At 60.1% G+C, this 56,083-nt stretch carries 56 protein-coding genes (2 of these 56 only partly in view); 20 read left to right on the top strand and 36 right to left on the bottom strand.

The genetic code is table 11. The features are described from left to right. Window positions 1–335, bottom strand: partial view of a site-2 protease family protein gene (locus AC1965_RS19570; RefSeq protein WP_483887266.1) — the start only. Its footprint begins 790 nt before the window's first position; only the first 335 of its 1,125 coding nucleotides appear in the window; its start codon is at window positions 333–335; its stop codon lies beyond the left edge, outside the window. A 323-nt stretch (window positions 336–658) separates the two neighbouring features. Here AC1965_RS19570 and AC1965_RS19565 point away from each other — a divergent pair, with 323 nt between their 5' ends. The 4 genes from AC1965_RS19565 (at window position 659) to AC1965_RS19550 (ending at window position 2,871) form a co-directional block, all read left to right on the top strand. After that, window positions 659–883, top strand: a complete 225-nt coding sequence (locus AC1965_RS19565) for a hypothetical protein (RefSeq protein ID WP_483887265.1) — start codon at window positions 659–661, stop codon at window positions 881–883. A gap of 75 nt (window positions 884–958) precedes the next feature. Continuing rightward, a complete protein-coding gene (locus tag AC1965_RS19560; RefSeq protein ID WP_483887264.1) occupies window positions 959–1,171 on the top strand; it encodes a YgaP family membrane protein in 213 nt (70 codons plus the stop codon). Window positions 1,172–1,273: 102 nt separating this feature from the next. After that, a complete protein-coding gene (locus tag AC1965_RS19555) occupies window positions 1,274–2,143 on the top strand; it encodes a universal stress protein (RefSeq protein ID WP_483887263.1) in 870 nt (289 codons plus the stop codon). 197 nt (window positions 2,144–2,340) lie between these two features. Further along, window positions 2,341–2,871, top strand: a complete 531-nt coding sequence (locus tag AC1965_RS19550; protein WP_483887262.1) for a flavodoxin domain-containing protein — start codon at window positions 2,341–2,343, stop codon at window positions 2,869–2,871. A 41-nt stretch (window positions 2,872–2,912) separates the two neighbouring features. Here the strand turns inward: AC1965_RS19550 and AC1965_RS19545 are convergent, their stop codons facing one another. The 3 genes from AC1965_RS19545 to AC1965_RS19535 form a co-directional block, all read right to left on the bottom strand. After that, the gene (locus AC1965_RS19545) at window positions 2,913–4,172 is read right to left on the bottom strand and encodes an APC family permease (RefSeq protein WP_483887261.1); all 1,260 of its coding nucleotides are present in this window, start codon (window positions 4,170–4,172) and stop codon (window positions 2,913–2,915) included. 16 nt (window positions 4,173–4,188) lie between these two features. Beyond that, a complete protein-coding gene (locus AC1965_RS19540) occupies window positions 4,189–5,034 on the bottom strand; it encodes a universal stress protein (protein ID WP_483887260.1) in 846 nt (281 codons plus the stop codon). Window positions 5,035–5,213: 179 nt separating this feature from the next. Continuing rightward, a complete protein-coding gene (locus AC1965_RS19535) occupies window positions 5,214–5,927 on the bottom strand; it encodes a VIT1/CCC1 transporter family protein (protein WP_483887259.1) in 714 nt (237 codons plus the stop codon). Between the two features lie 81 nt (window positions 5,928–6,008). Here AC1965_RS19535 and AC1965_RS19530 point away from each other — a divergent pair, with 81 nt between their 5' ends. The 5 genes from AC1965_RS19530 to AC1965_RS19510 all read left to right on the top strand — a co-directional run bounded on the left by AC1965_RS19530 (window position 6,009) and on the right by AC1965_RS19510 (window position 10,376). Continuing rightward, window positions 6,009–7,046, top strand: a complete 1,038-nt coding sequence (locus AC1965_RS19530) for a sodium:calcium antiporter (RefSeq protein WP_483887258.1) — start codon at window positions 6,009–6,011, stop codon at window positions 7,044–7,046. A 61-nt stretch (window positions 7,047–7,107) separates the two neighbouring features. After that, window positions 7,108–7,710 (top strand): GntR family transcriptional regulator, encoded by a 603-nt coding sequence (locus AC1965_RS19525; protein WP_483887257.1) that lies wholly within the window; start codon window positions 7,108–7,110, stop codon window positions 7,708–7,710. A gap of 85 nt (window positions 7,711–7,795) precedes the next feature. Next, complete coding sequence (locus tag AC1965_RS19520; RefSeq protein WP_483887256.1) at window positions 7,796–8,386, top strand: biotin transporter BioY; 591 nt, start codon at window positions 7,796–7,798, stop codon at window positions 8,384–8,386. Then, on the top strand, window positions 8,383–8,799 hold the full coding sequence (locus tag AC1965_RS19515; RefSeq protein WP_483887255.1) for a DUF1284 domain-containing protein: 417 nt from the start codon (window positions 8,383–8,385) through the stop codon (window positions 8,797–8,799). Before AC1965_RS19520 ends, AC1965_RS19515 begins: the two co-directional genes overlap by 4 nt. 80 nt (window positions 8,800–8,879) lie before the next feature. Further along, entirely contained in the window at window positions 8,880–10,376 is a 1,497-nt protein-coding gene (locus AC1965_RS19510; protein WP_483887350.1) for an aldehyde dehydrogenase family protein, read from the top strand. A 64-nt stretch (window positions 10,377–10,440) separates the two neighbouring features. Here the strand turns inward: AC1965_RS19510 and AC1965_RS19505 are convergent, their stop codons facing one another. The 4 genes from AC1965_RS19505 to AC1965_RS19490 form a co-directional block, all read right to left on the bottom strand. Next, window positions 10,441–11,577, bottom strand: a complete 1,137-nt coding sequence (locus tag AC1965_RS19505) for an alpha-hydroxy acid oxidase (RefSeq protein ID WP_483887254.1) — start codon at window positions 11,575–11,577, stop codon at window positions 10,441–10,443. After that, window positions 11,578–13,074: a tripartite tricarboxylate transporter permease gene (locus tag AC1965_RS19500; protein ID WP_483887253.1), complete on the bottom strand. Its 1,497-nt coding sequence runs from the start codon at window positions 13,072–13,074 to the stop codon at window positions 11,578–11,580. A gap of 45 nt (window positions 13,075–13,119) precedes the next feature. Beyond that, window positions 13,120–13,584, bottom strand: a complete 465-nt coding sequence (locus AC1965_RS19495; RefSeq protein WP_483887252.1) for a tripartite tricarboxylate transporter TctB family protein — start codon at window positions 13,582–13,584, stop codon at window positions 13,120–13,122. Between the two features lie 68 nt (window positions 13,585–13,652). Further along, entirely contained in the window at window positions 13,653–14,612 is a 960-nt protein-coding gene (locus tag AC1965_RS19490; RefSeq protein ID WP_483887251.1) for a tripartite tricarboxylate transporter substrate binding protein, read from the bottom strand. 153 nt (window positions 14,613–14,765) lie between these two features. On the opposite strand from AC1965_RS19490, the gene AC1965_RS19485 reads away from it, so the two are divergent. The 5 genes from AC1965_RS19485 to AC1965_RS19465 all read left to right on the top strand — a co-directional run bounded on the left by AC1965_RS19485 (window position 14,766) and on the right by AC1965_RS19465 (window position 19,420). Further along, on the top strand, window positions 14,766–15,920 hold the full coding sequence (locus tag AC1965_RS19485) for a mandelate racemase/muconate lactonizing enzyme family protein (RefSeq protein WP_483887250.1): 1,155 nt from the start codon (window positions 14,766–14,768) through the stop codon (window positions 15,918–15,920). Window positions 15,921–16,014: 94 nt separating this feature from the next. Continuing rightward, the gene (locus AC1965_RS19480) at window positions 16,015–16,569 is read left to right on the top strand and encodes a MarR family winged helix-turn-helix transcriptional regulator (RefSeq protein ID WP_483887249.1); all 555 of its coding nucleotides are present in this window, start codon (window positions 16,015–16,017) and stop codon (window positions 16,567–16,569) included. 140 nt (window positions 16,570–16,709) lie between these two features. Next, window positions 16,710–17,291, top strand: coding sequence for a TetR family transcriptional regulator (locus AC1965_RS19475; RefSeq protein WP_483887248.1), 582 nt, complete (start codon window positions 16,710–16,712; stop codon window positions 17,289–17,291). After that, window positions 17,278–18,390, top strand: coding sequence for an HlyD family secretion protein (locus AC1965_RS19470; protein WP_483887247.1), 1,113 nt, complete (start codon window positions 17,278–17,280; stop codon window positions 18,388–18,390). Before AC1965_RS19475 ends, AC1965_RS19470 begins: the two co-directional genes overlap by 14 nt. 10 nt (window positions 18,391–18,400) lie before the next feature. Then, the gene (locus AC1965_RS19465) at window positions 18,401–19,420 is read left to right on the top strand and encodes an FUSC family protein (RefSeq protein WP_483887246.1); all 1,020 of its coding nucleotides are present in this window, start codon (window positions 18,401–18,403) and stop codon (window positions 19,418–19,420) included. Window positions 19,421–19,524: 104 nt separating this feature from the next. Here the strand turns inward: AC1965_RS19465 and AC1965_RS19460 are convergent, their stop codons facing one another. From AC1965_RS19460 to AC1965_RS19445, 4 genes are read right to left on the bottom strand one after another with little or no spacing between them, the layout of a single operon-like run. Further along, window positions 19,525–20,136 carry an ABC-type transport auxiliary lipoprotein family protein gene (locus tag AC1965_RS19460; RefSeq protein WP_483887245.1) on the bottom strand — a complete coding sequence of 204 codons (612 nt, stop codon included), beginning with the start codon at window positions 20,134–20,136 and terminating at the stop codon, window positions 19,525–19,527. Between the two features lie 4 nt (window positions 20,137–20,140). Further along, window positions 20,141–21,856 carry an MlaD family protein gene (locus AC1965_RS19455; protein WP_483887244.1) on the bottom strand — a complete coding sequence of 572 codons (1,716 nt, stop codon included), beginning with the start codon at window positions 21,854–21,856 and terminating at the stop codon, window positions 20,141–20,143. Continuing rightward, complete coding sequence (locus tag AC1965_RS19450) at window positions 21,856–22,647, bottom strand: ABC transporter ATP-binding protein (protein WP_483887243.1); 792 nt, start codon at window positions 22,645–22,647, stop codon at window positions 21,856–21,858. The genes AC1965_RS19455 and AC1965_RS19450 overlap by 1 nt, the downstream gene beginning before the upstream one ends. Then, a complete protein-coding gene (locus AC1965_RS19445; protein ID WP_483887242.1) occupies window positions 22,647–23,780 on the bottom strand; it encodes an MlaE family lipid ABC transporter permease subunit in 1,134 nt (377 codons plus the stop codon). Before AC1965_RS19445 ends, AC1965_RS19450 begins: the two co-directional genes overlap by 1 nt. Window positions 23,781–24,151: 371 nt before the next feature. Between AC1965_RS19445 and AC1965_RS19440 the strand changes: the two genes are divergently transcribed. Beyond that, window positions 24,152–24,490, top strand: a complete 339-nt coding sequence (locus AC1965_RS19440; protein ID WP_483887241.1) for a c-type cytochrome — start codon at window positions 24,152–24,154, stop codon at window positions 24,488–24,490. 59 nt (window positions 24,491–24,549) lie between these two features. Here the strand turns inward: AC1965_RS19440 and AC1965_RS19435 are convergent, their stop codons facing one another. The 12 genes from AC1965_RS19435 to AC1965_RS19380 form a co-directional block, all read right to left on the bottom strand. Next, a complete protein-coding gene (locus AC1965_RS19435; RefSeq protein ID WP_483887240.1) occupies window positions 24,550–25,620 on the bottom strand; it encodes a dipeptidase in 1,071 nt (356 codons plus the stop codon). Then, complete coding sequence (locus AC1965_RS19430; protein WP_483887239.1) at window positions 25,617–26,381, bottom strand: ABC transporter ATP-binding protein; 765 nt, start codon at window positions 26,379–26,381, stop codon at window positions 25,617–25,619. Before AC1965_RS19430 ends, AC1965_RS19435 begins: the two co-directional genes overlap by 4 nt. Further along, the gene (locus tag AC1965_RS19425; protein ID WP_483887238.1) at window positions 26,378–27,211 is read right to left on the bottom strand and encodes an ABC transporter ATP-binding protein; all 834 of its coding nucleotides are present in this window, start codon (window positions 27,209–27,211) and stop codon (window positions 26,378–26,380) included. The genes AC1965_RS19430 and AC1965_RS19425 overlap by 4 nt, the downstream gene beginning before the upstream one ends. After that, window positions 27,208–28,119 (bottom strand): ABC transporter permease, encoded by a 912-nt coding sequence (locus tag AC1965_RS19420; protein ID WP_483887237.1) that lies wholly within the window; start codon window positions 28,117–28,119, stop codon window positions 27,208–27,210. The genes AC1965_RS19425 and AC1965_RS19420 overlap by 4 nt, the downstream gene beginning before the upstream one ends. Further along, window positions 28,116–29,183 carry an ABC transporter permease gene (locus AC1965_RS19415; protein WP_483887236.1) on the bottom strand — a complete coding sequence of 356 codons (1,068 nt, stop codon included), beginning with the start codon at window positions 29,181–29,183 and terminating at the stop codon, window positions 28,116–28,118. The genes AC1965_RS19420 and AC1965_RS19415 overlap by 4 nt, the downstream gene beginning before the upstream one ends. After that, complete coding sequence (locus tag AC1965_RS19410; protein WP_483887235.1) at window positions 29,180–30,781, bottom strand: ABC transporter substrate-binding protein; 1,602 nt, start codon at window positions 30,779–30,781, stop codon at window positions 29,180–29,182. Before AC1965_RS19410 ends, AC1965_RS19415 begins: the two co-directional genes overlap by 4 nt. Window positions 30,782–30,932: 151 nt before the next feature. After that, complete coding sequence (locus AC1965_RS19405) at window positions 30,933–31,724, bottom strand: ATP-binding cassette domain-containing protein (RefSeq protein WP_483887234.1); 792 nt, start codon at window positions 31,722–31,724, stop codon at window positions 30,933–30,935. Next, window positions 31,724–32,593 (bottom strand): ABC transporter ATP-binding protein, encoded by an 870-nt coding sequence (locus AC1965_RS19400; RefSeq protein ID WP_483887233.1) that lies wholly within the window; start codon window positions 32,591–32,593, stop codon window positions 31,724–31,726. Before AC1965_RS19400 ends, AC1965_RS19405 begins: the two co-directional genes overlap by 1 nt. Continuing rightward, a complete protein-coding gene (locus AC1965_RS19395; protein ID WP_483887232.1) occupies window positions 32,590–33,441 on the bottom strand; it encodes an ABC transporter permease in 852 nt (283 codons plus the stop codon). The genes AC1965_RS19400 and AC1965_RS19395 overlap by 4 nt, the downstream gene beginning before the upstream one ends. After that, complete coding sequence (locus tag AC1965_RS19390; protein ID WP_483887231.1) at window positions 33,434–34,444, bottom strand: ABC transporter permease; 1,011 nt, start codon at window positions 34,442–34,444, stop codon at window positions 33,434–33,436. Before AC1965_RS19390 ends, AC1965_RS19395 begins: the two co-directional genes overlap by 8 nt. Before the next feature lie 64 nt (window positions 34,445–34,508). After that, window positions 34,509–36,035 carry an ABC transporter substrate-binding protein gene (locus AC1965_RS19385; protein ID WP_483887230.1) on the bottom strand — a complete coding sequence of 509 codons (1,527 nt, stop codon included), beginning with the start codon at window positions 36,033–36,035 and terminating at the stop codon, window positions 34,509–34,511. Window positions 36,036–36,075: 40 nt separating this feature from the next. Continuing rightward, complete coding sequence (locus AC1965_RS19380) at window positions 36,076–37,641, bottom strand: phytoene desaturase family protein (RefSeq protein ID WP_483887229.1); 1,566 nt, start codon at window positions 37,639–37,641, stop codon at window positions 36,076–36,078. Window positions 37,642–37,749: 108 nt separating this feature from the next. Between AC1965_RS19380 and AC1965_RS19375 the strand changes: the two genes are divergently transcribed. From AC1965_RS19375 to AC1965_RS19355, 5 genes are read left to right on the top strand one after another with little or no spacing between them, the layout of a single operon-like run. Further along, entirely contained in the window at window positions 37,750–38,541 is a 792-nt protein-coding gene (locus AC1965_RS19375; protein WP_483887228.1) for a cyclase family protein, read from the top strand. A 4-nt stretch (window positions 38,542–38,545) separates the two neighbouring features. Beyond that, window positions 38,546–40,105, top strand: coding sequence for a phytoene desaturase family protein (locus AC1965_RS19370; protein WP_483887227.1), 1,560 nt, complete (start codon window positions 38,546–38,548; stop codon window positions 40,103–40,105). After that, window positions 40,102–40,584, top strand: a complete 483-nt coding sequence (locus AC1965_RS19365) for a MarR family winged helix-turn-helix transcriptional regulator (RefSeq protein ID WP_483887226.1) — start codon at window positions 40,102–40,104, stop codon at window positions 40,582–40,584. The genes AC1965_RS19370 and AC1965_RS19365 overlap by 4 nt, the downstream gene beginning before the upstream one ends. A 9-nt stretch (window positions 40,585–40,593) precedes the next feature. Further along, the gene (locus tag AC1965_RS19360; protein ID WP_483887225.1) at window positions 40,594–42,744 is read left to right on the top strand and encodes a thiamine pyrophosphate-dependent enzyme; all 2,151 of its coding nucleotides are present in this window, start codon (window positions 40,594–40,596) and stop codon (window positions 42,742–42,744) included. Next, complete coding sequence (locus AC1965_RS19355) at window positions 42,741–44,279, top strand: indolepyruvate oxidoreductase subunit beta family protein (protein WP_483887224.1); 1,539 nt, start codon at window positions 42,741–42,743, stop codon at window positions 44,277–44,279. The genes AC1965_RS19360 and AC1965_RS19355 overlap by 4 nt, the downstream gene beginning before the upstream one ends. Window positions 44,280–44,342: 63 nt before the next feature. Here AC1965_RS19355 and AC1965_RS19350 read toward each other — a convergent pair whose 3' ends face one another. From AC1965_RS19350 to AC1965_RS19295, 12 genes are all read right to left on the bottom strand, one after another. Continuing rightward, window positions 44,343–45,371 carry a trans-3-hydroxy-L-proline dehydratase gene (locus AC1965_RS19350; protein WP_483887223.1) on the bottom strand — a complete coding sequence of 343 codons (1,029 nt, stop codon included), beginning with the start codon at window positions 45,369–45,371 and terminating at the stop codon, window positions 44,343–44,345. Window positions 45,372–45,375: 4 nt separating this feature from the next. Continuing rightward, entirely contained in the window at window positions 45,376–47,067 is a 1,692-nt protein-coding gene (gene lhpI, locus AC1965_RS19345; RefSeq protein WP_483887222.1) for a cis-3-hydroxy-L-proline dehydratase, read from the bottom strand. A gap of 15 nt (window positions 47,068–47,082) precedes the next feature. After that, window positions 47,083–48,084 carry a 4-hydroxyproline epimerase gene (locus AC1965_RS19340; protein WP_483887221.1) on the bottom strand — a complete coding sequence of 334 codons (1,002 nt, stop codon included), beginning with the start codon at window positions 48,082–48,084 and terminating at the stop codon, window positions 47,083–47,085. Beyond that, window positions 48,081–49,316, bottom strand: a complete 1,236-nt coding sequence (locus AC1965_RS19335) for an NAD(P)/FAD-dependent oxidoreductase (protein WP_483887220.1) — start codon at window positions 49,314–49,316, stop codon at window positions 48,081–48,083. The genes AC1965_RS19340 and AC1965_RS19335 overlap by 4 nt, the downstream gene beginning before the upstream one ends. Then, the gene (locus AC1965_RS19330) at window positions 49,316–50,038 is read right to left on the bottom strand and encodes an amino acid ABC transporter ATP-binding protein (RefSeq protein ID WP_483887344.1); all 723 of its coding nucleotides are present in this window, start codon (window positions 50,036–50,038) and stop codon (window positions 49,316–49,318) included. The genes AC1965_RS19335 and AC1965_RS19330 overlap by 1 nt, the downstream gene beginning before the upstream one ends. Further along, entirely contained in the window at window positions 50,031–50,684 is a 654-nt protein-coding gene (locus AC1965_RS19325) for an amino acid ABC transporter permease (RefSeq protein ID WP_483887343.1), read from the bottom strand. Before AC1965_RS19325 ends, AC1965_RS19330 begins: the two co-directional genes overlap by 8 nt. 13 nt (window positions 50,685–50,697) lie before the next feature. Next, entirely contained in the window at window positions 50,698–51,363 is a 666-nt protein-coding gene (locus AC1965_RS19320) for an amino acid ABC transporter permease (protein WP_483887342.1), read from the bottom strand. A 56-nt stretch (window positions 51,364–51,419) separates the two neighbouring features. Next, complete coding sequence (locus tag AC1965_RS19315) at window positions 51,420–52,226, bottom strand: ABC transporter substrate-binding protein (protein ID WP_483887341.1); 807 nt, start codon at window positions 52,224–52,226, stop codon at window positions 51,420–51,422. 141 nt (window positions 52,227–52,367) lie between these two features. Then, window positions 52,368–53,678, bottom strand: a complete 1,311-nt coding sequence (locus AC1965_RS19310) for a TRAP transporter large permease (RefSeq protein WP_483887340.1) — start codon at window positions 53,676–53,678, stop codon at window positions 52,368–52,370. Window position 53,679: 1 nt separating this feature from the next. Further along, window positions 53,680–54,201: a TRAP transporter small permease subunit gene (locus AC1965_RS19305; protein ID WP_483887339.1), complete on the bottom strand. Its 522-nt coding sequence runs from the start codon at window positions 54,199–54,201 to the stop codon at window positions 53,680–53,682. Window positions 54,202–54,218: 17 nt separating this feature from the next. Next, window positions 54,219–55,280, bottom strand: a complete 1,062-nt coding sequence (gene dctP, locus AC1965_RS19300) for a TRAP transporter substrate-binding protein DctP (protein WP_483887338.1) — start codon at window positions 55,278–55,280, stop codon at window positions 54,219–54,221. A gap of 257 nt (window positions 55,281–55,537) precedes the next feature. Next, window positions 55,538–56,083: the end of an aldehyde dehydrogenase (NADP(+)) gene (locus AC1965_RS19295; RefSeq protein WP_483887337.1), read on the bottom strand. It continues 972 nt past the right edge of the window; the window shows 546 of its 1,518 coding nt (coding positions 973–1,518); its start codon lies beyond the right edge, outside the window; its stop codon occupies window positions 55,538–55,540.

Raw genomic sequence — 56,083 nt, 5'->3', positions numbered from 1 at the left:
ATGGCAATCCAGAATTCGGTTTTGCCGCTCAGGGGTTCGGACTGCAACTCGGCCACGCCGCCAAACAGAAACAGGGTGATGCCGGAAACTTGCAGCCCGAATCGCCGCGCAACAACGGCATGGGCCAATTCGTGCAGGATGAGGGAGGCGAAAAGCCCCAGCATGGCCCCCACCGCCATCACTAAGAGCGTCGGCATCAGGGCGTCGGGCATCTGGGTCGGGAAATAGGCGGTCGCAAGGCTCCAGACGATCAGCGCTGCAATCAACAGCCAACTTGCATCGACTTTTATGTCAAAGCCCTGAAGTCGCGCGATTTTCAGGGAATTCCCCCACATGCTGTTCTCCTCGTCTTGGTGCGTCAGTGCCAGTGCATGATCTGATCACGGCAGACACAGGCAGCCTGCCCTGGCGCGCGCAGCGGTTTGGACGTGCATGCGAGTTATGAAACTGAATTTAAGCGGCGTTGGGTTGAGCGATATCAAACGCCCCCGGCCGGGGGATTGCCCGCGACGGGGCCAAGGCGCCCCCCCCCCCGCGGTGGTTTCGCCACGACAGGACTTGGTCATCACATGCCCCGAAAATGCGTGATTGATCGGGATCAACTCTGCCCCGCTGACCCGGCGTAGACTGCCTTGGATACATAACCGGAGCGAGTGCCGTGGCTAGAACCTGTGATTTTATCGACCCGCCTGATGTGACGGAGGGTTTGCAGCATGACCTTGCACAGTGGTGCAGACAGGTGCGGCAGGGCGATCAGGGACATATGCCCGGGACGTCTGTGGAGACGCTGTTGGCGTCATCGCCGGAGTTTCGCGGGATGATCTTTCAGGCCTATTCCAAACGGATCACTGACCTGCTGTCGCGCACTGGGCGGGATGCATGAACTGATGCGGCGTGACCGCGCGACAGACACTTTACCAGCTAGAGAAATATCGGCACATTTGAAGGGAAAATCACAATGAATATCAACGTAGGCGCAGCAGATAGGGTCATCCGTTTTGTGCTTGGCACGGCTTTGATACTGGCACCGGTTTCCGATGTCTTTGGCATCGCCCTCAGCCTGCCTGCCGCCGTGGTCTGCGTCCTTATTGGCATCGTGCTCGTGGCCACCGCGTTCTTGCGGTTCTGTCCGCTTTACCGCGCGCTTGGTGCGTCCACCTGCCGACGGTAAGCGCCTGAAAACCGGGGCAAGCGGCAGCCCCGCAAAGGTCGGACGCTGCTGCATGTTCATATCAGCGCAATTTCGCAACGGATAAAGGGCGAGGTTCAAAAAATGACCGTTCGTAAAATCCTGGTCCCGGTCAGTGGCCATCACGCGGTGTCGGACCCGCAAAGCCTGGATGCGTCAGCCCTGGCAGCAGGGTTTGCATTATCGCGAAGATTTACGGCCGAAGTGGACGTTCTCTATGTGTCGGAACCGCCAAGCACGGAAGGGACGATCTGGGCCGATTGGTTGCCGGATTACGGAATGGACGCGCTATTTGCTGCCATCGAGCGGCAGGCGGGCGTGCGGTATCAGCACGCAGAGGCAAGTTACAATGTCGCGTTGGAAGCGGTGGAAAAGCCGCAAAGGAAACGCGCGAAATTTGTTGAACGAATTGGGGACGTCAGCGAGACGGTTGGCGCCTATGGCCGCCTTGCAGACCTGATCGTAATCGCCAATTCCGAAGCCCATTGGCGCGAGGCTTCTCGGCCAGTCCTTGATGCGGCGCTGCGCCGCACGGCACGGCCCATCTTTGTTGTGCCACCCGGACAGACAGATGCACCGTGTCGTCACATCGCGATTGCGTGGAACGATACGGCGGCATCCGCCCGTGGTGTCATGGGCGCGTTGCCGTTTTTGAAAGGCGCGGATCAGGTTGAGATTCTGTGCTGCGAAGCTGCGGATGACTATGCGTTGCAGGACAGTTCTGCCGCATTGTCGGCCTACCTTCGACTGCATGGTATTGACGCCGATGTTCACCATTTGGTTGGCAGCGCCTGGCGGGCACATGACGCCATACTTTCCAAAGCGCTTGATTTGAAATGTGATTTGCTGTGCCTTGGCGGCGTTACCCATACGCGCGCGCATAACCTGATATATGGCAGCCTGACCGAAGCGGTTCTGAAAGAACCACGCATCCCGACGTTGATCGTTCCTTAAGTTTTGGGCGTTCCTCATGCCTGGCCTCATGCTTGGGCTGCGCCGCATCCGATCCGTCCGGGGGAGAGCCTTTTAACGCGTCGATGTTGATCCAAAACAAACTTCGACAGGACAAAGCGCCTTAAGCTATCCGCGAAGATTGCCTGTTCTGAACTGGTATCACGCCAATTTGGTCGGGTGTTCAAAGGGAGGCAAAGATGGAGTTCTTGATTGTTTTCGAGACTGTCGAAGGTCAGACGCAGAAGATTTCAGAGTTTGTGGCGGAACGGTTGCGCGCCGCAGGTCATGGTGTGCGATTTTTCAACGCGGCGGATCGACTGGCATCTGTCACCTTTGACGGCATCGACAAGGTTGTGCTGGCGGCCCCGGTCCATGAGCGACGGCACCCCAAAGGGTTTGAGGTATTTGTCACAGCAAGCCGGAATGAACTGAAGGCGTTTCAGACTTTGTTGATCTCGGTCAGCCTGAAAGCCGCGTTTCCCGAAGGCCGCGAGGAGGCGCAGGATTACCTGATAGAAATGAAGATGCGGACGGGGTTTGACCCCGACAGAGAGATGTTGGTCGCGGGCGCGGTGCGGACCAGCAGTTACGGCTATTTCGAAAGCCAGATCATTCGACATGTGGTGTTGGGTGATCGGGATGTCGATCTCGTAGATGGCGTGTGTGAATTTACGGATTGGGATGCACTGGGAGCCGAACTTGATCAATTTGCGCAGTTGCCGTCCTAGCGCGTTGGATATGTGTACGCCGCTGCGGGGGCGACGACACATCAGCCCGCAATGAAAATCGGCCCCAGCAGCATGGCACAGCAGGTCACCAAGCCCACGATGGGGACAATGGCAGGTACCATGAATATCCCATCAGGCGCAGCATCGCCGCGCCATTTTATCCGTAACAGTGACAGGTTGATCAGAATGAACACGACCAGAACAATCTGACTTGTACGCTCGGCCAGAACGGAGATCGGGAAAAACAGGGCAAAGATCAGGGTACAAAGCGTCACAAGCACCGTGGCACGCAGCGGTGTGCGCGTGCGCAGGTTCAGCTTTGCCAGGCCCTTGGGCAGGCGACCCACATTTGCCATGCCATAGATGATCCGCGAGGCCAGAATGGTCTGAATAACGACCCCGTTCAAGGTTGCACCAATCGCGATAACTGTGATCGCGATCGGGGATATCCCCGTTAACCTTTCAAACAGCAGGCTGATTGGCGCAGTTGAATTACCCAATTCCTCAAGCGGGAGGAGCAACACCGCCACCGCCGCGACCGAGAAGTAGAGCAGTGTCGCGATAGTGAGCGTGATGAAAATACCCAGCGGCATGTTGCGCGCGGGGTTTTCGGTTTCTTCGATAATGTTGACCATGCCGTCGAACCCAATAAACGCAAAGAACGCGAGCAGGCTGGTCAAGGCGACCGCCGTCACGGCAGGGATATCTGTGGGCGCAGGCAAAACGGTCGGCAAGGCGCGAATGATATCTGGCTGGTGCCATATCCCCGCGATGACAACGATGATCAATCCGCTGACTTCGACAATGGTCAGGGCCGCTGCAAATTTGACCGATTCAACGATGCCCCAGGCGGCGACCAGGCCGGAAAAACCGACGGTCATCAGAATGATTAACCACAGCGGCACCGGCAAGAGCGTGGCGACGTAGCCCGCGCAGCCAATGGCAATTGCGGATGCCGACACCGTCGCGGCCAGAAGCATCAGCGCGCCTGTGATGACTGTCAGCGACGGCCGGGTGAAGGCAGCTTCGACATAGGCGGCCTCTCCGGCGCTTTGCGGGAAACGGCCAGACAATTCACTGAAACTGCCTGCGCTGAACAGCATGACAATGGCGGCCAGCAAAAACGACGCTGGCGCATATATCCCCGCTTGGGCGGCGGTGGTGCCGACAAGGACATAGATGCCGGCGCCGATGGTAACGCCCAAGCCATAAAACACCAAAAGCGGCAGTGTGATGGCGCGCAGCAGCGTTGGGGGTGATGTGTCTTGCCAGGGGGCGGGAGGCTGGACGTTATCCGTCATGGTGCTTGCCTGCGCCTTAATGGGCAAAAAATACCGGTAACGCCTTTTGTTCGATCATCGACCGTGTCGTGCCGCCGAGCACAGTCTGAAGCATCCGCGCATGGCCATAAGCGCCCATGACGACGAGATCGGCACCAAATTCCTGCGCGCGGTCCTGAATGCATTTTCCGAGTTCAAGCCCGCCGCTGGGAAACTGCGACACGGTCACGCTGCACCCATGATGGCTAAGCCATGCGGCAACATCTGTACCGGGGTCCTGGCCATCGCGCTCTGCGGTTCTGACGGGATCAATACAGGCAATAACCACTTCTTGGGCTTCTTTCAGGTAGGGCAGGGCGGCGTGTACGGCGGATACAACCGCTTCGCTGCTGTCCCAGGCGACAAAGACCCTGTTGATGTCTTGGGAAAGCGATCCGTTGATCCGAAAGCCAATTGGCGAATGGAACAGGATGCCTGATGCTGCTTCGCGCAGAACGTCGGGGGTTGCGCGTAGATTTGCGGCGAAAAACGCCTCGTCGCTGACACGTGCGGCCCGCGCAACATGATTTTTGACGTCCATGGTGACACACATGGTAGAATACACATCCCCTGATGTGTTGCTCTTGGCCAGAATGGTCTCGACAGCCTGACTGCGATCTTGCTGCAATTGCTCCGCTTCGGCGACACGTTCTGTCCAACCGTCCGGTATGGTCATGCTGCCATAGGGCGACCCGCCGTAAGCGTATAGCGGCAAGGCGGGGGAGGCACCCAAAAGCAGACAAATCAGATGATCCTGGCGTTGAGCGGCGGCGTTAGCGGCATCACTGATCTGGGTATCTGGGGTGTCTGTGTCCATCACATATAAAATTGTCCGGCGGTTCATGTTGCTCTCCAGTTCTAGGGTCTGCCCAAATCAAAAGCTGGGGCGGTCTGGTGCAGGCTGGCACGTTCGCGGGCCGCCCCAACTGACCAAGATCAACTGCGGCGCGTAATTTACCAAAGGTGAGCAGACGTCGGCGCTGCAATTTCGAGGGCCGGAAAGCTGCGGTGTTTAACCCGCCGTCACGGATGAAATAGCCCGCCGACCCCGTAGGCCAGCAGCGCGGCAACGCCCCCGATCAAAAGTGTTTCAGCACCAGAGCGCCACCATTTTGCAAGTGACCAATGGCTTTTCGCGGCGCCGATCGCGAAAAAGGTCAGCAGTGTCGCTACGATGGCTGTGGTGAACGCATGGGGCAGCCCCAACAGGAACGGCAGCAACGGCACCGCACCGGCTGCCAGAAAGGCCGTAAAGGTGGCAACCGCGGCACGCATCGGTTCGGGGTTGTCGCGCGCGAGCCCGTATTCGTCCGTCAGCATCAGATTGATCCAGTTAACGCGATTTTTCGATATCGCATCTGTCGCCTGATCCAGCAGATCCCCTGAAAGGCCGCGCAAGTGCAGGATTTGCCGCAGTTCTTCCAATTCACCCTCAGGGTGCTGCGCGATATGACGCTCTTCGATCTGAACGATACGCTTGCGGTCATCCAGTTCAGCCTTGGTGCCGGAGTAGTTGCTGGCCGCCATTGAAAACCCGTCTGCGATAATATTGGCCAACCCAAGTGCCACAATAATGCTGTGCGGCAGCCCTGCGCCCTCGACCCCGGCGACAATGGCAAAGGTCGTGACCGCCCCATCAATAGCGCCATAAATCATATCTTTGAGATTGCTGTTTTGCCTGCCAACCGACAGGCGCTTGGCGATTTCATCGCGGCTGTGTCCGTGATCTTGTGTCATGCAAGCACCCTCGGTGACCGGCGGCCACTCTGGGTTGAGCCAAGTCAAAGCGGGGGCGCTAAAATTCGGTAGGTCGTGGGAATGCTGGTTCCCGTCACGTCCCTGAGCGAAAGCCTGGTACTATTTGTTCTAAGCGCTGCGTGCGTCTGGGTGGCGGGCGCGCGGCTGGCCTATTTGGCAGATACGCTGGCAGATCGTTTCAAGCTGGCGAAGTCATTGGTAGGTCTGTTGTTGCTGTCGCTGGCCACGTCGCTGCCCGAAGTTGCCACAACCCTGACGGCTGCGGTTCAACAGTCGCGGGATCTGGTGCTGAATAACCTTTTTGGCGGCGTCGCATTGCAGACCGCGATGCTGGCGATGGCGGATTTCTGGGCGCGCGGTCCGATTACGAATTATCCCCGCAAGGCAAACCATGCGCTTGAGGCGACATTGTTGGTTTTGTTGCTGTCTGTGGCGCTGGTCGTCACGCATCTGGGCGAGACGTTTGTGGTGGCTGGTGTGGGTCTTGGCAGTGTCTGCATCGCCGTGATCTATGTTGGCGCGATCTGGTTGCTGCGCCGATACGATGGCAGCAGCGATTGGGTGCCAGTGGATTTGCCCGATCCTGATCCGCTTGCCTTTCCGGCACCGACAGGGCTGGCGCAGGCAGCGAATACCAGTCTGATCTGGCAAGCCATAGCTGCGTGCATTGCAATCTTGATTTTTGGTCTGTTGCTGGTCCTGTTTGCGGACCGCATTGCGGATCAATCTGGCCTCGGCACCGGGTTTATCGGTGTCACGTTGCTGGCCGCAGCAACCTCATTGCCTGAACTGACCACCAGTATCGCTGCGGTGCGTATCGGGGCCTATACGATGGCTATTTCGAACATCTTTGGCAGCAATCTGATCATGTTGGTGCTGGTCTTTCCCGCCGATATATTATTTCGCGGCGGCCCGATTTTGCAGGACACCTCGCGCACGGTCAGCCTTGCCCTTGCGTTTGGGCTGACGGTCACGGCGATTTACCTGACCGGGCTGATCGTGCGGCGCAAGCCGCGGATTGGTGTGTTTGGTCTGGATTCCATCCTTGTCTTGCTGACCTTTCTGGCCAGCCTTGTCGCGTATTATTATGCCCGGTGACCGGCGTCCCATCGGACAGAATGGCCTGTTCCCATGGGCTGGTTCAGGTTAGATCATAACCATGTCTGATTTATCTATAAAACCTGCTGCTATTGCTGACGTCCTTGCCGAAGAGATCATTCGGGGCGACATCGCTCAGGGTGCGCGGCTTGGGCAAGATCATATCGCCGAGCGGTTCAAGTGCAGTCACGTCCCCGCCCGAGAGGCGCTTCAGCGCCTTGTGCAGATGGAGCTTGCCACCTTTATCCCCAAGCGCGGCGTCAGGGCGTTCTCTTTGACTGACAAAGACCAAGACGACATTTTGGAGATGAGACTGGCGTTAGAGCCATTGGCGTTGGTGAAAGCGGTTGCTGAAATTACGCCCGCCGACTTGCATGAGATGGAGCGCCTCCGGCTGGCCTGCGACAATGCCAAAGACCCGATTTCATGGGAAAAAGCGAACCGGCAGTTCCATTTTGAAATCCTAAAACCCTGTGCGCGACCTCTTTTGCTGGGACGTATCGAACAGCTTCAGCGTCTTTCTGCACAGAGGTTTCATGCCAGATGGCGCGAAACATGGCGCAGCACCTCCGACAAGGATCACGTGGCGATCCTTCTGGCTATGGAGCGGCGGGACGAAAAATCTGCCTCTACGATCTTGAGGCGGCACCTGTCCCGAGGGTGAAACTCGGTCAGCCTTGCAAACTATCTATAATTTACTTATCCAGTGATTCTGGTTTAAATTTTAATAGATACTTGAAAGGTTCCAGATGTCTTCATCCCCAACGGCAGTTGTCCATAACAGTCACCAAGTCCTTGATGTGCAGAGTTTTTCCCTGCCGTGGAAAGTGGTGGCTGTCTTTTTCGGCACTCTCTTTCTGACAGTGTCATCTTATATCGAAGTTCCGATGGTCCCGGTTCCTGTCACGATGCAGACCTTTGCAGTCATGCTTGTCGGTGCCTTGTATGGGTGGCGCTTGGGCGGCGTCACAATTGCCGCCTGGTTGGCGGAGGGGGCTTTGGGGCTGCCGGTTCTGGCGGGCGGTGCTGGCGGCGCGCAACATTTCCTGGGCGCAACCGGTGGCTATCTCTTTGGCTTTCCGGTTGCAGGCATGATTGTTGGTTGGTTGACGGAACGCGGCTGGAACGGCCAGCGCGTCTGGATGTCGTTTCTTGCCATGCTTATCGGTAACGCGATCTGTCTGGTTCTGGGGGCCGCATGGCTTGCCGTGCTGATCGGTGTGGAACAGGCCATCATGGCCGGTGTCGTTCCCTTTATCATCGGTGGCATCCTCAAGTCCGGTCTGGGCGCGATGACGCTCAAGTTATTGACGCGCGATCCCAAAAACAGCGCCGAATGACCGTACGCCTGCGCGCGCACCATCTTCTTTGCCTGCTGACCTATATTGGCAAAGGGTACAGCCCCGCTTTCACAGACAATATGACCGTGATTGCGGGGCGCATCTCTGCCGGAGAGGATATCGAAATTATAGAAGGGCCAGATGATATCTGTGCGCCGCGTCTGGCGGAAACCGACGCCCATTGCGGAGAAAAAGGCATTCATGATCGCGACCGACAGGCGGCGCGCGACGTGGGCCGAATATTGCAGATGAAACTATGTGTCGGTGCAACCCTTTCGTTCGATAAACACAGGCTGAACCGCCTGCGCGCGGCGTTCGCCCAAGATCAGGTCAGGTCCGCCTGTCGCGATTGCCAGTGGGGCGACATTTGCACGGCGATTTCCACAGGCGGGTATCAAGAGACTGTGATTTGATCCCATTTGCTCTGTGACGTCGGCCCTTGAACACCGGGGTTTCATCGGTAGGAATGATGTAGCGCATGAAAGAGGCCGCAATGACTTTACCCTTTGATCCCCGAAAAATGGCGGACGGGCTTTATACTGGCCAGTTCTGTCCGATGTTCATCGATGGTGCATCTGTCCCCGCCCAATCGGGCGAGGTCATTGACGTTGTTGACCCCGCATCGGGACGGCATCTGGCGACGGTCCCGCGCGGCGGCGCGGCGGACGTTGATATCGCGGTTGCCGCAGCACGCCGTGCATTCGAAGGGCAATGGTCAAAATTCACGCCCTATGATCGGCAAGAAGTGCTGTTGCGCATCGCGGATCTGATGGAAAAGAATTGGGAGATGCTGTGCGTTTCCGACACGGTTGATATGGGCCTGCCGATCAGCCGGACCCTGGGCAACAAACGCCGCGTGATCGGGATGCTGCGGTTCTACGCCGGGCAGGCCACCGCGCTGCACGGCGATTACATTGAAAATTCAGTGTCCCAATCCATGATCTCTTACACCACGCGCGAACCTGTGGGGGTGGTGGGTGCGATCATCCCGTGGAACGCGCCAACTGCGGCTGCGATCTGGAAAATTGCGCCGGCGCTGGCCACCGGCTGTACCGTGGTATTGAAACCATCAGAAGAAGCGCCACTGACACCGTTATTGATTGCCAAGCTGATGCAAGAGGCGGGCGTGCCCGACGGCGTCGTGAATGTGGTCACAGGCACTGGCGCTGAGGCAGGCGCAAGGCTTGCTGCGCATCCAGATGTGAACAAGGTGGTCTTTACCGGGTCAACAGCAACGGGGCAGACCATTGCCCGCGCAGGCGTTGAAAACCTCAAGCGGATCACCCTAGAGCTGGGTGGCAAGTCGCCCATGATCATCTGCAAGGATGCCGACATAGCAAAGGCAATCCCGGTCGCGGCGATGGCGGTCTATGCCCATTCCGGCCAGATTTGCATCGCCGGGTCACGGCTGTTTGTCGCGCGTGAAATTCAGGACGAGTTTATTCAGGGGCTGTGTGAATTTGCAACCTCGCTCAAGATTGGGCATGGGCTGGATGCTGATACCGACCTTGGCCCGCTGATAAACGCGCAGCAGGCAGGCAAGGTCGAAGCCTATATTGCATCCGGGCAAGCGGAGGGCGCGCGATTGATCACCGGGGGTACTCGGCCTTCGGGTGTTGGGTATGACGGTGGCAACTTTCTGCGGCCTGCAATCTTTGCTGATGTTGACGACGACATGAAAATCGCCCGTGAAGAAATTTTTGGCCCGGTGGTGTCAGTGCTGCCCTTTGATACGTTGGACGAAGTCACAGCGCGCGCCAATGCAACGCAATATGGTTTGGCCGCCGGTATATTTACCCGCGACCTTAGCACTGCGCATAAAATGACCAAACGGATCAAGGCCGGATCGGTCTGGGTCAATATGTACCATGCCATCGACCCCGCCGTGCCGTTCGGAGGTCTGAAGATGTCAGGCTATGGCAAAGAAGGCGGGGTCGAGCACTTGCAGGCCTATCTCGACACCAAGGCGGTTTGGATACAGACCGACTGATGACAGCCTCGGCGCTGATGAGTGAGGGGAAATTTCGCGCCGTTCGGCAGGCTCGCTAAGCCCTTCATCCAACACCCTGGCACTGTGCAGAAGACAGATCACTGACGCGGCGGCATCCCAACTGCCCCAGCGCCCTGTCAAATTCATCTGCCAATACGTTAATCGCCGCATCGGCGCGCCCGGTGGCTGCCATGCCATACAGAAACGCACGACCAGCAAAGACGAAACGCGCTCCAAGTGCCAAAGCGCGGGCGATGTCTTCGCCGGTTCTGATGCCGCCGTCCATCATCACCTCCATGCGCGTACCGACCGCGCGCACCACGGCGGGCAGGGCGTCGATGCTGGCAATGGCGCAATCAAGCTGCCGGCCACCGTGGTTCGACACGATGACACCGTCGACACCGCGATCGGCCAACATCTCGGCGTCCTGCGGATGCAGGATGCCCTTGACGACCATCGGGCCTTTCCAGCGATCGCGCAGCCGGGAAATCTGATCCATGTCGACCGACGGGGAAATCTGCGCCGCCATGAAAGCCGCCAGCGACTGCGCCCCCGTTGCAGGCGCATACCGCTGTAGGTTGACGATGCGCGGCACCGGCTGACCCAGCGAGGCCCGCAGCCAAGCGGGGCGGGTTATCAATTGCGATGCGAACTTTGGCCCCATCTTCATCGGGAGCGCAAAGCCGTTGACAAGATCGCGCCGCCTTTTGCCCGGCAGTGCCACATCAACCGTAACGACCAGCGTGCGGTAGCCCACCGTTTCGGCGCGGGTTAGCAGGTCTTCGGTGATGCTGTCGTCTTTCGAGGTGTACAGTTGAAACCACCCCATCTCGCCTGCCGCCGGTGCGATATCTTCAATCAGTGAGCTGGAGGCGGTACTTTGGACATAGGCGATATTGGCATCCCTCGCGGCCTTGGCCAGCGCCAGGTCCATCCCCGGCCAGAGGATATTGGCAAGCCCGATTGGCGCAATCCCGACCGGCAGGGCATAGTCCTGTCCGAACAACGTGACCGCGCTGGTGCGGTCAGCGATGTCGCGCGGCGCGCGGGGGATCATTTGGATGTCATTAAGGCGCGCGATGTTGCGCGCCAGGGCGCTTTCGCGTCCGGCACCACCGTCGACGAAATCAAAGAACAGGCGCGGCACGCGTCGGCGGGCGCGCTTCTGGAAATGGTCAATAGATACGTCAACAGTAGTCACTTACAGCGTCCTTTCGGTAGAATTCCGGTGCCGCCGAAAGGCCGCGACCTCGCCCCAGACGGACCAGAGGATCGAGATCACGGAAACCACCAGAAAGGCCGCGCAGAGCGGGCGTGTCAGCAGCGGCAGATAGCTGTTATCGTAGATCACAAGACCTGAGCGCAGGTTCACCTCGGCCATCGGCGTCAGTATGTAGCCGATGATGAACGGGCCGGGCGGCACCTTGGCCTTGATCATCAGATACCCGGCAAGCGCAAACCCCAGCATGACACCAACGTCGAATATCCGGTTCGACACGGAAAATGCACCAAGCACGCAAAAGACCACGATGGGGGGCAGCAGGTAAGCGATGTTTACATACATCAACCGGGCGAGCAGGGGGGTCGCGACCACCATGATCACCAGCATCGCGATATTGCCTGCCAGCGCCCCGGCGATCACCGTATGCGCCACCTCGGGGTTCTGTGCGAACAGCAACGGACCGGGGTTGAGATTGTGAATAACCATCGCGCCGAGCAGGATTGCGGTGATCACCGAACCGGGGATACCCAGCGTGATCATCGGCACCAGCGCCCCCACGGTGCCAGCGTTATTAGCGGTCTCGGCGGCGATCACACCTTCCTCGGCCCCCTGGCCAAACCGTTCGGGGGTTTTCGACGCGGCGCGGGCCACCGAATAGGCGGCGATTGACGCCGTTGTGCCGCCTACGCCGGGCAGGATGCCGATCCATGTGCCGATCAGCGACGACCGGACATAGGTGCCTGCATAGTCGGTAAAGTCGCGCAGGCGGAAATTGACGCGCGTGCCACCCGCCGGGTCACGCTTGAGCTTTCTTGTCCGCATTTCGCAATCAACTAGGACCTGACTAAGGACAAGCACACCAAGGATGGCGGGCAGCAGGGTCAGCCCGTTTTCCATTCCCGGAACGTCAAAGGTCAGCCGCAGCATGCCGGAAATCGGATCGACGCCGGGCATCGAAATCGCAGCGCCAAGGGCGGCGGACAGCAACCCGTTGAGCAGACTGCCGCGCGATACCGCGGCGATCAGTGTCAGCGCCAGCACTGTCATCGCGAAAATCTCATAGGGGCCAAAGCGCACCGCGACCTTTGACAGGGCAGGCGAGAACAGCGCCAGCACAACCCAGGCGACAACCCCGCCAAAGAACGATGCCGCGACCCCAAGCCCAAGCGCGCGGCCGGGTTGCCCCTTGGCGGCCATCGGATAGCCGTCAAGCGTTGTCATGATTGCCGCCTCAGAGCCGGGCATCTGCATCAGCGTGGCGCTGATCAGCCCGCCCGTCGTGGCCCCGATGTACATCGAGATCAGCAACAAGAGCGCGTCATCGCCGGGCATGTAAAAGGTCGCGGGCAGGGCAAGCGCGATGATCATCGCACCCGACAGACCGGGGATCGACCCCACCAGGATGCCGATGCCTGCGCCCAGAAACACCCAGTACAGTCCGGCGGTAAAGACGTGAAGATAGACGTCGATCATCATGTAACCTTTTGTCGGCAATATGCGCTGCCGCTGTTGTGGGCGGGGTCAGAGATTGAGAAAGAACACTGTGCGAAAGATGTAATCCAAGCCCACCGCGCTGAGGGCGCTGGCAATGAGGATCGCGACGATCAGACGCGGATTGCGCTGCGTCGTCAGCAGCAGCATCCCCGCGCTAAGGAAAATCGCCGTGGTAATCCGAAACCCCGGCATTTCCGCCCAAAGTGCAATGACATAGGCACATATCAGCGCAAACATCGCCGCCATGCGCCAATGAAACCTTGGCGGCAGCAGTGGCACCAGGCGGTCAACGTCGGCGCGGGCGATGACGGTTGTCGTTATGATCTTGAGCCCGACAAGCACCAGGATGATCACAGCGATCCAGCGCGGGAACGCACCCGCCCCCAGCGGGTCATAGAACGCAGGCGGCATGTCGGCGACACCGGCCAGCGCCAGACCGGCGATCACCACCGCCAGCGTCAGAAATAGGATTTCGCTGATGTTTCTGGGCATGATGGACCAATGACGGCTGAGGGGGCAGGGGCGATGTGAACCGCCCCTGATACGTGGTAGATGCGCCCTTACTGGCCGGCAGCGCGAATGGCGTCGGCGACATCGACGAAGGATTGATACTCTACCTCGATCGCTTTGCGCAGGTCATCGCCGCGCAGGATGGCGACGTCTTCGCTGATCTTGGCGAGATAGGTTGTGACTTCTTCAGAACCCAGTGCCGCTTCCAGCGCGTCGGCAAGCGTGTCGATCCGGTCTTGCGGTGTGCCTTTGGGTGCCCAGAAACGACGCGACAGGCAAGAGGTTACATCATAGCCCAATTCCTTAGCCGTTGGGATGTCGGGTGCCATCGGCATACGTTCATCTGACAGCACGGCCAAGGGGCGCAGGTTTTCCTTGCCCCGCTCCAGCCATGGGGGGGACATCAGCGCCATATCGGCAAAGCCGCCTTCCATTGCCGCAAACCGTTTCGATGTGCCGCCCGTCGGCACCACTGTCCATTCCGCATCTGCGGCCTGCATCAGTTGGATCGACGGGAAATGCGTTACGCCGCCAATGGCATCGCCCTGTTTCAGAGCGCCGGGGTTGGCTTTTGCAAAGGTGATCAGATCGTCCAGGGTTTGAAAGTCTGACGCGATGGGCACCGCCATATACATGCAGCCCTGCGTGGCTTGCAAAACCGGTTCAAAATCGGCGGGGGTGAAATCGGCGCGGCCAAGGGCGGCGGCGGCGAACATTTCCTGGTGGATCTGCAAAATGGTATAGCCGTCGGGGTCGGCACCCAGCACCTGACGCATCCCGACAACGCCGCTGGCGCCTTCGGCGTTCACCACAATCAGCGGCACCGGCAATGTGTTATTCTTTTCCACAGCGGCCTGAATGGCGCGGGCTAGCCCGTCACTGCCACCCCCGGCACCAAAGCCGAGCACAAGTTTGATCGGCTGGCTAGGATAGGTGTCCTGCGCAACGGCGGTGGTTGCAAGCCCGGCAAGCGCGGCGGCCATCACCAGAGTTTTGGTAAACTTCATCATTCGGTCCTCCCAAACCTAATTTTTGTCCGCACCAGTTTGGCGCGCAGGACCAGATTCTCGGACTTGATCCTTGCGATATAGTCTGATTATAGATTATCTACATGTCAACTATATAAGAAAACGCACCTGCAAGGCAGGGGAGAAGGAGAACGCATGAAGATCAAGGAAATAAATGTCTATCCGGCCTTCATCCCCTGCGAACTGGAGTTGGGAGAGGCGAAAGCCGCCAATGCGCTGTCCTGTGCGGTGCTGGAGATCAAGACCGACGACGGGCTGACGGGCTATGGCTTTACCGCCATCACGGACGAGGAAGTGGTGGCGGCCATCGTGCGCGAATTGGTCGCGCCGGCGCTGCTGGACCATGATCCGCTGCACCGCGAGGCGATTGCGGAAAAACTCTATTGGTTGCTGACCCCGCGCGGGCAGACAGGCTATGCCAGCCATGTCATTTCTGCCGTCGATCTGGCGCTTTGGGATATTTTGGGCAAGATGACGGGCCTGCCATGCTGGCGTTTGATGGGCGGCGCCCGCGCCGAGGTGCCGCTGTATGTCACCTTTGGCTTTGGGTCGTTCAGCCGCGAACAATTGGTGCAGGCCGCGACCCATCTTAAGGGTGACGGTGTTACGCGGTTCAAGATGGTGGTCGGGGCGCAGGCGCTGGCGCGCCGTGATCAGGGCCGCCCGGTAGATGAGGTCATCCGCGAGGATGTGCGCCGCGTCGCCGCTGTACGCGAGGCGATCGGCAGCGAGGCGGAATTGTTCGTCGACGCAAATTGCAGCCTCGATCCCGGCTCTGCGCGCTATCTGGCGGACGCGATGCGCGACTGCCACGTCAGCTTTTTCGAGGAACCGATGCGCGACAACGATGTGCACAAGATGCGCGACCTGCGCCAGCAGACGGGCGTGCGTGTCGCGGCCGGACAGAACGAGGGGCAATTGTTCCGCTTTCGCGACCTGATCGTGAACGACGCGGTAGATGTCATTCAGCCGAATGTGGTGATCTGCGGCGGCTTTACCGCAGCGATGAAGATCGCCGGAATGGCGCAGGCGCATAACGTGACAATCGACAACGGCGGGGCGTTTCCGTTCCATAACATGCACCTGCACGCGGGCCTTGCCTCTGGCGGGCTGGTGGAATGGCACCTGATCTCGGTCGACATGTGCCGCCAGCTATATACCGGCCTGCCTGACCGGGTGGGGTCGACCCTGACGCTGCCCGAAACACCGGGGCTGGGGTTTGATGCAAATCCCGACGCGTTGCAGGAATTTGCGCAACGCGCCACGTCGCGCGGGGCCGGCAAAGGCTAAACAAGTTGGTGACGGCCATCGCTTCTGCTATTCCGGCGGGACGTTCGCCAATGGCACGGTTGCCTAGCCCGAGGGATATATGGTCAGAGATACTATGGCACAGAAAGATTTGCAGGCGTCGGCCAGTGCGGCTGCATCGGATTTTGACCTGGGGTTCCTGTCTGAATTCATCGGGTATCACCTGCGCTTGGCCTATGACGAATCCTATCGCAGCTTTGCCGAAGCTCTGGGCGACGACGCCCTGCGGCGCGGCAGCTTTGGCCTGCTCTGTCTAATCTCGAAAAATCCCGGCATCACCCAGATCGAATTGTGCCGCACCGCAGGTCTGGATAAATCCAGCGTCGCCAATGCCATGCGCGAGCTGGAAGATGCGGGGTTGATCATCCGCCGCCGCGTGGAAACGGATCGCCGCGCCTATGCCAGCGAGTTGACGGACACGGGCCGCGAACAACATGCCCGCATGTTGGCCAAAGCGACGGCCTATGTCGATCACATCGAAGGCATATTGGGGGCAGAGCGGGGATCACAGCTGCTGAACATCTTGCAGCAGTTGATCGGCGCCCTGCGCAACGGCCGGGAAGCGGGTGATTTCGCGGCGATCGCGCAGCTCTCTGGGGTTGAACCGTCGGAATCCGATCTGGCGCGCTGATGCTAATGGCCTCGCGCTACGTTGGCGCCAAGGCGCTTTCTGTCTGCGCCGGGGCCCGCCATATCCCCCAATTCGCGTCCGCCGAATTTTTTTTCGCGACCACTGTTGAATAATCGGACAAATGTGTCCACTTAACGCGAATGAAACAAAGAGCTGATGCAGAAGAAAACCAGAATGCCTTGATGGCCGCCGCCAGCGAGGTGTTTGCCGAACACGGCGTCGACGCCCCTTTGGATTTGATCCGAATGCGTGCCGGGGTGGGGCGTGCCACGATGTATCGGCATTTCCCCGACCGCCGCGTTCTGCATCTCGCGCTTGTGGCGCGGTCGCTTGAACGGTTCGAGACCTGCCGTCCGAAACCGGGCAATCGCACCGTTGACCTCGTTGATCTGCTTGCACTTGCGGCACAAGAAGCCGCCCGTAGCCCCGCGCTTCATGCCGTTTGGGACAAGGTCCGCCTTGACCCGGAGGCGGCCGAACTCGTCGATCGGTTGACCACCGTTTTCAGCGGCCCTTTGCAACGCGCCAAAAAAGCTGGCCGGGCGACCGCCTGGCTTTGCGTTGAAGATATGTTTCTTGCGGTCCGCATGCTTGGCGCCGCCAGCCGCGGCGTGTCGCAACCTGCGCGCCAAGCCGAAGCAGCGCGCGCCCTATCCATCCTTATCGAAGGCCTCGGGACCCGTCCGCCCGCGCCATTGGAGTTTCAAGATGACACCGTCTGAACCAGCAGCCCCGCAACAATCTGCACCGGTCCCCGGATCAAACCCGGCAAAGCCACTGGCGTTGCTGATCATCGTCACCATCGCATTAATTGCCGGATGGTACGCGCTTTCGGACCGCCACGCGCCCAGCACCGCACGGGCCGTCATATCGGCAAAAGTTGTCCAGATCGCTCCGCGCGTGTCGGGCCGGGTGACGCAGGTCATGGTCCAGGATAACGAGGTGATCGAGGCCGGCGGCACATTGTTCCAGATCGACGACAGACCCTTCGCGCTGGCTGTTGAACAGGCACGGGCGCAGCTCGACCAAGCGACACAGTCTATCGACGCCTCATCGGCGCAACTGTCCGCCACCTATGCGCAGGTGGCTCAGGGCAGGGCGAACTTTGAGAATGCGAAGTCCGAGAACGCCCGGATCGAACAGCTTGCTGAACGCGGGCTGGTTCCAACGTCACAGCGCGATGCCTCGCGCACGCAACTTGCCAACGCCGAAGCGGCGCTGAAGGCCGCCGAGGCCCAGTCAAAAGGCGCCGAGGCGAACCTTGGCGTGACAGGTGAGGACAATCCGCAGATCAGGGCGGCGCAACTCGCGCTCGAACAAGCGGAATATGACCTGCTGTCGACCGATGTCGTCGCGCCGCGGCGCGGGGTTGTGACCAACCTTCAACTGGCGCCGGGTCAATTCGTCGGCGCCGGTCAACCCGCCTTGACGTTCATCGAGGACGAGGGCGTGTGGATCACGGCCGAGCTGCGCGAAAACCAACTGGTCGAGATCGACGCCGGGGACCGTGCGACGCTGGTCTTCGACGCCCATCCCGGCCGGATTTACGAAGGGCGCGTTCAGAGCCTTGGATGGGGTATCAATCCCGGCCGGTCCCAGGCGGGCGGCCTGCCGGTCAACGCCCCAAGCAATCAGTGGTTTGAACCGGCCCGCCGGATGCCGGTGCGGATCGAGATTGACGGCGGTCTTGACGCCTGGCCACCAAAGGCGCGCGTCGGCGGCAATGTCTCGGTGTTGGTTCATGCCACGGGGGACGGGTTTATCGATACCATCGCCTCGGGGTTTCAGCGCGCCGGGTCTTGGCTGACCGCGCTTTACTGAGGGCACCAGCATGTATGTAGCCCCACGCCCCCGGCGCGATGACGACCCGCATTTCGCGCTGCGTCTTGGGCTTCTTTGCGTGATCTGCTTTGCAGCGATCCAGTGGATTCAACCGGTGGTCCCCGCCCTGGTGGTGACCCTGCCCATTGCCATTCTCGCAGGACAGCGCAAGCGGTTCGATCCGGTGCTGGGTCTGGTCGCGCCGCTGTTGTTCATCGTCATCATCTGGGCGATGACGCTCGTTGTCTCGCTGACCCAACCGACCCCCATGCTGATGATTGCAATTGCCTTCTGGATTTTCTTTGCCGGCTTTTGGGTGATCCGCCGCACGGGCAGTCCGATCGGTATGTTGGTCATCATGGCCGCCGCCCTTATGTCGATCATGGGGCTGAAGAACCCCGCGATGCTGTTCTACTTTCGAGATGGGTTTACCCAAGGCGCACTGCTCAGCATTATTACGGTGCCATTGCTCTATTGGCTGATCCCGCCTGCCAGCAAAATGGCACATTACCGCGAGGTCGAGCTGATCAAAGATCGCCACGGCATCGGATCGCTGAACCGGGCCTTCGTCCTTCTGCTTCTGTGCTTTTGGCTTTATGCGGTGATGCCGGCCTCTGACATGATCCTTGCCATAGGGGCGATCTTTGTGCTGGTTTTCCCCACCAAAGGGCAGGCCGCCTCGGAAGCCGTGCAACGCACGCTGGCCACGCTATACGGTACCGGTGCCGCGCTTTTGATCCTCCTGATCCTAAGCTGGAATGCCCATTTTGCCATGTTGCTGGGTTTGGTGGCGCTGGCCGGTGTTCTGTTTGGATGGAAGATGATGGAAGGGTGGCAGCCGAGTATGGTTTATCAATATGGGCTGTCCGTCTGTATCGCGATGGTAGCCATCGCACTGTCCAGCCAATCGCCCGCTTATGCCTCGATCATGCGCATCCTGCTGACCGGCGCAGGGGCCATTTCTGCCGCGATGCTCATAGGGGTGCTGGACAGTTTGCTGCTCAACCCCAAAGCGCCGGAACCCGCATGATTTGCCTGCGGCGCTTTGGGCTTATCAGAGGTCTCGCCTGTTGGGCATCTGGTGCGCCGGGCCATCAGGCAGGCGACAAACGGTCATGCACCGGACAGGGGTGTCTAGACCCGTTGAATGGCCCAGTCAGACATCTGCGGCAATAGGTGATCCAGAACGGCCTGAAACGCCCCTACAATTTCCTTGGGGTCGGCGCTGGATACCTGTTGCGCCTGTGCAAAGCGGCGCGACCCGACGATGCGCTGATCTTTGTCATTGATGACAGACAGATTCAGATCCACCTGAACCTCGAATGGTCCACCTGCCAAGGCATAGACCTCAAACGCGTCAATTCTGACCAGCAGTGCCTTGTCGGGTATCGGCCCCGCGTCGCTGCGGCCGACATAGGCGATACGGCCCGAACCGGATATGCTGCGCACCAGCAGGGATTGGATCACCGCAGGTAATTCGTCGCTCCAGCGTGCATTGGGCAGGTAAGTGATCGACGCGAGATCGGGTTTTATAACGATCCTGTCAGTAGCGAGCGCCGCCGAGGCCTGGGGGCGCGCCACCAGCAATGTTCGCGATGTTCGCCCCCCCGCGCCGGACCCCGCCGCGGGGCGTAGATCGTAGGTATCAAGCGGTTTGGCGGCCGCGTTGATAGAGGTAATGGCTCCACATCCACCAAGCGAGCAGATCGCGCCAATCAATGCTGTGCGGCGGGTCATTTCCAACATGGGTCTACTTTCTATAATCAGGGACCCGGCCATCCAGAATGAACCGTGCCGGGTCGCGTTCAATGCGGCGGGTCAAATCGCCAAGGGTAGTCACCAGCCTGCGCGCCTCGGCGGCAAGGCGGGTCAGCTCAGGCAGTCCTTTGGAGGTAAAATCACCAATGCCGGGCGCCGATTGTGCAACGGCGCCCTGGATTTGGCGGGCCACGGCATCACTCCGGGCAATCAGGGCGCGCAGTTCTGATGTTATGGCGGGCATATCTTTGGTCACATCTGTCACCGCCTGACTGATCTGCGTAGACGCCGTGCGGATATCCGTCATCATCGGCGCAATATCAGTGTTCAGCACATCCGACGCGGCATCAAATGTGGCCTGCGCCGACCCCAACGCGCCTTCGGCCACCTCAAGCGTGTCGTCTATCGCGCTTAGGCTGGTCTGCGCTCTGGCAAACAACGCATTGGCGGAGTCCACGGCCAGGTGTGCATCCTGCGCCAAGGGTTCAAACTGGCCGGTCAGGGCTGTGAAGTCTGCGGCAACGGCATCGACGGCCTTGCTTGCGGTCGCAACCCCGGTGCGAATGTCAGCCATGATCGCGGGGACATCGTTCAGGACGATCAACTCAATTGTCGAAATCGCCGCCTTGGCATCAGCCAGAACGCCCCGTGCATCGGAAACCAACCGGGTGCCGTCGCCGTCAACAAGTTGATCAAAGCTGTTTGACGCTTCGGTCACGGCCATGAACGCGGTATTGGCCTCTTGCAGCGATCCTTCTAGTTCGGCCAGCCGGGCGTTCAGCAGGTCTGCGGTTTGGGCGAACCCGTCGAGCGTGGCACCGGACCGGGCCTGCAAGTCGGTGATGGCTGCCGTCGCCAGCGATGCCGCCTCGGCCACTTGCCCCAGTATCTCAGGCACCTGACCGTTCAGAATGAGATTTGCCTGATCAAAGGTATCTTTGGCACTGGCAACCGCGTCAACCGAACTTTCGAGCGCCTTATCTGCTGTTTCAAATGCACCCGTGGCCGCAACCAATGTGCCATCTGCCTGCTCAAGCGTGCGCGTGACAGAGGCGCCGATTGTATCCAGCCGATCAGTAAACGCCGTAATCTGAACGGTCGCATCCCGAACGGTGCCGGAAATCTGTGAAAAATCGTCCAACGCCTGATCCAGACGGGCCGACGACCTATCCAGATTGCTCAGGATGTTCGTGACGTGGGCCTGATTATCCGGCCCGGTCAGGGCCTGAAACTGCTTCAGCAATTTCGTCGCTTCCTCCAACAGATCGGGGGCGTCCTGCACCAATGTCTGTAGGTTCGAGCGGCGCGATGGAATGATCTTCCAGCCCTGCGCGTTTGCCACCAGCGGCGGCGCCTCGGGTGTGCCCCCTGACAATGAGATATAGGCGACGCCGGTCACGCCTTGGGATTGCAGTTGGGCAACTGTGTCAGACCGTACCGGCGTCTCCGCCTCAATCTCGATGGTGGTAAACACCTTGGAAGGGTCGGCCTTATCGACGCGCAAATCAATGACACGCCCCACCTGAATACCGTTAAAAGAAACCTCGCCAGAGGGATCAAGGCCCGAGACATCTTCGAACAGGATGCCATAGCTTTGGTATTGCTTGTTCACCTGAACGCTGGCCAGCCAAACGAAAAATGCCAACGTCCCTAGAATGGACAGCAACGTGAAAACGCCAATCAGAATGTAATTCGCACGGGTTTCCATCACTGCGCCCCTTCATGCTGGGCAGAAGAGAGCGCGGCCCGCGCGCGGGGCCCGTGGAAATATTCATGTACCCATGGGTGATCAACACGCAGCATTTCGGACATGGTTCCAACCGCCAGCACCTTTTGATCGGCCAAAACTGCGATCCGGTCACAGATTGCATGCAGGCTGTCCAGATCATGCGTCACCAGAAAAACCGTCAGCCCCAAAGACGCCTGCAATTGTTTGATCAGAATATCAAACGCGGCGGCCCCGATGGGATCAAGCCCCGCGGTCGGTTCATCGAGAAAGACAATTTCGGGGTCCAGCGCAATGGCCCGCGCGAACCCTGCACGCTTGCGCATGCCGCCCGACAACTCGGATGGATATTTGGCCATCGCGTTTTCTGGCAGGCCGACCATGCGCACTTTGATCCCCGCCAGCGTCTCTCGCAGTGTGTCATCAAGCGTCAGTTGTTCGCGCATTGGTGCTTCGACGTTCTGGCGCACCGTGAGTGAGGAAAACAATGCGCCATCTTGAAACATCACCCCCCACCGGCGGCGCAGTGCGCGGAACTGCGCATCAGACGTTGCGCGCACGCTTTCGCCGAATACTTCGATCTGGCCGCTGTTCGGGGCCAGCAGCCCCACAATTGCACGCAACAGCACCGATTTACCGGTGCCAGAGCCACCGACAACGCCGATGATTTCCCCCCGTCGCACATCCAGATCAAGACCATCATGCACCGTGTGGTCGCCAAATCGCGTCACCAGATTGCGCACTTTGATGATGGGTTCCTGACCGCTGTCCATCACACCCCCACCACTGCAAAAAAGATCGAAAACATGGCGTCAACGACGATGACCATGAAGATCGACAACACGACGGACGCCGACGTCAGCCGACCTAAGGATTCCGCGTTCCCGCCGACTTGCATGCCCTCGTAACAGCCAATGATGCCGATGATCAGCGCGAAAAACGGCGCTTTGATCATGCCGACACCAAAATGCCAGACGTCCGTATTGCCGACCAACCGCGTCTGAAACACAGCCGGCGAAACACCCAGTTCAATCCACGACATCAACGCACCGCCAATCAGCCCGGATATATCCGCGATCAATCCCAGTGCGGGCAGCATCAGGATCAACGCAACCACACGCGGCACAACGAGGATCGTCACCGGATCAAGCCCGAGAGTGCGCATCGCGTCGATTTCCTCGCGCATTTTCATTGACCCAATCGCCGCAGTAAAGGCCGAGCCAGAGCGCCCCGCGACAATGATGGATGTGAGCAGAATGCCAAGTTCGCGCAGGATCGAGATGGCGATCAGATCAACGACAAACACCTCGGCGCCGAACTGGCGCAACTGCGCTGAGCCCTGAAATGCCAGAACCACGCCGATCAGGAACGCCATCAGCGCCACGATCGGCACCGCGCTGACGCCAATTTCCTGACAGTGATGCACCACCGATGTCAGGCGCAGCCGCGTGGGGTGTCGGATGATGCCACCCAATGTTGCAATCACCTGCCCCAGAAACGCAACCAATTCGACCGTCATGCGCAGCCCGCGCATTACCTTTCGCCCAAAGATTTCCAGCCGATCGGGAAGGTTCAGCGGTTTTGGACGGGCCAGATCATCGGGCGGCATGTTACGCTGAACCGTCTCAATCAGCTGCATCTGCGCCGCAGTGGCCCCTTTGATATCAAGCACCTCCCCGCGCCGCGCCGCCTGGGCGCGCTGTTCAACAAGGAACCAGGCCCCTGCCGTATCCAAATGTGACAGGCCTGAAATATCAATAAACTGCGCCCCACCCGGGACCACCGCGCGTGCATCGGTTGCCAACTGTGCCAAGGTGTCGATCAGCAGATGCCCCGTCAACGTCAGGTTACCTTGCGCAATCGAGGCGCTGACCTTTCGCTGCTGCAAGGCCGCAGGTCTACTCATGTGGTGCCGCAATATGGATTGGCCCCCACGCCCCACCCGCAGAACACCGCGTCAACCAAAAGCCGACGCCCCACAGGACCATGCCACCGCAAAACATCTGCATACCAAGAAGATCAAAGGGCATGTTCCATTTCCTTGCCTGCACTGACGCATTCGCAAGGTCGGTCTATGCCTGATGACGGCACAACGTATTGATGCAGATCAACTTTGCCATCGCCGAGATGCGTCAATGTTCTGGAACGACCTGCCGTCTTTGCACCGTGTTCCAGCTAAATCTAACGGGGATTTTTCACAGCATGCCATCAGCCACTTATATCGCTGCCAGCCTATGCGCTGTCTTATTGTCCGCCTGCGTCAACACATCTGTCGACATGTCCAAAGACGTACAGCGTGGGCAGCTCATCTACACGGCGGAATGCGCGCAATGCCACGGCGCGCGCGGCCAAGGCGGCGGATCTGCCGCGGCTGGCCTGGGCGTGGCCCCGCCTGATTTGGCGGGCCTCAAGCAGCGCAACGATGGATATTTTCCGCGCGAATTTGTTAGCCGGTTTGTCATGGGCCAGCTTGAAAAGGACGATCCCAACTCACCGATGCCCGATTTCTCTGCCACCGGGCTGCGCCATGTCTACCCCAATGGCGGCGCAGACGGCGAAGTGCTGGAGTCAGATTTCCTGGACCTGCTGACCTACCTCGAAGCGATTCAGGAATAAGTCGGACAGGCATCGTCAAGCCAATCATACTGATGTTGTTGGCAGGTGAACCCTCGCGGTCAGGTGGCGTCTGGTTTCCAGGTTCGGTCAAGCACGTTGAACCAGTTTTCATGGCAGAGCTTGGCCAGCAGCGCATCGTCATAGCCGTGGGCCGTCAGGGCAGCCCGCAGCGCGCCGAGGCCTGCGGAATCCTTGAGCGCGGCTGGTACTTCGGCGCCGTCGAAATCAGAGCCAAAGCCGACGCGGTCTTCGCCCAGATGGGTGATCAGGTGGTCGAGATGGCGCAGCATTGCGTCGAACCCACGGCCTCCGGCCTTGCGTCCGTCAGCATTAAGGAAACCCACGGCAAAGTTGAGGCCCACCATGCCGTCGCTGTCGCGGATGACCGCCAGCTGCCGGTCAGTCAGGTTGCGCGAGGACGGCGCGATGGCGTGGGCGTTTGAATGGGTTGCCACCAGTGGCGCGTCGGAGAGTTTGGCGACATCGTTGAACCCGGCCTCGTTGAGATGTGACAGGTCAATCAGGATGCCCATACGGTTGCACAGACGTACCAGATCCTTGCCTGCGTCGGTCAGGCCGGGACCGGTGTCGGGCGACGAGGGGAAGGCGAACGGCACGCCGTGGCCAAAGACGGTTGGCCTGCTCCAGACCGGTCCGATAGAGCGCAGGCCCATGTCGTGAAAGAGATAGAGCGCGTCGAGGTCGGTGCCGATCGCCTCGGCCCCTTCGATGTGCAGGATGGCGGCGATAATATCGTTGGCGAGGCAATGGCGCAGTTCGGCCACGCTGCGGCAGATCTTGAAGCGCCCGTCAGAGGCGCGTTCCATCCATTTGAGGTGCCCTGCCATTTCCAGCGCCGTGGGCTGCGCGCCGGTCGTGTCGATCAGGGCGGGCAGGGGGAGGTTGTAGGGCGGCGTTTCCATCTCGTCGTCGAGCGCGTGCGGCAGATCGGGGGACGCGAGGTAGATGGCAAAGAATCCGCCGGCAAAGCCGCCCTGGATCATGCGCGGCAGGTCCAGGTGGCCCTTGCCGGTATCCGTCAAAAAGGTGGTTTCGCGGTTGTCCCGGTCACGCAGCAGGCGCAGGAGAAAATCGTTGTGGCCGTCAAAAATCTTGGGGTGGGTTGTCATGTCCGGGTCTCTTTAAAGCCTTCGCTCGCGATGAGCAGTTCTTTGGTATAGGGGTCTTGGGCGGCGCGATTTTGCAGCGCGGCGCGGGTCAGTTCTTCGACCTGGGCCCCGTGTTGCATGACCATGAGGCGCTCGCACATATGGGCGACAACGGCGAGGTCGTGACTGACCAGCAGGTAGGTCAGCCCGCGTTCGGCGCGCAGGGCATCAAGCAGGTTAAGCACCTCGGCCTGGATTGACGCGTCGAGGGCGGAGGTGGGTTCGTCCAGCAGCAGGATCGAAGGTTCGAGGATCAGGGCGCGGGCGATCGCGACGCGCTGGCGTTGGCCACCCGACAGCTGGTGCGGAAAGCGGAAGCGAAAGCCGCGACCGAGGCCCACATCGTCAAGCGCGCGTTCGATGCGCGCCTCGGCGTCGTCAAACCCGTGGATCGCCAGTGGTTCCGACAGCACCTTGTCGACGGTGTGGCGCGGATGCAGCGAGGCGTAGGGGTCTTGAAACACCATCTGGACCTGCCGGTAAAAGGCGCGGTCACGCGGCGTTTTCAGGGGTTCACCGCCGATCATCACACTGCCCGAGGTAATGGGGGCAAGGCCGCAAAGGGCGCGCAGGATGGTGGATTTACCCGAGCCGCTTTCGCCCACGATGCCAAAGCTTTCGCCCGTCGCCACGTCAAAGCTGACGTTGCGCACGGCCTGCACTTCGCTGGCGCCATGGCCAAAGGTGACGTTCAGGTTTGAGACGGATACAAGTGCGGTCATTCGAGCCACGCCGCGTCACGGGTGAGGGTTTTCAACGGACGCTGGCCGCCTTCGATGCGGGGCAGGCAGTTAAGCAGGCCTTGGGTATAGGGATGCTGGGCCGCGTGCAGGTTCTTGGCCGTGATTTCTTCGACCACGCGGCCGGCATACATCACCAACACCCGGTCGCAGAAGGAGGACACGAGCCGCAGGTCGTGGCTGATGAAGATCAGACCCATCCCGCGTTCCCGCACGAGGTTGTCGAGGATTTTCAGCACGTCGAGTTGCACTGTCACATCGAGGGCAGAGGTGGGTTCATCCGCGATCAGCAGGTCAGGTTCCGCGATCAGCATCATCGCGATCATGGCACGCTGGCCCATGCCGCCGGACAATTCGTGCGGATAGGCGTCATAAACGCGTTCGGGGTTTCGGATCTGCACTGCCTCCAGCATTTCAATAGCTTTGGTTCGCGCTTCGGCGCGGCTGGTGTCACCGCGTCTGCGGTACGCTTCGACGATTTGCCGGCCGACGGTCATCACCGGGTTGAGCGAGAATTTCGGGTCCTGCATCACCATGCTCATCCGACGGCCACGTAGGCTGCGCCATTGACGGGTCGAGGCGCCCCGCAGGTCAATACCGTCAAATTCCAGCCGCTTGGCCGTGACGCGGCCCGACGGTGGTGTCAGCCCCAGGATGGCGCGGCCGGTCTGGGATTTGCCAGACCCGCTTTCGCCCACAATGCCCAACCGTTCGCGGCCCAGCGAAAACGACACGTCGCGCACCACACGCACCGGCCCGTCGCGGGACGGATAGGCCACGTTTAGGCCTTCGACCTGTAACATGTCGGTCATTTTTCACCCTTTGGATCAAGCACGTCGCGCAGGCCGTCACCCAGCAGGTTGAACCCCAGTGACACGACAAAGATCGCGATGCCAGGCATGGTGGCGACCCACCAGAAGTCGATGATAAAGCGCCGCCCCGAGGCAATCATCGCGCCCCATTCTGGCTGCGGTGGTTGCGCGCCGAGACCCAGGAAGCCAAGCCCTGCCGCCGTCAGGATGATCCCGGCCATGTCGAGCGTGACACGCACGATGACCGAGGACATGCACAGCGGCACCACATGGCCCCAGATGATGCGCGCCGAACCGGCCCCCTGAAGGCGGATCGCGTCGATGTAATCGGTGTTGCGGATGGTCAGGGTTTCAGCACGGGCAAGGCGGGCGTAGGGCGGCCATGAGGTGATGGCGATGGCAATGATCGCGTTTTCGATGCCGGGACCAAGAGCCGCAACAAAGGCCAGTGCGAGGATCAGACGGGGGAAAGCCAGAAAGATGTCGGTGATGCGCATCAGGACGGTATCGACCCAGCCGCCGAAATAGCCTGCCGTGGTGCCCACGGCGAGGCCGATGGGCGTGGCGATGATGGCAACCAGCGCCACCACCATCAGTGTCACGCGCGAGCCATGTACAATGCGGCTAAAGATGTCGCGGGCCAGATCGTCGGTGCCCATGAGGTGTGACCAGGAGGGCGGCAGCAGGCGCGCGGTGCGCAGGTCGCCGCCGCGCAGCGGGTCGTAAGGGGCTATCACGTCGGCAAAGATCGCCATGAGGATCAGAACGATGACGATCCCCAGTCCCAGCATCGCCAGCTTGTTGCGGCGCAGTTGCGACCACGTGCGGTACGCCTGTCCCAGCCGGGCCTGTCGGCGCGATGTGGGGTGATCGCTGAGCAGCCAGTCGCGTCGTGTCAGTTCGGTCATTTGCGGCGCCTCACGCGGGGATCAAGCACGGTATAAAGCAGGTCCGACAGCAGGTTCAGCCCGACAAAGATGATGCCGATCACCAGCGTGCCGCCCAGCACAGCGTTCATGTCGGCGTTTTGCAGGCTGTTGGTCAGGTATTGCCCCAGCCCCGGCCAGGCAAACACGGTTTCGGTCAGCACCGAACCTTCGAGCAGGCCCGCATAGCTAAGCGCGATGACGGTCACCAGCGGCACGGCGGCGTTGCGCAGGGCGTGTATCCAGATGATGCGCCATTCCGCCACGCCTTTGACGCGCGCGGCGATGACATATTCCTGCGCCAATTCGGCCAGCATGAACGACCGTGTCATGCGGCTGATGTAAGCCATGGAAAAATAGCCCAAAAGGGACGCAGGCAGGGCGAGGTGGGCCAGCACATTGCGAAAGGCGGCCCATTGGCCCTGCATCGCGGTGTCAATCAGCAGCAGACCGGTTGTCTGGGTGATGGAGTATTCATAGGCAATGTCGATACGTCCCGGCCCCGCGACCCAGCTTAGCTTGGCATAGAATACCAGCAGGCCCAGCAGCCCGAGCCAGAAGATAGGGGCAGAATAGCCGACGAGGCCGACGATGCGGATGATCTGATCGGGCAGTTTGCCCTGACGCACGGCACCCCAAACGCCCAGGGGCACCCCGATGATGGTGCCCAGGATGATGCCGGCGGTTGCCAGTTCCAGCGTGGCGGGAAAGACGCGTGCGATGTCGTCGACGATGGGCTTTTTGGTAAGCATAGAAGTGCCGAGATCGCCGCTCAACGCCTGTGACAGATAGATCCAGAATTGATGATAAAGCGGTTTGTCCAACCCCAGGGCGATATAGGCCGCATCATAGGTGGATTGCGACGCGCGGTCGCCCACAACGGCCAGAACCGGGTCAACCGGGACAACGCGGCCGATGAGAAAGGTTACAACAAGCAACCCAAGAAAGGTAACGGCGACGGTCAGCACAAGCTTGCCGACCTTCATCCCGTAAATCGGGAGGGCGCCCCAGCGCCCCCCCGTGTTGGCAGGTGACGTGGCTGTCATTCGCCTTTGGTCACTTTTCTGAACGAGTTGTCGTTGAACGATGGCCCGATGATGAAGCCGTTCACGTCCTTGCGGATGCCCAGCACTTCGATTTCCTGGAACATGATCACGAAGGGCGACACTTTCTGGTGCTCTTCCTGTAGGGCCAGGTACATCTTGGCACGCGCATCAGCGTCTTTTTCAAGCACGGCAGCGTCGGCCTGTTTGGTCATCTCGGGGATGTCCCAGGCGTTGCGCCATGCCAGCGGTTTGGACGCCGCATCGTCGCCGTTGTCGGGGTTACGCGCAAAGGTGTCGGCGTTGGTGTGCGGATCCTGATAATCCGGGCCCCAGCGTCCGATGTAGATATCGTGGTTGCGCGCACGGTATTTGGTCAGCGTCTGCTGCCCGTCGCCTGGGATCAGCTCCATCGTGATGCCGGCCTGGGCCATCGTCTGCTGGATGGCTTCGGCGATCGCCGTGATCTCGGGTGTGTTGCGCGTGTCCATGGTGACGGTAAAGCCATCGGCCAGACCGGCAGAAGCCAGCAGTTCCTTGGCCTTTTCGACGTTCAGCGCATAAGGATTGTCGTTCAGCGCGCCGAGGAACCCTTCGGGCAGGAACGCCTGATGCACCTTGACCTTGCCGTTCATGATCGTGTCCGCGATGGTCTGGTAATCCACCAGATATTTCATCGCTTCGCGCACTTCAGGCTTCATCAGGGTTTCGTTCTTCTGGTTCAGACCCATGTAGTAGATCGACCCCTTGATGCCGTTTTCGATCTTGATGTCGGGGCTGTCCTTCAGTGCCACGATTTCCTCTGCGCCGAGGTTGCGGGCGATGTCGATGTCACCCTGTTCAAGCAGCAGGCGCTGTGTCGCACCTTCGGGGATGTGGCGGTAGATGGCGCGGGCCATCGCAGGCGCGTCGCCCGAGAAGTTTTCGTTGCGTTCCAGCACGACAACTTCGTTGGCGCGCCAGTCGCGGATCGTGAAGGCGCCGGAGCCTGCATAGTTGGTTTTCAGCCAGTCATAGCCGAAATCGCCGTCTTTTTCGTTTTCCATCACCAGTTTGCTGTCAACAACAAAGCCGACGGTGGCGGTGAGGCAGTACAGCAGGAGCGTGGGGGCATAGGCCTTGTCCATCTCAAGCTCGAAGGTCATGTCGCCGGTTTGGCGCACCATCTGGTCGACGTTGTCTGCGTTCAGACCGAACTGGGTCAGGATAAAGGCCGGGGATTTGTCCAGCTTGACCGCGCGTTGCAGCGAATAGACCGGGTCGGCGGCGGTGATCGGGTTGCCGGAGGCGAATTGTAGGTCCGGTTTGATCACAAAGGAAAAGGTCTTGCCGTCTTCGGAGATTTCCCAGCTTTCGGCGATCACGCCGAAGATGTCGGAGACGTTGTTCACGTCATAGCCGACGAGGGGCTGATAGCTGTTGCCCAGCACTTCGGAAGCGGTAAATTCAAAGACCTCTGCGGGGTCGAGTGAAATGATGTCGTCGATCTGCCAGGCCTGGATCAGCGTGTCAGCCGGGGTTTCGGCGCTGCCGGGCGTGGCCGACAGACCAAACGTGGCCGCCACGGCCGACGCGGCTATAAATTTTGAAAAGAATCGCATGTTGAACTCCCTAGTTGTTAGAGCATGGTGACGCGCCATTTTGAATACTGCCGCTTGTTCACCGCCCCGTCATAGCGTCCCAGCAAAGCACAACTGTCAAGGGTAGCGTGATGGTTTGCGGCGGCATTACGGGTTTTAAGGCGATCCGCTGTCAGACCCAGCGTTGATCGGGGTCGGGCAGGGGGATCGCGTCCAAGAGGGCGCGGGTATATAGCGACTGGGGGTCACGAAACAGCGCAGCGGTGGTGGATTTCTCGACGATCTCGCCCCGGTTCAGCACGATCAGATGGTCGCACAGACGCCGGATCACTGACAGATCGTGACTGATAAAGGCCAGCGTCAGACCCAATTCGCGTACCAGTTCCTGTAGCAGGTTCAGCACTTGCGCCTGGCTCGACACATCAAGCCCCGAGACAATTTCATCCGCGAGAATAAATTCAGGCCGCAGGGCAATGGCGCGGGCGATGCCGACGCGCTGACGCTGGCCGCCCGACAGTTCATGCGGATAGCGGGTGGCAAAGCTGCGTGGCAGGCCGACCATATCCAGCGCCTCGGTGACCTTGGCCGGGATGCCGTCGTGGCCTTGTACACGCAGAGGACCCGCGATGATCCCGCCCACCCGGCGACGCGGGTTCAGTGATGACATCGGATCTTGGAAAATCATCTGCATCCGATTGCGCATTGGGCGCAGGCTGTCTTCTGTCAGGTGCGTGATGTCGATCCCATCGAAATGGATACTGCCGCCGGTGGGTTCCAGCAGGCGCAGCATGGCGCGCCCCAAGGTGGATTTACCCGAACCCGAGCCGCCGACAATGCCCAGCACTGCGCCTTTTGGCACATCAAAGCTGAGCCCGCGCAGGATGTTGATGCGGGGCGCCGGGCCAAGCAGTGGTTTGCGCGTCATATCGGGCAGGGACAGTTCGAGATTGCGTATCTGGTACATCAGGTGCCTGCCCTTTGATCATGTTCTGTCACTTCACGCTCGACGGCGTCGATCACCGACTGCGGCACCGGGGCAAGCGTGCCTTCGGGGTCTTTGTAAGTAGGGGTCGCGGCCAGCAGGGCGGCGGAATAGGGGTGAATGGGGTGCGTGAAAAACCGCCGCATCCGCGCCTCTTCGACCACTTTTCCGGCGTAAAGCACGCTGAGCGAATCGCAGACCTTGGACACCACACCGAGGTCGTGGGTAACAAACAAAAGCGCTGTGCCGTGGCGCGCCTGCATGTCTGCGATCAGGCGCAGGATCTGCTTTTGCACGGTGACATCCAGCGCAGTGGTGGGTTCATCTGCGATGATCAGTTTCGGCTCGGCGGCAAAGGCAGAGGCGATGAGGATACGCTGGCGCATGCCGCCGGACAATTCATGCGGATAGGTGCGCATGACGCGTTCAGGGTCGGGGATGTGTACTTCGGTCAGCAGTTCCACCGCACGGGCCTGCGCGTCGGCGCGTGACCACCCCAAGATGTCGACCAGCCGCCGGGTGATCTGCGGCCCGATGCGCCGGGCGGGGTTGAGTGCTGTCAGCGGGTCCTGGGGGATCAGCGCGGCGCTGGCCCCGATGCGACGGCGGCGTTCAGTGGCGGGCAGGGTCAGCAGGTTCACCCCATCGAGCCATATCTCGCCCTGTGTTACCACAAGTGCGCGGGGCAGGGTGCCCAGCACTGCCTTGCCGATCATGGATTTGCCGGCACCAGATTCGCCCACCAGCCCATGTACCTGCCCGGCAGAGACATCAATCGACACATTGCGCAGGATCGGGGCGCCGTGTTTCAAAGCGACGCAGAGGTTGCGGATTTTAAGATAGGCGGTCATCGCAGCACCGGATCAAAGCGGTCTTTCAACCCTTCGCCCAATTGAGAAAAGCTGAGCACCGTCAGGAACAGGGTGATCAGCGGGAAAACCAGAACCCACCATGCCTGGTGCACCGATGTGCGGCCTTCGGATATCATGCCGCCCCATGTCGGGCTGTCGGTCGAGATGGATAGGTTCACAAAGCTGAGGATCGCCTCAACGATCACCGCGATGCCCATTTCCAGCGTCAGCAGGGCAATCACGGTGGGCAGCACGTTGGGCAATATCTCGGCCAGCATCGTGCCAAAGCGCTTGCGCCCGGCGACCTGCGCGGAGGCAACGTAATCCATAGCACCTTGGGTCATCGCTTCGGCACGGATGACGCGGGCAAAGCGGGTCCAGTCGATGACGACGATCGCGATGATGATCGAGGTGAGGCCGGTGCCGATGACGGCGATCAACAGAATGGCAAAGAGCACGGGCGGAAACGCCATCCAGATGTCGACAAAGCGGCTGATGATCCGGTCCGGCCAGCCACGGTAAAATCCCGCGACCAGGCCAAGGGTGGTGCCGACAATGCAGGTGATCGTACCAGCCACCAGCGCCACGATCAGGGCAAGGCGCGCGCCGTGGATGATGCGGCTGAGAACGTCGCGGCCCAGCGAATCAGAGCCCAGCCAGAACCCCGGTTCGGCCCCTGTTTCCCAAAACGGTGGCAGGCGCGAGGTGAACAGGTCTTGGGCCAGCGGATCTTGGGGGGCGATCCACGGGGCCAGCAGCGCGGCGAGGGTCAGCAGCAACAGCCAGCCCCCCGACAGCCACAGGCGCAATCCAATCGGGCGTTTTACATCTGCGCGGGCGTCACGCATGGCGCAACCGGGGATTCAGCACGACATAAAGCATATCAACGACAAGGTTCACGAGGGTAAAGATCAGCGCGAACAGGATCACGATGCCCTGTATCAGCGGCAGATCGCGGTTGATCACCGCGTCAATCGCCATGTTGCCAAGGCCCTCATAGCTGAACAGCCGCTCAATAATCACGGTGCCGCCGATCAGAAAGGTGAACTGTACGCCGATCAGGGTCAGCGTGGGCAGGATGGCATTGGGCAGCGCGTCGCGGGTGATGACATGGTTTTCGCCGTAGCCATGGGTGCGCGACAGGGTGACGTAATCCAGATGCATGGTTTCTTTCAGGCTTTGTTTGAGCAGTTGTGCGATAATCGCTGACAGCGGGATCGCCAGTGCGAGGGCGGGCATGAACATATGACCGATGAGATCGCCTAGAACGTCGAAACGCAGACGCAACAGAGCCTCGAACAGGTAAAAGTTGGTCGCGAATTGAATGTCGAGCGACGGTGAAATGCGGCCTGAGATGTGAAAGACGGGCCAGAGCACGCCAAACAGCAAGATCAGCACCAGCCCCCAGAGAAAATCAGGGATCGACAGGGCCATGCCGGCAGACACGTCGATGGCACCTTCGGTTTTGGTGTCGCGGTGGCGGGTGCCGGTCAGCGCCAGCGTGCCGCCAATCGCAACGGCAATCAGCAGGGCGACGATGCTCAGCTCCAGCGTGGCGGGCAGGCGGTTGAGAACCAGCGTGCTGACCGGTTGGCGCAGTGAGATCGAGGTGCCGAAATCACCCTGCACCACGCCGCTCAGCCAGATGATGAACTGTTCGAATATGGATTTATCAAAGCCATACTGTGTCTCTAATCGGGCGATATCTGCCTCGGTGGCACCGGGGGGCAGCATCATGGCGATGGGATTGCCGGGGACCACTCGGATCACGACAAAGACGATTACCGCCACGCCAAAAAGCGTGATGGCGGTGCTGAGCAGCCGCATCAGGAGCCTGCGAATTAGGGTCATTTTGCCTCGGGTTTTTATAGGTGTGACGGGGCCGTTTGGGCGGCCCCGTCAGGGTAGGCCGGGTTTATCCGCGCGTCATCAGATGGGGCAGCAGCGCGCCAGAGCGGTGCGGCACAACCTTGACGCCCGAGACATGCAGGATCGGCTGCACATATTGCAGCAGCGGGATGACTTCGGCATTTTCCGCGATGTGGCGGTCAACCGCTTTCCAGCCCTCAATGCGCTTGGCTTCGTCCTTTTCACCCCAAAGCGGCAAGATCATGTTGAAGGTTTCTTCGCCGTCCCAGACCGAATGTGGCGACGGGCCGAACATTGCAAAGCCGGTCGAGGTGGTCGGATCGCCCACCGAGTTGCCCCAGTTGTAAAACGCTGCGGGTGCCAGCGTATCCGCCGCGCGTAATTCATAGTGTTTGGCGATCTCGTAGACTTCGATCTCGGCTTCGATCCCGACCTTGCGCCACAGGCCCACGATGGCCTGCACCATCTCGTAGTCCTTGGGTTTAAAGCCCTTGGTGGTCTGGATGGTGAATTTTACCGGATTTTCGGTGCTGAACCCGGATTCGGCCAGCAGCGCCACGGCTTTTTCAGGGTCGTAGCCGACAGTTATCGTGTCGTCATAGGCGGCGTAATCGGGCGTTTGCAGGGTGTCGATGGGCACACCGTAGCCTGACAGAAGCCGTTCGATGATCAGGTTCTTGTCGATGGCAAAAGCGGCCGCTTTGCGCACGTTAGGGTCTGTCATCGCGTCGATGTCATTCAGAAAGATCATACCGATGTCAGAGATTGGTTCGGCCACACCTTCGATACCGTCCTTGGCCTTGAGGCGGTCGAACTCTTCATAAGGGACTTCAAGCGTCACGTGTGAATTGCCCGACTCCAGCTCTGCCACGCGAGAGGCCGCATCGGTGACGAATTTGATCGTCACAGTTTTGAATTCCGGCGCCCCGCCCCAGTAGTTTTCATTCGCTTTGAGACGCACAAAAGCGTTTCGCTCGAACTTTTCGACCATATAGGGGCCGGTGCCGATTGGCGCGGATTCGAACCCGTCTGCGCCGACTTCTTCATAATATTTCTTGGGCAGCACATAGCCGGTGAGAAAGGACATCCATTTAAAGAACGTCGGTTCGTATTCCTTGACGTTGGCGGTAACACGGTTGCCGTCGGCGGTGATGTTGTCGACTTTGCCCCAGATAAACTGAATGGGGTTGCCGGTGTCGGCGTTAGCGGCGCGTTGCAGGGACCATGCGACGTCTTCGGCAGTGAAGGGGTCCCCGTTGTGCCAGGTCACGCCTTCGCGCACATCCATCCAGATCTGGGTTTCATCCTCGTTCCAGCCGTAGTCCGTGATCAGGCCCTGACCAAAGGACAGATCGGGGTTTTGCGGGATAAACAGATCAAAAACGGATTGATAAAAGCCCTGGATTGTCGGGTTCACCGCAGAGGGGCCAACGGTCGGGTCCCAACTGGGCAGGTTGACGTTATAGGCGATGACCAGCTCGTCGATCTCTTGGGCAAAGCTGGGCAGGCCGATGGTGGCGAACGCCGCCGCTGCGGCGCTGGTCTTGAGTAGGCTGCGTCTGGATAGTTTCATTTTTTCTCTCTCCCTGAGAATTGATTGTTTTTGGTTATTATTATTTTCCGGCGAGTTGTCGGGCGAGCAGGGTGCCGGAACCTGCGCCTGTGCCGCCACCGGGCCAGACAGCGGCGCCGGTGTGATAAAGCTGTTTGATCGGGGTGGTGCCATCGGCATAGCCCCGTGCGGGGCGGTTTATGAAATGCTGGTGCAGATGGTGGCTGCCGCAGACCTGATCACCGCCAACGAGATTGGGGTTATCAGTCTCTAACATGTGCGGTGTAACGATGTGTTGGCCCAGAATATGCGCCCCTGTGCCGGGGGCATAGCGTTCGAGGATGTCGAGCGCGCGTTTGGCCATCGGCTCGGCGGCGTCGTCCCAGTCGGTTGCAAAAATCTCGCCTTTGGCGTCGCCTTTTATGGTGCCGGGGACCATTCGCACTTGGAGCCAAAGCACATGTTTACCCGCAGGCGCGCGGGACGGATCGACCACGCTGGGCTGGCCGCAGACGATCACAGGTTCATCCGGTAGCAGTCCCGATTTGGCCTGCGCGTAGGTGCGCGCCATCTGGTCCATGGAGGGGGCAAGGTGGACATAGGCAAAGCGTTTCAATTCCGGGGCGGGCCAGTTCGGCAGGGCGTCCATCGCCAGATGAATCATCATCGTGCCGGGTGCGTGTTGATAGCCGCGCATCGCGGCGTCGTGGCGCGGATCGGTGCCGCCGGTAAGCCGCGTCAGGGCGGCGGGGGCAACATTGGCGATCACGGCCTTTTGAGCGCCGATAAAACGGCCATCGGACAGCGTGATGCCAGTGGCACGGCCGGCGGCGTGTTCTATGGCGGTGACCTCTGCATTGCAGCTGACGGTGCCGCCGCGGGCTTTGATCATGCTGACCATGGCGCGGGTCATCACATCGGCGCCGCCTTTGCCCAGCACCATACCAAACGCCTGTCCCGCCATCCCTTCCAGATAGGGAAACAGCGCGCCGCCCGCTATGTCAGGCGCGAAATCAAGGTGCATCCCCCATGCGGCAAGCAGGGCCTTGACCCGGTCATCCTCGAAGGTCTGATCCAGCCATGCGCGCGGTGACATCAAAAGGAAACGGGCAAGATCAAGGCTGCCGCCGCGCCCGCGCTTGCGCAGGGTTGTCCAGCCGAGCCGGGCGAGGGCAGTGGCGCGCATCGGGCTGCCGAGCAGGGCAAAAATCGTTTCGGCCTGAGCCGGAAAATTGTCGGTCAACTGCGCCCAAGTGTCGGCGTCGGCGCGTGAGAAGCCCGCAATCCGCGCCGTGGTCAGCGCGCGGTCGTTCGAGACACCCAGCCAGCGGCCATCTGGAAACAGGCTGGCAAAGGGGTGCACGGTGGGGACAAATTGCAGCCCGTGTTTGGCCAGCTCTGCCCCGTGGTCGGCGTGAAACGACGATCCGGCAAACAGCGACAGGTTCATCGCGGCCCAGTCGTGGCGAAAGCCGGGCAGGGTATAGGCGCCCGACTTGACTGCACCGCCGGGTTCGGCCGCCTGTTCATAGACAGCGACCTTCCAGCCCCGCGCGGCCAAATGGCACGCGCAGGCAAGGCTGTTGTGGCCTGCCCCGATAAAGATCGCGTCAGCGTCAGATGGCATTGGTTCCTCTCCCTGAACAAGATAATTGCAAACGCATATATTTTTGTCTAGCGTTGATTCATAAATTCAACGCGTGCGGGAATGGGCGCGCCAATCAGGGAGAAAACGATGAGTGCTGCGGATGTAGTGAGCAACCTGGGGGCGATGCTGGCCTCTGGCGGCGTTGAGGTGGTGGATTGCTCGGGGGTGCTGGGGCCGGATACGCCTATTCTGCAACTGCCACCTGATTTTGCAAAAAACACGCCGAAGGTCGAAATTCACAAGATTTCAGAATATGACAATGACGGCCCGTTCTTTGCGTGGAACTGGATGGTGTTGGGTGAACATTCCGGCACGCATTTTGACGCGCCGCATCACTGGATCACGGGCAAAGATTACGAAGACGGCTATACTGACAAGCTGGACGTGCAGCGTCTGGTGGCGCCGGTCAACGTCATCGACTGTTCGCAGCAGACCCAAGAAGACCCAGATTACCTGCTGACTGCCGCAGGGGTCAAGGAATGGGAAAGCCAATATGGCGAGATCAAAGCCGGTGAATGGGTTGTCATGCGCACCGACTGGGACAGCCGCGTCGATGACGAGGCGAAATTCCTGAACGCCGACGACACCGGGCCGCACAGCCCTGGGCCAACGCCCGATTGCATCGAATATCTGCTGAGCAAGAAGATTGTCGGCTGGGGCACCCAGTGTATCGGAACGGACGCGGGTCAGGCGGGCGGGATGGAGTCGCCCTATCCGGCGCATAACCTGCTGCACCGCGACAATTGCTTTGGCTTGGCGTCGCTTGCCAATCTCGACAAGCTGCCGCCCAAGGGCGCGATCCTGATTGCTGCCCCGCTGAAGATCAAGAACGGCACCGGCAGCCCGATCCGCGCCCTTGCACTGGTTCCAAAGGGCTAAGGTGTTGGCAGAGTTTGATCATCTGATAATCGGGTCGGGCATCAATGCGTTGGTGGCCGCCGCGATGTTGTCGCGCAAGGGCGACAGCGTTCTGATGGTTGAGCGCGAAGATCACATCGGTGGCTGTATGGTCACCGATGAAATCACGCTGCCGGGGTTTCATCACGATGTGATGGCCGCGACATTTGTGTTGTTCCTGACCGGCCCGGCCCATGGCGCACTGGGCGAGGATCTGGCCAAACACGGGTTAGAGTTCTGTCATAGCGCGCATCCAACCGCCGTGTTGCGCCCCGGTGGCGCCGCCTTGCGGCTGGAGATGGACCGTGCCGCAAACATCGCGGAATTTAATGCGCGTCACGTTGGCGATGGGGATCAGCACGGCATGGATGTCGGCGCGATCGAGGCGGATGCGGATTTTCTCTTTGCCCTATTGGGTCAACCGCTGTGGTCGCGCCAATCCGCTTGGCTGTTGGCGAAAGAGGCGTGGAAACGCGGGCTTGGCCCGTTGAAGGCATGGTTTGGCGACGCTCTTGACCCTGCGCGCGGCTGGCTGGAAACGCGTTACGCAAGCGCGGATGTTCAGGCATTGTGGGCGCCTTGGGTGCTGCATGTCGGACTGACGCCGGAATCGAGCTATGGCGGCCAAATGAGCCGGGTGATCGCCTTTGCCCTCGAAGCGGCGGGCGCGCCTGTGGTCAAAGGTGGTGCCGGGCATGCGGCAGCGGCGTTCCGGTCACTGATCGAAGCCAACGGCGGCACGATCAGGACCGGGGTCGAAGCGACACGGGTGATTGTCGAAAAGGGACGCGCCGTCGGGATAGAGACTGCGGCGGGCGAGAATATTAAGGCGCGCAATGTCATCGCCTCTACGGCGCCGGGGCAGCTTTATGATGGGTTGCTCAAGGATCAGCCGCGCCCGGAAGGGGCGCGAAAATTTCGGCATGGGCGGGGCAATTTCCAGATGCATTACGCGCTGGACGGCCAGATTGAATGGAACGCCGAAGGTCTGGACGATGTGGCGCTGATCCATCTGACGGATGGTGTCGATGCCGTGTCGCGGTCGTGCAATGAGGCAGAGCGCGGGCTGTTGCCTGCGGTGCCGACGATCTGTGTCGGGCAGCCGCATCGGCTCGACCCCTCGCGCTGCCCTGACGGCAAGGCAGTGCTGTGGTTGCAAATCCCCGATGCGCCGCGCACGGTCAAGGGCTGTGCTGCGGGAGAGATCGAGACAACCCCGGCGTGGACCGATGCGATGCGCGAAGCATTTGCCGACCGGATCGAGAACATCCTGCGCCGCCACATCCGCAACTTTGACGCCATCAAGCTGGCGCGGCGCGCCTATTCGCCTGCGGATCTTGCGGCGATGAACATCAATCTGGTGGGCGGTGATCCCTATGGCGGCGCCTGCACGCTGGATCAGTTTTTCCTCTGGCGCCCCCATGCGGCGCAGACAAACAATTCTACACCGATTAAAGGGCTGCATCACATTGGTGCATCGACCCACCCCGGCCCCGGGCTTGGTGGTGGGTCGGGGTATAACCTGGCCAGAGGATTGGGCGCATGACAGATCAAAAACAGATACCGACACCAGCCACACAACGGCTGGGCGAGATGGGGCTGGAGAACTTTGCGCCCTATCTGATGAACCGGATCATGGGGCGCTACAACGCATCCCTGTCGACCGAGATGGCCGCGCTGGGGCTGACCACGCCGCAGATGCGATCGCTGGCGGTCTTGTCGGTCATCGACGGCATCCTGATCCGCGAGTTGGCGGTCTACGCGGTGGTGCAGCAATCAACACTAAGCCGCGCATTGGACGCTTTGGCACGCGATGGGTTGATCCGGCGCGAGACTGATGAAGTGGACAGCCGTGCCACGCGGGTCTTTGTGACCGACACCGGACGCGAAGCCTATGAACGGCTTTGGCCGCATATGGCCGCGTCTTATGATGCAATGTTCAAGGGCATCGACGCGACTGAAAAGCTGGCGTTCGTCAACACGCTCAAGACCATGCTGCGCAACATTCGAAAACACGATTTTTAAGGGGAAGACATGGCGGAACGCTCGTTCAAAGCAGAAGTAGAACATCTGCGCAAAGGGGATGGTGACGTGTTCACCGGTGAAGGAATTCTTGCCATCACCAAGGCCCTGCTGGAAAACGGCGTTGGCTATGTCGGCGGCTATCAGGGCGCGCCGATCAGTCATCTGATGGATGTGCTGGCCGATGCCGAAGACCTGATGGGCGAGCTGGGCGTTCGGTTCGAGGCGAACGCAAGCGAGGCGGCGGCGGCGGCGATGCTGGCGGCAAGCGTGCATTACCCGATCCGGGGGGCTGTGACCTTTAAGGGGCCGGTTGGGGTCAATGTGGCGTCCGATGCGCTGGCCAATCTCAGCTCTTCCGGGGTGACGGGTGGCGCGTTGGTGATCGTGGGCGAGGATTACGGCGAAGGGTCGTCAATCATGCAAGAGCGCAGCCACAGTTTTGCGATGAAATCGCAATTCTGGATGCTGGACCCACGGCCTAACCTGCCCTGCATTACCAAGGCTGTGAAAGACGGATTCGAGTTGAGCGAGGCGAGCAATACGCCGGTGATGTTGATGGTGCGCATTCGCGCCTGTCACGTGACCGGAAGTTTCGAGACGCGAGACAACCAGCGCCCGCGCCTGACGGTGGCGGAGGCAGCGGCAAATCCGCGATCGGACTTCAACCGCGTGGTGCTGCCGCCGATGTCGTATCTGCACGAGAAGGACAAGATCGAAAACCGCTGGCCTGCGGCCGAGAAATTCATTCAGGACCGCAAGCTGAACGAACATTTCGGACCTGCGGATGCGCGCATCGGTATCGTGGTTCAGGGCGGCATGTACAACGGCGTGATCCGCGCTCTTCAGCGTCTGGGACTGGCCGATGCCAATGGCAATTCCGAGGTGCCGCTTTATGTCCTGAACGTTACCTACCCGCTGGTTAGAGACGAATTTGACGCCTTCTGCACCGGCAAGGATCACGTTCTGGTTGTCGAAGAAGGCCAGCCCGATCATATCGAGCAGCACCTGTCGTCGTTCCTGTACAAGCTGGAACGTCGGGTAAAGCTGCACGGCAAGGATGTTCTGCCGATGGCGGGGGAATACACCGGGCAGGTCCTGCTTGACGGGGTCACCGGGTTTTTGAAACTGGCCGCGCCCGATATGCTGCCGGGCAAGGTGCGCGCGCCCAATGCCGAGGCCCCGGTGATCCCGGACCTGAGCAAGACCGTGCCGATCCGTCCGCCGGGGTTTTGCACTGGTTGTCCGGAACGCCCGATCTTTGCAGCGATGAAGCTGACGGAACAGGAACTGGGTAAACACCAGATCACAGGCGATATCGGGTGCCATCTGTTTGCCGCCCTGCCGCCGTTCGAGATTGGCGGCTCAACGATGGGCTACGGGCTTGGCCCCGCGTCCAACGCGGCCTTTGACGGCGGCGGCGATCGGCGGGTGATCTCGATCCTGGGGGACGGCGGTTTTTGGCACAACGGGCTGTCGTCTTCGATCGGAAACATGGTGTTCAACAAATCCGACAGTGTCGCGGTGATCGTCGACAACTATTACTCCGCCGCGACGGGCGGGCAGGATGTGCTGTCGTCGCGGGCGCATAACAACACGAAATCGACGGGCAACCCGATTTCGGCAGCACTTAAAGGTGTGGGCGTGGAATGGGTGCGCCAGATTGATCACACCTATGATGTGGGCAAGGTGCGTGAGGTGCTGCGCGAGGCGCTGACGACCGATTACAAGGGGCCAAAGGTGATCGTGGCCTCGTCGGAATGTATGCTGAACAAGCAACGCCGCGAGAAACCGCTGCGCAACAAGGCGATCAAGGATGGCAAACGCATGGAGGTGCCGCGCTTTGGCGTCGATGCGGATGTCTGTACCGGTGATCATGCCTGTATCCGTCTGTCGGGGTGCCCGTCGCTGTCGCTGAAACGGCTGGACGATCCGCTGCGGGACGATCCGGTGGCGCATATTGATCAAACCTGTGTCGGGTGCGGCAATTGTGGTGAGGTGGCGGATACCGCCGTGCTATGCCCGTCGTTTTATCAGGCCGACGTGGTGCATAACCCGACAGGATTTGAACGCTGGCGCGCGCAGAAGCGTGGTCAGATTATCGGTTGGCTGCAACGACGACGGGACAGCAGGCGCTTGCGTCTGGGCGGGGTGGCGACATGAACCTGGTGTTACCCGACCGCACCGCGACCGCCACGGACGCAATTATCAAACTGGCTGTGATGGCCGTTGGCGGCCAGGGCGGTGGCGTGCTGACCGGCTGGATCGAAGCGATGGCGCGCCGCGAGGGTTATGCCTGTCAGGCGACATCGGTGGCAGGGGTGGCGCAGCGCACGGGCGCCACGATCTATTACGTCGAAATGACGCCGCTGTCGCAGCATCAGCCTGTCTTTGCGCTGGCCCCGGCTGCGGGTGATGTCGATGTGCTGATCGCCGCCGAGATGATGGAAGTTGGCCGCGCCGTGATCCGCGGCTTTGTCACGCCAGACCGCACCACCCTGATCGGATCAACGCATCGGGCGCTGGCCGTGAGCGAAAAGATGGCCCCCGGTGACGGGATCGCGGATTCAGACGAAGTGCGCGCCGCCGCCGAGATCGCGGCACAGCGGTTGATCCTTGCGGATATGGAGCAGTTGGCGGTGAGCGAGGGGTCGGTGATTTCGGCCTCTCTGTTTGGCGCGTTGGCAGGGTCGGGTGCCTTGCCCTTTTCGCGCGAGGCGTTCGAGGACGCCATTCGCCGCGGCGGCAAGGGGGTGGAACCGTCGCTTAGGGCCTTTGCCGTTGGGTTTGACGCGGCACAAGGGCGCACGGCCAAAGCAGCGGCGGCCCCCGAACCGATTGCGCCTGCATTCCAGATGACCGGACCAGACAGGCTGCAAAAGGATTGGCAGGCCTTGGCCCAACGCACCGAAGCTCTGCCCGAAGCGGTGCATGACATGGCGTTGGCCGGTTTGGCCAAGGTGGTGAATTTTCAGGATTGCCGCTACGGTGCGACCTATCTTGATCGGCTGGATGCAATTCTGGCGCGCGATACTGCTGCCAAGGGGTGGGAACTGTCAGCGACGGCGGCGAAATACATCGCAAATGCCATGGCCTATGACGACATCATCCGCGTGGCCGACCTAAAAACCCGAGCGCCGCGCATGGGGCATATCCGGCAGGAAATGGGTGCGGGTGATGACAACCTCGTGCAATTGACCGAATACTTTCACCCCCGCGCCGAAGAGATCGTGGGCCTGATGCCGGCGCGCATCGGTGCAAGGGTGGCGGGCCGCCCGTCGCAGATGGCACGGCTGGATCGCTGGTTTGGCAAAGGGCGGCGGCTGCGGACAGATCGGCTTCCGGCCTTTTTGATGCTTCATGTATTGGGTGGTCTGAAATCATATCGCCTGCGCACGCACCGCCATGCGGCGGAAGTGGCGCATCTAGACGATTGGATCACGCGCAGTCTGGCACATCTCACCGATGACTACGACGTGGCGGTCGAACTGTTGAAATGTCGGCGTCTGATCAAGGGATATTCCGATACCCATGCGCGGGGGCACAGCAAATTCGACAAGGTGATGGACGCGGCAAACCTGCTGCAAGGCCGTGACGACGCCGCGGATTGGATTGCCCGCCTGCGCGAGGCGGCGCTGAAAGATCCGGACGGCGTGGCATTGGATGGGGCGATTGCCACGGTCCGGTCCTTTGTATGATCATTTGGCCAGTTCCGCGTCGACGGGACTGGCCAGAAGTCCGATAATGATCATTATGTTAAATTATCTCGCACCCCAGGTATCGGACAACCGATAGCCCTGTGGCCATGGGTCGTCCGGGTCCAGCATGTGTTGATGCATGCCTGTTATCCAACCGCGCCCGGACAGCTCGGGTAGAATGGCGGCGACGTCTCCAACGGTGGTTTCGCCCAAAATCTGACCGGTAAAGGTTGACCCGATCAGCGACACGGTGGTCAGCGTTTCGCCCTGCGTCATTTGTCCGCGCGCATGCAGCAATGCCATGCGGGCACATAGCGCGGTGCCCGTGGGAGATCGGTCAACCTTGCCCGGCTGGATGGCGACGGCAGCGCCCGCGCGCAGGCCATCGTCGTCGCGGGTTACCGGCCCGGCAAAGAGGCAAAAGGAGAAATGCCGCCAGTCGGGGTTTTCGGGGTGCTCGAATTGCAGCGCCTTGTTCGCGGCATCGGTGATGCGCACCCCGAGACGGGCAATTTCATGCGCTTCTTCGGCAACGAGGGAAAACCCCAGCGCGGCGGCATCGACCACGACAAAGCTGTCACCGCCATAAGCCGTATCCACGCGGATCGTACCCAGACCTGCGACTTCAAGCGGGACATCAAGCCTTGCGGCAAAGCTGGGCAGGTTCTGGACAAATATCCGCTCGGCCTTGCCATTGCGGCATTCGGCACGCACCTTGACCAGACCGCCCGGCGCTTCGAGGGTCAGGTGGGTCACGGGTTCGGTCATCGGCAGGATACCACCGTCCAGCAGGACGGTGGAGACACAGATTGAGTTAGATCCTGACATCGGCGGCGTGTCTTCCGGCTCCATAATGATGAACGCGGCATCGGCGGCCGGATTTTTCGGCGGGACCAGCAGGTTCACATGCCGAAAGACACCACCGCGCGGTTCGTTCAGAACAAAGTTGCGTAGGGTCTGATCCCGCGCGATCCAGCGGCTTTGGTCCCAAAGCGTGTCGCCGGGGGGCGGGGTGACGCCGCCGACAATCACGTCGCCCACTTCGCCTTCGGCATGGGCCGAGATCACATGAACTGTTTTGCTGCTGCGCATCGTTTTATCCTTGAATGGGAATGGCGAGCCAGTCCGGCAAGCTTTGCATTGCCCGCCCGGTACAGGCTGTTGCCACGCAGTCGGCAATGCTGCCAAATCGGACCTGGCGGCCTGACAGGCCGGGGGCGTAGTGTGCGTATTTGCCTGAGTTGGTCATGAGCACCTGAGCCGTTGGCGGAAAGACCGGTTCAGAGATAGAGCACCAGCAGATGTCCGGCACGATCTGCACGCCGGAGGCTTCGAGCCGCGCGATTGTGCCGTCCGTGCGGGCGGTTGCCAGCGTGTCGTGCCCCAGGGTTACGATCACATCGACGGCGCTATGGCGCTGTTTGCCCTCTATTAATGCGGCCAATTTATGGCATTCAGCCAGCGAAAAATGCGGGCTGCCAAAGGCAATCAGATCAACCTTGGCGTCGCCTGAATTGAACTGCCGCCAGACGCGGATCAGGTCGTCGCGGGTGATCACGATGTGGTCGGCACCGGCAGTGGGTGCGAGCGTGGCCTCGGGCGTGATGCCCGCGACATGCAGCATCGGGGCGGCGGATGTGGTGCCGAAAGCGGCACAGAGCCCTTTGAGATCATCGTCATTCGGAGCGGTGTGTTCGAGCCCGGTGAGAATTGGAATGCAGTCAGGTGCCGCCTGCCCCGCCAGCCACCCCAGCATCGGCCAAAGTGCGTCATCGTGCGCATCGGGCAGATCGACGTTGATCACGCGCTGCGGTGCGCGGTGTGCATCAAGATAGACTCCCGACAATGGTGCGCGACCAGTCAGCGCGATGAAGAGGTCCAGAAAATCCGGGTGTTTGACAGTGCGCGCGCCCAACACGCTGTTGGCATAGATCACCGCGTTAGATTCCGACCAGGCGATCATTTCACCGCGGGCCGGCACCGTCTCCAACAGGTACGGCGCGCAGGTAAAACTGGGACGTGCGCCCATGGCGACATAGGCGTCGGCCAAGCGGCTGGCAGGCAGGCCAAAGTCAGGCGGCACACCCTGTGCGCGCCAGTTGGCATGATCCACCGAAATAGCGTTCATGGTTGTGGGAATGCAAACCTTGGCCCCCATGTCGGCCATGGTTTTGGCGAACAGCAGGTTGGCGGGGCTGGCATAGATACAGCCGTCGATATGCACCCGCGTTACATCGACCAGCCGCGCAGCCCCCTGCCCCCCCGCCATCGTGCAGATCGTCTGCATCGCCAATTGGACGGCCGGCCCCTGCGCACCGTCAAGCATGGCCTGATCCGCGTCAGACAGGGCCAGTCGATCTGCAGAAACGGGCGCTAGGGTGCAGGTCCAGCCGTCTGCGATAAGTTGATCACCGCTGATCCGGGCGGATTTGGCAGCGGACAGCCGGGTATATTCGGCCCGGCCCAACCGCAGCACGGCGAGCGGGCGGTCAAACATCTGCCCCGCAATCAGCGCGCCGAGCGTCAAAATATCTTCGGCCTCGCTGAACACCAGCGCCGCGGGGGCGCAGCCGTTCAACGCGAGTTCAAGCAACACGCCGCTGCCGGTGCAGGACCCGCGGCTGGTCGGCATCATCACGATCTTGCCCGCCAATGTCTGACCGTGAAGCGGATGATGGGCGTCAATGACCTGCCCGTTGGCAGGGTCGACCCCGCCCCAAAAACTTAGTCCTTCGGAGGAAACAAGCACGTCACCTTGGGCGACGGCAGGGACGATGATCTGGTTCATAAATGTCTTTCCGCGTCAGGTGACGACAAATCCATGCGCAAAGGGATCGCGGTCGTCGATGAAGATGGTGTTGAACCCGGTCACCCGCGCCCAGCCTGCGATAGAGGGGATGATGGCGGCGCGGCCGGCCACTTCGGTTGCGGCTTCGACGCGGCCTTTGAACATCGACCCGATGATCGATTCATGCACAAAATCGTCGCCGACCTGTAGTTTTCCCTTGGCCGCGAGTTGTGCCATCCGCGCGGATGTTCCGGTGCCGCAGGGGGACCGATCAATCGCCTTGTCGCCGTAGAACACAGCGTTGCGGGCATGGGCTTCTGGCGCGCGCGGGGCACCAGTCCACAGGATGTGGCTTAGCCCGTTTATTGCGGGGTGTTCAGGGTGGACGAACTCATACTTTGCATTCAGCGCTGCGCGCAGTTTCGGGCTGAACCCGACCAGTTCTGATGCGCTGAAATCGGCCATGTCCCGGAAGTTTTTTTGCGGCTCAACGATGGCATAGAAATTGCCGCCATAGGCGACATCGACCGCAATTTCGCCCAGGCCTTCAACCTCGGCTGTCAGCGCTTCGGCATGCAGGAACCCCGGCACGTTGGTCAGGCGCACCTCCTCAACAAAGCGGCCTTCCTGAGTGTAGGACACATCAATGCGCCCAGCAGGCGTGTCGAGCCGCAGGACGCCGGGTATCTTGGGACGGATCAGCCCGTTTTCCAGCGCAATGGTGACGGTGCCGATGGTGCCATGGCCACACATCGGCAGGCAGCCTGAGGTTTCGATAAACAGTACCGCGACATCGCAATCATCGCGCGTTGGGGGATAAAGGATCGCGCCGGACATCTGGTCATGACCACGCGGTTCAAACATCAACCCGGTTCTGATCCAGTCGTATTCCGCGAGAAAATGCGCACGCTTTTCCAGCATGTTCGCGCCTTGCAACATCGGCGCGCCGCCAGTGACCAGTCGCACGGGATTGCCGCAGGTGTGGCCGTCGATGCAGGGGAATGTGTATTGCGTCATGGATGCCTCGTAAAACGCGCGGGGGCGAAGGGGATCAGGTCAAGGCCGGGGTCGGCCCCGGTGATAAGGTCGGCCACGATCTGTGCGGTGCCTGCCGACTGGGTAAGGCCCAGATGACCGTGGCCAAAAGCGCAGATTACGTCGTCCCGCCCGGGCAACGGGCCAATCGCAGGCAGGCTGTCAGGCAGCGAGGGGCGGAAACCCATCCACTGTGTGCCGCCGGTCGTTTCCAGCCCCGGCAGAAAACGCGCAGCCTTTTTCAGCATGGCATCGGCGCGGGCATAGTTCGGCGGCAGGTTCAGCCCGCCCAATTCTACCGCGCCCCCGACCCGCAGGCCGGAGGTGACGTTGCTGACGACAAAGCCATGCCCGCCAAATGTGATGTGCTGCTTGAGATCATAGGCCGCTGCTGGCAACGTCGTGTTGTAGCCGCGTTCCGTTTCCAGCGGAATTTTCACCCCCGCCGTGCGCGCCAGATGGTGCGAATGCGCGCCTGCTGCCAGTACCACACGGCCCGGCATCAGGCCGGATGATGTCTGCACCCCGCCTGGCACCAATTTATCGGCTTGCGTGATGATGATCTCGCCGCCGTTTGCGCAAAAGCGGTCGGCCATCGCGAGGACGTAATCGCGCGGGTCCGTAATCGAAAGCCAGTCGGGGGTAAATGTCGCATGGGTGAACTGCGGTGCGAGACCGGGCTGGTATTCGGCAATTTCGCGGCCTTGAAGGTGCTGAAACGCGATGCCTTCGTCGGCCCGCGCCTGCCAGCCGGGTAGGGATGCACGAAATTCTTTTTCACCCTCATAGACCTGAAGCTGCCCCTCGTGACGCAGCATATGCGTCAGCCCGGCTTGTTGCAGATGCGGCTCTAACGCGGCCTTAGACAGCCGCATCAAAACCGTCTGCGCCTTGGTCGAGGCGCGCACTTGCGATGGAAAGCTGGCCTTGAAAAACTGCCACATCCAAGGCGCGATTTGCGCCGCATAGCGTGGCGGCACGCTGAGCGGGCCAAGCGGGTCGAGCAGCCATTTCGGTGCCTGCCGGATCATCCGGGGCGAGGCAAGCGGCAGGATTTCGGGGAAAGCGAATGCCCCCGCGTTGCCCGCCGATGCCCCTGCCGCAGGCCCCTCGCGATCAATTACGCGGACCGGAACGCCGCGCGATTGCAGCGCCAATGCGGTGGACAATCCCACCACACCGGCCCCGATAATGATCACTTCAGTTTGGTCCACTATCTTACGCTCGACAGAAATTTGCGGGTCTCGTCATGTTGTGGGTCGCCAAATATCTGATCCGGTGCCCCGATTTCTGCCATGACGCCTTGATGAAAGAACGCAACGCGGTCGGAAACATCGCGCGCAAAGCTCATCTCATGGGTGACACAGATCATCGTCATACCTTCATCTGCCAGCAGTTTGAGCGTGTCCAGCACCTCGCCCACCAATTGCGGGTCGAGTGCCGATGTCACCTCGTCAAACAGAATGTAGTCGGGCGACATCGCCAGCGCACGCGCAATCGCCATACGTTGCTGCTGACCACCGGACAGACGGCTGGGATAGACGTTGAGCTTGTCCGCCAGACCGACATGAGACAGCTGCTTGACCGCGATTTCTTCGGCTTTTTTGCGGCCAATGCCCTTGACCTTGCGCGGCGCCAGAGTGACGTTTTCCAGCACGGTAAGATGCGGGAACGCGTTGAATTGCTGAAATACGATGCCGATCTTGCGGCGCAGTTTGTTCAGGTCGGTGGCGCGCGCGTGTACCTCGGTACCGTCCACCAGAATGCGGCCGCTGTCGATCGCTTCCAACCCGTTGATACAGGTCAGCAGTGTCGATTTGCCCGATCCGGACCCGCCGATAACCGATACCACCTCGCCTTTTTGGACAGTGAGGTCGATACCTTTGAGCACATGTAGCGCGCCAAAGGATTTGTGGACGTTTTCAATCTCAATCATTTTCTTGCCACCTTTTTTCCAAGCGGCTGCCAAGCCGGGCAATGGGGAAACTGAGCGCGAAATAGATCGCACCCGTCACAAGCAGGATGAACATCGGCTCTTGCAGGCGTGTCACCAAAATCTGCGAGGCGCGCAGCAGTTCGATAATGCCGAGCCACATCACCAGCGCACTGTCTTTCATCACGCCTAAGGTGAGGCCGATCCAACTGGGCAGACCCACACGCAACGCCATAGGGAAGACGATCTGGGTCAGGTCCTGGCCCCATGTCATGCCCAGTGAACGCGCGGCGCGCCGGGTGACCGTGGGCACCGCGTCGATGGCGCCGCGCACGATTTCGGTGCAATAGGCCGAGGTATAAAGCGCCAGCACGATGCAGGAGGTGACAAAGGGGGAAATACCCCAGCCCGCAATCGCCTGAAAGGCATTGGCGAGGATGAGCTGGATCAGCAGCGGGACCGACCGGAAGATGTCGAGCACAAAAGTCAGCGGCAGCGCGGCCCAAGCGCTGATCTGGCTGCGCAACACACCAAACAGCACCCCCAGCAGTGTGCCACCGACCACGGCAAATCCGGTGACCGAAAGCGTTACGCCCGCGCCCTTGAGCATGAACAGGAGGTCATTGAAGTTCAGAGCCGTATCAAACATCTAATCTCTTCCTTCAATAACGGAACAGGCGGGCGGCAAGCAGCCGTGCGCCGATCATCACCGTCTTGGCGATGACGTAGTAGATCACGGCGGCCAGCGCGAAGAATTCGAAGGTTCGGAAGCTGCGCGCGTTCAGGTCTTGGGTGACGCCGGCCAGATCAGAATTCAGCCCCACCGTGACCCCAAGCGAGGTCATGAGGATGGCCCAGACCATTTGGTTCGTGGTGGGCAGAAAAGAGATGCGGAACATCTGCGGCATGATGATCAGGCGAAATGCCTTGGCAGGCCCCATGCCAAGCGACCGCCCTGCCCTCAGTTGCGTGCCCGGTATGGCGCGCATTGCGCCGCGGAACGTCTCGCAGAGATAGCCCGCGTTATTAAATGCGATACCTGCCAGCAGTGCGGCATAGGGGCTGAGGTAAATCCCAAACGACCCCAGCCCGAAATGCGCCATGTAAATCTGAAACAACGCAGGCGTGTTGCGCGCAACCTCGACCCAGACAGTCGCGGGCGCGCGCAGCCAGCGGCTGTTGGCGTCGCGCGCCACGGCCAGCAATACCGCGATGGTGACGCCGATCAACATCGACAGAATTGAAATTTGCAGCGTGACCAGCGCGCCTTCCAGCATATCTGGAAAGGCGCGAAAGGCCTGCCGCCATTGAAAGGTGTAGTTGCCCATCTGTTGCTCCGATCAGCGGTTGCCGCGTGGCGGGGGCCCGACGGCCCCCGCATGCATCAACGATAGGACTTGGCGATGGTCAGATCAGGCGCGTCGCCACCGACCCATTTGTCGAACAGTTCTTGGTAGCGGCCCGACCGGACCTGCTGGTTCACAAACAGGTCGAGATAGTTGAGCAGGCCGTATTCCTGACGCAGGCCGATCAACGCAACGTAGTCCACGTCAAACGGCGCATCGCCCGCGATTTTCAGCCCGTCAAACTTGCCGCCCGCCACGATGGACGCGGCAACGGTCGAGGTCACAACAGTTGCGTCAATCTGGCCCTGCGACAGGGACAGGAACACATCGGCCTGCGACTGATATGACCGAAAGCTGCCTTCGCCCCAGGCATCAACCTGTTCTTCCAGCGCGATCGCCTCGAACGTGCCTGCAACGGACCCAACTGTGTGGCCCTTAAGGCTTTCAAAGCTATCGACGCCGCTGCCTTCCTTGGTCAGCACCACGTTGGTAAAGGCGAAATAGGGTACCGAAAAGCCGACTGTCTTGGCCCGTTCCAGCGTGTCGGATGTCGACGCAACACCGACGTCGGCGCGGCCTGAAACCAGCGCGGGGATACGGTCAGGAAATGGCGTTTCGACGATCTCGGCTTCGACGCCCAATGCAGCGGCCAGATCGTTGCAATAATCAACATCAAAGCCGACCGGCGTGTTGGTTTCATCGCGCGATCCCATAGGTGGGAAATCCAGCACAACGGCGCAGCGAAGCGTGCCGGATGCGATGATATCGTCCAGCTTGTCGGCCTGGGCGGCAGTCCCGATGACGGATGCGGCCAACAGGCCCCCGGCAAGGTAGGTAAGTTTCATGGATATCTCCCTGTGGTTGGTTGCCCCCGGCGTTGCTCTGGCCGGGGTGCGGTGGTGTGAAACAACACTGTATTTATATTAAATACAACAAGTATTTTAAGGAACGGCGTGCGCTAAGTTTCGATGCCTTGCGCGGCCGCGTTAGCCGATAAGTTTGTCGGGCAGCCATGTCGCCAATGTGGGGAAAAGCACGATCAGGATCAGCGTCAGAACCTGCAAGGCAATGAAAGGCAGAACCCCCCGGCACATCTGGCCATAGGTCATATCCGGCGGCGCGATGGACTTGAGATAAAAGATCGACGATGCCATGGGCGGTGTCAGGTAGCCGGTCTGGATGACGATCAGAACGAGCGTGGCAAACCAGACAGGATCAATGCCCGAAGATCGGATGAAAGGCGTGAACAACGGCACGCAGATCAGCACATTGGCTGTCCAATCCAGCACAAATCCAAGGACAAAAACAACCAGCAGGAAGAACACGATCATCCCCGTGGTGCCAAGGCCCGCACCGTCGATGAAATCGCGGATCAACCGGGCCCCGCCGTTGGCTGCAAACACCCCCATGAACATTGTACCGGCGGCCACGATCAACAGGATCATCGCAGAAATACGCACCGTAATGGCCAGTGATTCGCGCAGCACCAGCCCATTGAAGCGTCGGTTCGCGATACACAGGACCAGCGCGCCCGCCGCGCCGACGGCTGCCGCTTCGGTCGGGGATGCGATCCCGCCCAGGATTGAGCCAAGCACCGCAAAAATCAGCAAGAATACCGGCAGTAATGTCGTGACCGTAGCCCAAAGCTTCTCGGCCAATGTGAACTCTTCTTCGGGGGCGTCGCCCTCCATCGGTTCCGGCGGATATAGCGCGCCCTGTACGGCGATATAGCCAAGGAACAACACCACCATGATCAGGCCCGGTATCATCATCCCGGCCAAAAGCTTGCCCACAGACATCTGCGCCAGTGACGCATACATCACCGCGATGACCGACGGCGGAATCATCGTACCCAATGATCCACCAGCGCAGATCGTGCCGGCGATCAGCGTATTGTTATACCGTGCGCGCTGCATGGCAGGGATCGCCATCATGCCGATCATCACCTCGACCGCGCCAACCACGCCTGCCGCAGCAGCAAACACCGCGCCCATGGCGATTGTCGCCAACGCCAAGCCGCCCGGCAGGCGGCCCAGCCACATGTTCATCACCCGAAACAACCGTTCGGCAATGCCCGAGCGTTCAAGCAGCGCGCCCATCAAGATGAACATCGGAATGGCGGACAGTATAAAATTGGTCGAGGCCGAATAGAACGACCCATAGAGTTGGTTGAATCCAACCGGACCAAAGGCCACAAGCCCTGCCCCGACCGATACGATCACCAGCGAAAACGCCACCGGGATACCCAGCAGGATAAGCGCAAAAAGGGCAGGAAACATCAGGGCTGCTGTGGTCATTTCAGGTCTCGATCTTGAATGTGTCGTCGGATTTCGGGGACAGCAACGCGCGGATGCCTTCGGCAGCGAGCTGCAACGCCAATGCACCCAACCCAACGGCCAATGCTGTATAAAATGGCCACATCAGTGGCGCCCACGGGCTGACGTGTTCGACCTCGCCCGTCATGAAGGCGCGCCAGGCGCGGTGCCCGGCGATGGACGTCAGCTTGAGGAATATCGGGCAGAGGATGAACAGATTGACACAGCCATCAATGGAACCGCGCAGCCGGGTGGGCAAGCGCGACGACAGAAAATCAATGCGCACATGGGCGTCCTCGCGCAGGGCCTGCGCGGCCCCCAGCACAAAGAGCACGCCAGTACTCATGTAAGCGATGTCAAAGGCCCATTCAGTTGGCGCGCCAAAACCGTAGCGCGCCACCACTTCGTATAACATGGAGGCGATCAGGATCAGGACCATCGCTTGCGCAACATACCCCAGACCTGCCGAGATACCGTCGGCCAACGCCAAGAACCATCGCTTCATGATCACCCCCAGTTTCATTATTGACCGTTGCGGATCAAGTAACCGCTTTGCGCGGTCCAGCGGTCTTTGTAGGCGATGTAGTCAGCGAGGATGTCGGACATCTCTGCCTTACCATCTGCCTTTTGCGCCTCTGCGGTTTTGGTGATCCAGTCGAGGCCCGCAGCAGAAAGTTCTTTGGCAAATGCAGGGTCAAGTTCGATCACTTCCGCCTTGCTGCTGCGGAAAGTTTCCATCGCTTTCATGTCGAGATCATAAAAGTTGATCAGCGACTGCAGGGTGGTCAGTTCCGCCGCCGCTTCGATCTTGGGCTTCAACGCATCGTCCAGCGCATCCCAGGTTTCCTGCTTCAGCACGACTTCCCACAGGAAGGTCGGCTGATGCACGCCGGGGGTGATGATATAAGGCGCGGCCTCGTGGAAACCTTCGGGCAGGTTGCCGGAGGGCGGGCCCCATTCGATCGCGTCAACGCCTTTGCGTTCCAGCAGAGTGTAAATTTCACCTGGTGGCACAACCGTCGGCACAGCGCCGAAATAATCGCGCATCACTTCGGCCCAGGGGCCAGAGGTGCGGTACTTCAGACCTTTGAGGTCTTCGGCTGTTTTAATGGGCTTGTTGGCGTGGGCCATGATCTCGGACGACCCGATGCCAACGACAAGCGATTTGAACCCATCGGCATCGCGGATCTCTTGCAGCTTTTCCTTGCCGCCGCCTTCATAGATCCATGTGGCATAGGCTTCTGGCCCCATGCCGCCGGGAAAACCCGAAAAGATCGCGTTGATCGGGTTTTGATTAACCAGATAGCTAGGGGTGGAATGGCCCGCCTCGACAATGCCGTCGCGCACACCGTCATAGACTTGCAGGGCTGGCACAAGGATACCCGCGCCAAAGGGCTGAACCTCGACCGCGCCATCGGTCAGCAGATCGACGTTATCGGCAAAGCGTTCAAGGAAGTTGACGTAGAAAGGCGAGCCTTCCGGCACCGATGTGGGCACACGCCATGTCACATCTTGCGCAGCGGCGGCAGCGCCGAAAAGCGACAATGCGCCGGCCCAGGCCAATCGTTTGGAAATTGTGGACATCAGAGTCTCCTGTGTTGGATTTCCGCAGGCTCGGGATGGCTGCGGTTTGCGACTCACATTAATACAAATGTCATTTACTGTGTCGACACAAAAAATACACAAATGACGAAACTGCGCGATTTGCCTTTGAAATTATAGCCAATTTGGTGAAATTCCGGGCGCAATTCGCGCGTTGCGTGCAGTAATATCTTTGTATGCAAATTGGCCGGGCAACAGGTTTCCCCACGCCCGACCAAACTTGCCCCCTGCTTGCGCGGTTATTCCACGGCGTCTTGCGGCATCAGCGCAGCTGGCAGGTTCTGATAAGACACCGGGCGCAAGAAGCGGCGGATCGAAAGCGTGCCGACGCTGGTGGCGCCAAAGTTTGTGCTGGCCGGATATGGCCCGCCATGAACCATGGAATCCACCACTTCGACCCCGGTCGGAAAGCCATTTGCCAAGATGCGCCCGGCCTTGCGTTCAAGCACCGGCATCAAGTCGCGTGCGGCGTCGAGATCACCGTCATCGAGATGCAGTGTGACAGTAAGCTGTCCGGCAAGCCCCTTGGCGACACGCAACACTTCTGCATGCGACGCGGCGCGTACGACCAACCCAAGCGGGCCAAACACCTCTTCATGCAGGTTGGGGTTAGCCAAAAATTCCGCGGCCGTCGTTTCAAATAATGCGGGGGCGGCGGTGCGGCCCTCGCTGTTGGCGACGTGAACGGGGCGCACGGCATCGTTCGCTTTCAGATGGTCCCGACCACTACAGAACGCCTGTGCGATCCCGTCTGTCAGCATGGTCTGGGCCGCCACATCCTGCAA

The organism is Sulfitobacter sp. KMM 9851, assembly GCF_057178245.1.
The sequence above is the reverse complement of the archived record's forward strand: the minus strand, read 5'-3'. Positions and strand labels throughout refer to the sequence as shown.

Bases quoted from the DNA above. Each gene is read 5' to 3' on its own strand.
- AC1965_RS19430 (WP_483887239.1), bottom strand. From the start codon at position 26,381: ATGACCGCACTTGTATCCGTCTCAAACCTGAACGTCACCTTTGGCCAT.
- AC1965_RS19340 (WP_483887221.1), bottom strand. From the start codon at position 48,084: ATGACGCAATACACATTCCCCTGCATCGACGGCCACACCTGCGGCAAT.
- AC1965_RS19560 (WP_483887264.1), top strand. From the start codon at position 959: ATGAATATCAACGTAGGCGCAGCAGATAGGGTCATCCGTTTTGTGCTT.
- AC1965_RS19360 (WP_483887225.1), top strand. From the start codon at position 40,594: ATGGCGGAACGCTCGTTCAAAGCAGAAGTAGAACATCTGCGCAAAGGG.
- AC1965_RS19375 (WP_483887228.1), top strand. From the start codon at position 37,750: ATGAGTGCTGCGGATGTAGTGAGCAACCTGGGGGCGATGCTGGCCTCT.
- AC1965_RS19330 (WP_483887344.1), bottom strand. From the start codon at position 50,038: ATGATTGAGATTGAAAACGTCCACAAATCCTTTGGCGCGCTACATGTG.
- AC1965_RS19470 (WP_483887247.1), top strand. From the start codon at position 17,278: ATGACACCGTCTGAACCAGCAGCCCCGCAACAATCTGCACCGGTCCCC.
- AC1965_RS19365 (WP_483887226.1), top strand. From the start codon at position 40,102: ATGACAGATCAAAAACAGATACCGACACCAGCCACACAACGGCTGGGC.
- AC1965_RS19555 (WP_483887263.1), top strand. From the start codon at position 1,274: ATGACCGTTCGTAAAATCCTGGTCCCGGTCAGTGGCCATCACGCGGTG.
- AC1965_RS19305 (WP_483887339.1), bottom strand. From the start codon at position 54,201: ATGAAGCGATGGTTCTTGGCGTTGGCCGACGGTATCTCGGCAGGTCTG.
- AC1965_RS19485 (WP_483887250.1), top strand. From the start codon at position 14,766: ATGAAGATCAAGGAAATAAATGTCTATCCGGCCTTCATCCCCTGCGAA.
- AC1965_RS19425 (WP_483887238.1), bottom strand. From the start codon at position 27,211: ATGACCGACATGTTACAGGTCGAAGGCCTAAACGTGGCCTATCCGTCC.
- AC1965_RS19420 (WP_483887237.1), bottom strand. From the start codon at position 28,119: ATGACCGAACTGACACGACGCGACTGGCTGCTCAGCGATCACCCCACA.
- AC1965_RS19440 (WP_483887241.1), top strand. From the start codon at position 24,152: ATGTCCAAAGACGTACAGCGTGGGCAGCTCATCTACACGGCGGAATGC.
- AC1965_RS19460 (WP_483887245.1), bottom strand. From the start codon at position 20,136: ATGTTGGAAATGACCCGCCGCACAGCATTGATTGGCGCGATCTGCTCG.
- AC1965_RS19435 (WP_483887240.1), bottom strand. From the start codon at position 25,620: ATGACAACCCACCCCAAGATTTTTGACGGCCACAACGATTTTCTCCTG.
- AC1965_RS19445 (WP_483887242.1), bottom strand. From the start codon at position 23,780: ATGAGTAGACCTGCGGCCTTGCAGCAGCGAAAGGTCAGCGCCTCGATT.
- AC1965_RS19450 (WP_483887243.1), bottom strand. From the start codon at position 22,647: ATGGACAGCGGTCAGGAACCCATCATCAAAGTGCGCAATCTGGTGACG.
- lhpI (WP_483887222.1), bottom strand. From the start codon at position 47,067: ATGAACCAGATCATCGTCCCTGCCGTCGCCCAAGGTGACGTGCTTGTT.
- AC1965_RS19495 (WP_483887252.1), bottom strand. From the start codon at position 13,584: ATGCCCAGAAACATCAGCGAAATCCTATTTCTGACGCTGGCGGTGGTG.
- AC1965_RS19530 (WP_483887258.1), top strand. From the start codon at position 6,009: ATGCTGGTTCCCGTCACGTCCCTGAGCGAAAGCCTGGTACTATTTGTT.
- AC1965_RS19455 (WP_483887244.1), bottom strand. From the start codon at position 21,856: ATGGAAACCCGTGCGAATTACATTCTGATTGGCGTTTTCACGTTGCTG.
- dctP (WP_483887338.1), bottom strand. From the start codon at position 55,280: ATGTCCACAATTTCCAAACGATTGGCCTGGGCCGGCGCATTGTCGCTT.
- AC1965_RS19325 (WP_483887343.1), bottom strand. From the start codon at position 50,684: ATGTTTGATACGGCTCTGAACTTCAATGACCTCCTGTTCATGCTCAAG.
- AC1965_RS19510 (WP_483887350.1), top strand. From the start codon at position 8,880: ATGACTTTACCCTTTGATCCCCGAAAAATGGCGGACGGGCTTTATACT.
- AC1965_RS19515 (WP_483887255.1), top strand. From the start codon at position 8,383: ATGACCGTACGCCTGCGCGCGCACCATCTTCTTTGCCTGCTGACCTAT.
- AC1965_RS19315 (WP_483887341.1), bottom strand. From the start codon at position 52,226: ATGAAACTTACCTACCTTGCCGGGGGCCTGTTGGCCGCATCCGTCATC.
- AC1965_RS19390 (WP_483887231.1), bottom strand. From the start codon at position 34,444: ATGACCCTAATTCGCAGGCTCCTGATGCGGCTGCTCAGCACCGCCATC.
- AC1965_RS19380 (WP_483887229.1), bottom strand. From the start codon at position 37,641: ATGCCATCTGACGCTGACGCGATCTTTATCGGGGCAGGCCACAACAGC.
- AC1965_RS19310 (WP_483887340.1), bottom strand. From the start codon at position 53,678: ATGACCACAGCAGCCCTGATGTTTCCTGCCCTTTTTGCGCTTATCCTG.
- AC1965_RS19535 (WP_483887259.1), bottom strand. From the start codon at position 5,927: ATGACACAAGATCACGGACACAGCCGCGATGAAATCGCCAAGCGCCTG.
- AC1965_RS19410 (WP_483887235.1), bottom strand. From the start codon at position 30,781: ATGCGATTCTTTTCAAAATTTATAGCCGCGTCGGCCGTGGCGGCCACG.
- AC1965_RS19355 (WP_483887224.1), top strand. From the start codon at position 42,741: ATGAACCTGGTGTTACCCGACCGCACCGCGACCGCCACGGACGCAATT.
- AC1965_RS19385 (WP_483887230.1), bottom strand. From the start codon at position 36,035: ATGAAACTATCCAGACGCAGCCTACTCAAGACCAGCGCCGCAGCGGCG.
- AC1965_RS19400 (WP_483887233.1), bottom strand. From the start codon at position 32,593: ATGACCGCCTATCTTAAAATCCGCAACCTCTGCGTCGCTTTGAAACAC.
- AC1965_RS19465 (WP_483887246.1), top strand. From the start codon at position 18,401: ATGTATGTAGCCCCACGCCCCCGGCGCGATGACGACCCGCATTTCGCG.
- AC1965_RS19525 (WP_483887257.1), top strand. From the start codon at position 7,108: ATGTCTGATTTATCTATAAAACCTGCTGCTATTGCTGACGTCCTTGCC.
- AC1965_RS19405 (WP_483887234.1), bottom strand. From the start codon at position 31,724: ATGTACCAGATACGCAATCTCGAACTGTCCCTGCCCGATATGACGCGC.
- AC1965_RS19475 (WP_483887248.1), top strand. From the start codon at position 16,710: ATGAAACAAAGAGCTGATGCAGAAGAAAACCAGAATGCCTTGATGGCC.
- AC1965_RS19490 (WP_483887251.1), bottom strand. From the start codon at position 14,612: ATGATGAAGTTTACCAAAACTCTGGTGATGGCCGCCGCGCTTGCCGGG.
- AC1965_RS19395 (WP_483887232.1), bottom strand. From the start codon at position 33,441: ATGCGTGACGCCCGCGCAGATGTAAAACGCCCGATTGGATTGCGCCTG.
- AC1965_RS19415 (WP_483887236.1), bottom strand. From the start codon at position 29,183: ATGACAGCCACGTCACCTGCCAACACGGGGGGGCGCTGGGGCGCCCTC.
- AC1965_RS19320 (WP_483887342.1), bottom strand. From the start codon at position 51,363: ATGGGCAACTACACCTTTCAATGGCGGCAGGCCTTTCGCGCCTTTCCA.
- AC1965_RS19350 (WP_483887223.1), bottom strand. From the start codon at position 45,371: ATGCGCAGCAGCAAAACAGTTCATGTGATCTCGGCCCATGCCGAAGGC.
- AC1965_RS19520 (WP_483887256.1), top strand. From the start codon at position 7,796: ATGTCTTCATCCCCAACGGCAGTTGTCCATAACAGTCACCAAGTCCTT.
- AC1965_RS19550 (WP_483887262.1), top strand. From the start codon at position 2,341: ATGGAGTTCTTGATTGTTTTCGAGACTGTCGAAGGTCAGACGCAGAAG.
- AC1965_RS19545 (WP_483887261.1), bottom strand. From the start codon at position 4,172: ATGACGGATAACGTCCAGCCTCCCGCCCCCTGGCAAGACACATCACCC.
- AC1965_RS19480 (WP_483887249.1), top strand. From the start codon at position 16,015: ATGGCACAGAAAGATTTGCAGGCGTCGGCCAGTGCGGCTGCATCGGAT.
- AC1965_RS19540 (WP_483887260.1), bottom strand. From the start codon at position 5,034: ATGAACCGCCGGACAATTTTATATGTGATGGACACAGACACCCCAGAT.
- AC1965_RS19500 (WP_483887253.1), bottom strand. From the start codon at position 13,074: ATGATGATCGACGTCTATCTTCACGTCTTTACCGCCGGACTGTACTGG.